The following is a 53,703-nucleotide window of genomic DNA, read 5'->3' on the forward strand; positions in this document are numbered from 1 at the left end:
CGCCCCGCAGCGCGCCCTGGCGGCGGGCCAGCCGCACTCGCTCGGGAGCGGGCATCCTGCCGGGGCAGGAGGCGCTCCGCACGTCCCGAGCGCCCTGCTGAGCCGCCTGCGGTGCCGGTGCCGGTGCCGGTGCCGGGGCCGGGGCCGGTATCCGGGCCGCCGAGGGCGGGGGCGCGGCGATGAGGGTCCGCGGGGGGATCTGGACCGTGGTGGTGGTCCAGATCGTGGCCACCTCCAGTGAGACCAGCGCCAGCACGCTCGTCAGCCGCACCAGCGTCCCGCCGCGAAAAAGGTTCCACAGGCACAGTGGGGTCAGCACCAGCCAGGAGACACCGAGCACGAACATATGAGGTCACCACCGGTAGTAAGAGGTCTCAGCTCTCCGTGATACTCCTGTCGCGGCGGGTGGTGGTCGGATTTACCCACCCATGCCGATCCGGTAGTCGTTCGAATGCCCGGAGTGGGCACTCCTGACGGCCTTCCCCCGCCGGGCTCCCGGACAGGACGGGGAACCGTGCCAAGGGGGTACGACCGTCAGGCCGGGCGGACCACCGGGGTGCCGGTGAGACGGGCTCCGGCGGAGCCGAGCTCGGCGAGGGCGGCCTCGGTGGTCGGGGCGGCCACCCCCGCGGTGAGATCCAGCAGCACCCGGACGGAGAGGCCGTGCGCGAGCGCGTCCAGGGCGGTGGCCCGCACGCAGTGGTCGGTGGCGATGCCGACGACGTCCACCGTGTCCACGCCGCGCTCGCCGAGCCAGTCGGCCAGGCTCGTACCGTCGGGGGCGACGCCCTCGAAGCCGCTGTAGGCGGCGGCGTGGGCCCCCTTGCTGAACACCTCCTCCACCCGTCCGGTGTCGAAGGCGGGATGGAAGTCCGAACCGGCCGTCCCGACGACGCAGTGGACGGGCCAGGAGTTCACGTAGTCGGGTTCGGCGGCGAAGTGGGAGCCGGGGTCCACATGGTGGTCGCGGGTGGCCACGACGTGGTCGTAGCCGTGCGAGGCGGTGTACCGGGAGATGGCGGCGGCCACCTCGGCGCCGCCGCCGACCGGAAGGCTGCCGCCCTCGCAGAAGTCGTTCTGGACATCGACGATGATCAGTGCGGTTGGCATGCGGTCAGTCAAACACGGTGGGCAGCGCGGCGTAGCCCCGGGAGAGCTGGTGGGCGTTGGCCGGCAGCTCGGCGAGGGCCTCTCGGTGCCGCGCGCGGGCCGCGTCCAGCTTCTCGCGGCCGACCATCTCGCCCTTCCTGACCAGCGGGACCTGCAGTGGACGGGCGTCCGCGGGAAGGTCGGCGGAGACGGTGACCAGCTCGGCGACCGCCGTGCCCGCCGGGTCGAGCCTGCGGAAGGCGTTCTTGCGGCCACCCCTGCTGGGCTTGCCCACCGACCTCTTGGCCACCGGCCGCATGATCCCGTCGGCGCCGGCGCGGGCGACGAGCTTGTAGACCAGGGCGGCGGTGGGCGAGCCTGAGCCGGTGACCAGCGACGTGCCGACGCCGTAGCCGTCCACGGGCGCGGCCGACAGCGCCGCGATGGCGTACTCGTCGAGGTCGCTGGTGACGATGATCCGGGTCTGCTGCGCGCCGAGCGCGTCGAGCTGCTCGCGGACCTCGTGGGCCACCTGGACGAGGTCGCCGGAATCGAGGCGGACGGCGCCGAGGGAGGGGCCGGCCAGTTCCACCGCGGTCCGTACGGCCTGGGCCACGTCGTAGGTGTCGACCAGCAGCGTGGTGCCGGTGCCGAGGGAGGTGATCTGGGCCTGGAAAGCCTGCTCCTCGGAGTCGTGGAGCAGGGTGAACGCGTGGGCCGCGGTCCCGGCCGTCGGCACGCCGTACGCGCGGCCCGCCATGAGGTTGGAGGTGGAGGAGAACCCGCAGAGGTAGGCGGCCCGCGCGGCGGCCACGGCCGCCGCCTCGTGGGTACGTCGCGAGCCCATCTCGATGATCGGCCTGGTCCCGGCGGCGCCGACCATGCGAGCGGCGGCGGCGGCGATCGCGCAGTCGTGGTTGAGCACCGACAGGATCACGGTCTCCAGCAGCACCGCCTCGGCGAACGTGCCCTCCACCGTCATGATCGGGGAACCGGGGAAGTAGCACTCGCCCTCGGCGTAGCCGTCCACGTCCCCCGAGAACCGGTATCCGGCGAGGAAGGCCAGGGTGGGCTCGTCGACAACCCGGTTGTCTTCGAGGAACGCCAGCGACTCCTCGTCGAAGCGGAAGGACTCCAGCGCCTCCAGCACCCGGCCGGTACCCGCGACGACCCCGTAGCGCCGCCCACCGGGCAGCTGCCGCGCGAACACCTCGAAGACCGTCCGCCTGGAGGCGGCGCCGCTTCTCAGCGCCGCCTCCAGCATCGTCAGCTCATAGTGATCGGTAAGCAACGCGGTGCTCATGCTCTCTGTCACGAGTCGAAGACTAATCCCGGGGTAGGGCAGACTGGTGAATGTGGGTAGCACCGCTCCAACAGAGGTCGAGCGTCCGTCAATCGACGTAAGACCCGATCTGCCATGGTTGACAATCGTCTGGAACGACCCGGTCAACCTGATGTCCTATGTGACGTACGTCTTCCGGACCGTCTTCGGGTACTCCAAGGAGAAGGCGGAGAAGTTGATGCTCGACGTGCATCACAAGGGCAAGGCGGTGGTCTCCAGCGGCACCCGTGAGGAGATGGAGCGCGACGCGCAGATCATGCACTCCTACGGGCTGTGGGCCACGGTCCAGCGGGATTCGTGAGCGGGCGGGCGGTCCGGTGCCGCCCGTCGCGGTCCGTCGTCGTGCGGCGGCGGGCGGCAGGTCGATCCCAGACGACGGGCGGGTCTCTGGCGGAGCCCGCGAGGAATGGTGGGCGAGAGATGAGTTCGGGGTTCAAGCCGGGGCGCGAGGGCGGTGTGATCACGGGTTTCGACGCCGCCGAGGTGTCGATCCTGCGCTCGCTGGTCACCCAGACCCTGGGCCTGATAGAGCCGGGGGAGACCGGCGACGATCCGCTGGAGAGGGCGCTCGGCATCGGCGCGTCCGAGCAGTCCAACGATCCGGTGCTGGCCAGGCTGTTCCCCTCGGCGTACGAGGACGGCGAGGCGGCCGCGGAGTTTCGCCGGTACACCGAGGCGACACTGCGCGAGGGCAAGCGGGCCGACGCCAAGGCGATGCTCGACAGCGCCGAGCCCGGTCGGGTCGAGCTGACCAGGGAGCAGGCGGAGGCGTGGATGCGCGCGCTGAACGACGTGCGGCTCACGCTCGGCACCCGGCTGGAGGTGACCGAGGAGGTGCACGACGAGATCGCCGACATGTCGGAGCACGACCCCCGTTATCCGGTGTACGTCATCTACGACTGGCTGACCTACCTCCAGGACACCCTGGTCCGAGCCCTTTGGTAGCTTTCAGGCATGCTCACGATCTCTCGGGAACTGGTTGACAAGATCATCGCGCACGCTCGGGCGGACCACCCCGACGAGGCCTGCGGTGTGATCGCCGGGCCCGTCGGTTCCGACTCTCCCGAACGGTTCATCGCCATGGAGAACGCCGAGCGGTCGCCGACGTTCTACCGGTTCGACTCGCTGGAGCAGCTGCGCGTCTGGCGGGAGATGGACGACCGCGACGAGGAGCCGGTGGTGATCTACCACTCCCACACCGCCACCGAGGCATACCCCTCCCGCACCGACATCTCCTACGCCGCCGAGCCGGGAGCCCACTACGTGCTGGTCTCCACCCGAGAGGAACTGGGTGCGGAGGCCGAGTTCCGCTCGTACCGGATCGTCGACGGTGTCGTGAGCGAGGAGAAGGTGACGATCACCTCCGGGTGACCGTCCCGGGTGTACGGCCGTGTGGTGGATTGTCCCTTTGGGTAAGCTGGTGGGCATGCTGACCGCCGCCCCGAGCCAGGAGGACGTCGTGCGCTCGCGTCCCGGCCCCCGGGCACGGCACGCGGGCATCGCGCCCGTGCAGAACTTCCTGTTCGCGCACACGCCTTTCGTGGTCGTCTACGACTGTCGCTGACCGGCTTTTCTGGAATCCCCCGGTGCTCGCCGGTGTTCCGAAACCGGTGGGCTATTACTCCCATGACGACACAAGGAGATTGACCCGCGATGGCCATTGAGGTTCGCATCCCGACCATCCTGCGCACCTACACCGACGGTGCCAAGGCCGTCGACGCCAAGGGCGCCACGCTCGAGGAGCTGATCGGCGACCTGGAGGCCCGGCACCCCGGGCTGAAGGAGCGCCTGGTCGACAAGGGCGCGCTGCGCCGCTTCGTGAACGTCTACCTGAACGACGAGGACGTCCGATTCCTGGGCGGGCTGGAGACCCCGGTCGCCGACGGCGACACGGTCACCGTCCTGCCCGCCGTGGCCGGCGGCTCCCGCTAGTGCGCGGCGCCGCCCGCCTCGCGAGATCTCGCGAGGCGGGCGGCGCACCTCGCTGTCGTTGGTAGGACTACAGAGGCGGAAGCCGTACACCATGCGCTTTGACTCACTGATCGACTCGGTAGGCCGGACCCCGATGGTCGGCCTGCCCAGGCTCTCGCCCTCGGAGGACGTGCGGGTCTGGGCCAAGCTCGAAGACCGCAACCCGACAGGTTCGATCAAGGACCGTCCGGCGCTGTGGATGATCGAGCAGGCGGAGAAGGACGGGCTCCTCCAGCCGGGCTGCACCATCCTCGAACCCACGAGCGGCAACACCGGCATCTCGCTGGCGATGTCCGCCCGGCTCAAGGGTTACCAGCTGATCTGCGTGATGCCGGAGAACACCTCCGAGGAGCGCCGCCAGCTGCTGCGCATGTGGGGGGCGCAGATCATCTCCTCGCCCGCGGCGGGCGGCTCCAACGAGGCGGTCAGGGTCGCCAAGGGGCTGGCCGCCGAGAACCCCGACTGGGTGATGCTCTACCAGTACGGCAACCCGGCCAACTGGCGCTCGCACTACGAGTCGACCGGGCCGGAGATCCTGGCGGACCTGCCCTCCGTCACCCACTTCGTGGCCGGTCTGGGCACCACGGGCACCCTGATGGGCGTCGGCCGGTTCCTGCGCGAGCACGTCCCCGACGTGAAGATCGTCGCCGCCGAGCCGCGTTACGGCGAGCTGGTGTACGGCCTGCGCAACGTCGACGAGGGCTTCATCCCCGAGCTGTACGACGCCGAGGTCCTGACCACGCGCTTCTCCGTCTCCTCCGCCGACGCGCTGCGGCGCACCCGGGAACTGCTGGCCGCAGAGGGCATCTTCGCCGGAGTCTCCACCGGAGCCGCGTTGCACGCCGCGCTCGGCATGGCGGCCAAGGCCGTCAAGGCGGGGGAACGGGCCGACATCGTCTTCGTGGTCGCGGACGGCGGCTGGAAGTACCTGTCCACCGGTGCCTACGAGGGGACGCTGGACGAGGCCGAGGAGCGGCTCGAAGGCCAGCTCTGGGCCTGATGCGAGGCTTCCGCGACGGGTCGGGGCGGCGGGTTCCGTGAGGCCTGTGGCGGGAACGGCACCGGGGCCGGTGGGTACGGGGCCGGGCGCCGGATGACAGGTGAACGACAAGGGCGGGCGTCCCGGTGGGACGCCCGCCCTTCATCGTCCCCGAGGGGAACCGGTCCCCGGCGGGAGTCCGCCGGGGACCGAGAGGGAGCTACTCGTTGAACAGGAGCCGCAGCGAGAAGGTCGCCTCGCTGCCCGACTGGGTGCCGCTCACGCCCACGCCGCGCAGCACCTGGAGGTTGGCCTTCTCGTCGCCCTGCAGGCCTTCGAGATAGAGCTTCTCAATCTTGTCCAGGTCGACGAAGACGGCGAAGGTCGCCTCGTCGGCGTTGGGGATCGCGAGCTGGAAGGTCTCGCTGTCGCCCAGGGCGCCGTCCTTGTCGAGCTCGGCGGCGTACTCCTGCGAGCTGGCCAGGACGAAGGTGCCGTCACCGGGGACCTTGGCGAGCTGTGGGACGGCCGTCCCGGTGCCTGCAAGGTACTTCTCGATCTTGCCGACGACCTCCTGGGCCTTGGCCGGGTCGGTGACGATCTTCGCGCCGAACTTCGGGTCGCTGTCGAGGCCGCCTGCGTCCAGTGCGAGGGTGATGTTCTTGCCGAGCAGCGTCACCAGGTCGTCGGGGAGCGCCAGCCCGGACTGCTGCTTGGCCTGGTCGACGAACTGCTGCACGCCGCCGCCACCGGCCGCGTCGGCCGACTTCATCAGCTGCGTCCACTGCTTGCCGATCACCTCGCCGAGACCGGAGATCGAGACCGCGCCGGCGGTGGAGGCCGGAAGCGTGCTGATCCGGGAGGCCTCGGGGGTGCCCATGTCCAGATTCTGGGCGCCGCGGCTGATGCCCGCGAGCTCGATGTACCCGCTGTCGAAGCGGAGGGCGCCGGCCACCCGGACGTTCTTGATCTGGGCGAGGGTGGCGGGGTCCTGGGACGCCACTTCGGGAGTCAGCTGGGCGATCTTGCCGGCGTCCGCCCAGAAGGAGAGGACGCCGGTCTCACCGAGGGCGCTCAGGTCCTCGGAGAAGGTGGCGTTCTCCGACAGCGGCGCGGCGGCCGCGGCCTGGTCGGCCTCCGCCTGGGTGGGGCTGAGCAGCGCGTAGTCGTCGCGGAAGGCGATGCCGTACTTCTCCTTGCCCATCAGCTTGGCGATGCCGGCCTTGGCCTTGTCCTGGTCGGTGACCTGGACGGCCACCACGGCACTGGGCTCCTTGGCGCCCTTGGCGGCCGGCACCGCGGCCACGCCGACGCGGACGCCGAGCCACGGCTCGATGTCGGTGGCGTAGTTCACCTTGCCGAGGCTGCCGGACTCCTTCTTCAGCAGGTCGAAGATGGCCTGGCGCGGGTCGTCGCCGGTGAAGGAGTCCTTGGTGGCGGTGAACTTCCTGGCGATGCCGAACAGCGCCAGCTTCTGGTTCGCGGCCGGGTCGAGGTCAAGGCGTACGTAGCCGATGGCGTTGGCGGGCAGCACGTCGTGCGGCTGCGTGCCGCCGCCGCTGAGCAGGCTGACCGCGAAGACGCCGCCGCCGCCCACGAGGACCACGACCAGCGCGGCGATCGCCGCGAGCAGCCAGCCCTTACCGCCCTTGCGGGGCGGAGTTCCGGTCGGCTGTCCCGGGCCCAGGAAGTCGGGGCCCTGCTGCCAGTTCCCCGCCTGCTGCGGATAGGTCTGCTGGCCGTAGTTCTGCTGCTGATAGCCGGGCTGCTGCTGGCCGTAGGGCTGGCCGGTCGGCTGCCCGTAGTTCTGCTGGCCGGCCGGCTGTCCGTAGTTCTGCTGGCCGTACGCCTGCTGGGGGTTCTGCTGGGGCTGGCCCTGCTGCGGGTAGGGCTGCCCCTGCTGGTAGCCCTGCTGGGGCTGGGGGTATCCGGGCTGGCCGTTCTGGGGGTAGACCTGCGTGTGTGGTTGGTCGCTTCGCTGCGCGCCCTCGTTCCAACGGTAGGCGATCGTCCTGTCGGGTTGCTGATCCGGCGTGGGCGACTGGTCTGGGGGATTGTTGGCAGGCATGATCACTCACAATGTGGACTTCGTGGATATGGAGAAGTTAGTGCACTTTGCTAGCAACCCGCTTGCATTGAACTAACTATGTGATTGGTGCATCTAAGCGGGATTGAGTCCGCTTGCTGGGGATTCGCCAGGTCTTACCGCGCTATTTCCGCAGGTGATCGTCATGTCCTTCTTCCTGTGGGCTTCGACCTTTCCACCACCCTGGGCGGCTCGGGAAACCGCGGGGAATCTTGCGACTCGGATGCCCTCGGCCTCATTTCGGGCCCGGGTCCGGCTCGGGGGCGGCCCAGGTGGTGGAGCGTCCGGGGCCGGGGAGGCGAAGGCGGCGGGGAGTAGGTAAAGTGAGCCGTCTAGAACAAGGTTCGGGAGCGTGCATGACGAAGTTCGACGAGGCGACAGGGGCCATCCGGGTGGACGAGACCACCTACGACGTGTGTCTCGACCCCGGGTACTCGATCGGTGGCCCCCTCAACGGCGGCTACCTGATGGCCGTGCTGCTGCGCGCGGTCGTGGACGCCTCCCCCCATGAGCACCCGGTGACCACCAGTGCCCAGTTCCTGCGCGCCGCCGTCCCCGGCCCCGCGCAGGTGCGCCTGGAGCAGATCAAGACCGGCCGCACCGCCACGATGACCCGGGCCAGCCTGGTCAGGGACGGCGACTCCATCATCGAGTCCCTCGTCACGACCGCGACCCTCGGCGGCGCCGCCCCCGACTGGACGGACGGACCCTCGGTGGCGATGCCGCCGATGGAGCAGTGCCTCCGGCTGCCCACCCCCAAGACCGAGTCGAACATGACGCTCAACGCCCAGATGGACCTGGCGTTCGACCCCCCGACCATCGGCTGGCTCGATGGCAGGCCCAGCGGCCGCCCCGAGGCCCGCGCCTACTTCCGGATGGCCGAGCCGCAGGATCCCGACCCGTACGTGCTGGCGCTGGCCGTGGACTGCCTGCCGCCGGTGGTCTTCTCCGCCGGAGAGCGCGGCTGGGCCCCCACCGTCGACCTCACCTGGCACCTGCGCGCCCTGCCCGCTCCCGGCTGGCTGACCCTCATCGGCGGAGGCAGGCTGATCAGCGACGGCTGGTTCGACGAGGACGTCGAGGTCTGGGACTCCACCGGCCGCCTGGTCGCCCAGTCCCGCCAGCTGGCCCGGGTCGGGCGGGGCTGACCCTCGCGAGACCGGAAAAGTACATGGCCGAGTCGGCAATCGGTGGTGTGAGGATTCTTACCGTGTTCGATCGACCCAGGTCGCCTAGCCTTGGGAACTGTGTCGCAAGCAAGCGTTGGAATCTTTGACAGTGGTGTCGGCGGCCTCACGGTGGCTCGGGCGATCATCGACCAGTTGCCCAACGAGTCGATCCTCTACGTGGCGGACACGGCGAGGCAGCCGTACGGCCCCAAGACCATCGCGCAGGTCCGCGCCTACGCGCTGGAGGTGATGGATCACCTCGTCGAGCACGACGTGAAGATGCTGGTGATCGCGTGCAACAGCGCCAGCGCCGCGGTGCTCCGCGACGCCCGCGAGCGCTACGACGTGCCGGTCGTCGAGGTGATCCAGCCGGCCACCCGCCGTGCCGTACGCGCCACCCGCAACGGCAGGGTAGGGGTGATCGGGACCAGGGCCACCATCGAGTCGATGGCGTACCACGACGCGTTCGCCGCGGCCCCCGACGTCCGGCTGACCACAGTGGCGGCGCCGCGCCTGGTGGAGTTCGTCGAGCGCGGGGAGACCATGAGCGAGGAGCTCATCGCCGTCATCCGCGAGTACCTGGAGCCGGTGCTCGCCGACCGGTGCGACACGTTGATCCTGGGATGCACGCACTACCCGCTCCTCGTCGGGCCGATCTCCTACGTGGTGGGAGACGGCGTCACGCTGGTGTCCAGCGCCGACGAGACGGCCAAGGACGTGTACCGCATCCTGCACGACCGGGGTCTGGCCGCCGTAGGGGGCGCGCCCAGACACCTTTTCCGCGCCACCGGAGACGCGGACCTCTTCGCCGACCTCGGACGACGGTTCCTCGGACCGGAGATCGAGGCGGTCGAGGCGGCGCTGGTGGGTGATGTTTCAAACAACGGGCATCGCGCGTGACGGTGCTCCGGCGCTCCGTAGGGGGAGCGCCGGAGAGGGGCGGGGCGGCCATCGGCGCCCGCGCCGTGCCGCGCGGCGCCGCAACGTGAACCGTAGGAGGCCGCCGTGAAACTGACGATCATTGGATGCTCGGGGAGTTTTCCCGGTCCTGACAGCCCCTCCTCCTGCTATCTGCTGGAGGCGGAGGGGTTCCGCATGCTGCTGGACTTCGGAAACGGCGCGCTCGGCGCACTCCAGAGGTACATCGGCCTGTACGACGTGGACGCGATCTGCCTGTCGCACCTGCACGCCGACCACTGCCTTGACATGTGCCCGTACCACGTGGTCCGCACCTACTCGCCCGAGGGGCCGCTGCCCAGGGTGCCGGTGTACGCGCCCGCCGACGCGCGCCGGCGCCTGAACTCGGCCTACGCGATGCCGGACGAGCCGCTGCTGGAGTCGGCCTTCGACTTCGTGGGGCTGACGCCGGGAACGTTCGAGGTCGGCCCGTTCGAGGTGACGGCCGCGCTGATGAACCACCCGGTGGAGACCTACGGCTTCAGGGTCTCCTACGGCGGGCGCTCGGTGGCCTACTCGGGCGACACCGGTGAGAGCGCCGAACTGGTCAAGCTCGCCTCGGGGGTCGACGTGTTCCTGTGTGAGGCGTCACACCTCGACCGGCCAGGACTCCCCGTCGGCCTGCACCTGAGCGGCCGCCAGGCGGCCGAGCACGCGGCCAGGGCGGACGTGGAGACCCTGGTACTGACCCACCTGGTGCCCTGGAACGACCACGACCGGGTCAGGGAGGACGCCTCTCGCGGCGGGTTCGGCGGGCGGATGGAACTCGCACGAAGCGGGGTCCGGTATGACCTAGGGTGAACTGCATGGCTCGTGCAGATGGACGTTCTCCCGATCAGCTCCGCCCCGTCACCATCACCCGCGACTGGATCACGCACGCCGAGGGTTCGGTGCTCGTCGAGTTCGGCGGCACCAGGGTGCTCTGTGCCGCCTCCGTGCAGGACAGCGTGCCGCGCTGGCGCCGGGGCAGCGGTCAGGGCTGGATCACCGCCGAGTACGCCATGCTGCCGCGCGCCACGAACACCCGCAACGACCGCGAGTCGGTACGCGGCAAGATCGGCGGCCGTACGCACGAGATCTCCCGCCTGATCGGCCGCTCGCTGCGCGCCTGCGTCGACTACAAGGTCCTCGGCGAGAACTCGATCGTCATCGACTGCGACGTGCTCCAGGCGGACGGCGGCACCCGCACCGCCGCCATCACCGGCGCGTACGTGGCGCTGGTCGACGCGATCGCCTGGATGCGCAAGCGGAAGATGTGCGGCGCCGATCCGCTGGTCGACTCGGTCGCGGCGGTCTCCGTCGGCGTCGTCGGCTCGACGCCGCTGCTCGACCTCTGCTACACCGAGGACGTCGCCGCCGAGACGGACATGAACGTGGTGATGACCGGCTCCGGCGAGTTCGTCGAGGTCCAGGGCACCGCCGAGGGCAAGCCGTTCAACCGTGCCGCCCTCGACGAGCTGCTCGACCTCGGTGCGGCCGGCTGCGCGGAGCTCACTCGCCTGCAGCGGGAGGCCCTGGCATGAGCAGGCCCCGTGTCGTCCTCGCCACCCGGAACGCCGGGAAGATCGCCGAGCTGCGCCGGATCCTGGCCGACGCCGAGGTCCCGGTGGAGATCGTCGGGCTTGAGGAGTTCCCCGAGATCGGCGACGTCGCCGAGACCGGCCTGACCTTCGCGGAGAACGCCCTGCTCAAGGCGCACGCGGTGGCCCGGCAGTCCGGCCTGCCGGCGATCGCCGACGACTCCGGCCTCTGCGTCGACGCGCTGAACGGCATGCCGGGCATCTTCTCCGCCCGCTGGTCCGGAAAGCACGGCGACGACCTGGCCAATCTCGACCTGCTGCTCGCCCAGGTCTCCGACGTGCCCGCCGAGCACCGGGGCGCGCACTTCGCCTGCGCCGCCGCGCTGGCGCTCCCCTCCGGAGAGGAACGGGTGACCGAGGGTGCGCTGCACGGCGTGATCATCGACACCCCGCGCGGCGTCAACGGCTTCGGCTACGACCCGATCCTGCTGCCCGAGGGCGAGACCCGGACCACCGCCGAGCTGTCCGCCGCGGAGAAGGACGCCATCAGCCACCGGGGCCGCGCCTTCCGCGCCCTGGCCCCCATCCTCGCCGAGATGCTCGTCTGACGCTCCTTCGCTGAAGCCCGCACTGGAAAGAGCCGCGGCTTTAGAGAGGCTCGCGCTGGGGGCCGGGGTCGATGATCTCGTGCTCCCTGGCGGAGCCCGTACGAGAGAGCCGCGACGACGATCTCGTGGTTCGCGGCGCGGCTCACGCTGGGGGCGACAATCTCGTGCTCCTCGGCGGAGCCCGTCCGGGGAGCAGGCGATGACCAGGGGCGACTGTTCGAGTCGGCCTGTAATCGTGGCGTAAGATCCCCCGCTAGCCGATGGGCGTAGCGTCGGAGGTATGCAGAGCAACAGGCGCATGCCCTCGTGGGCCGCGGCGCTGATCGGCCTGGTGTCCGGTGCGGTGGCGGTCGGGGTCTCCCTGCTCGTCGCGGGCCTGGTGAACCCCTCCGCCTTCCCGATCGTCGCGGTGGGCAACTCGGCGGTCGACCTCACCCCGGCCGTGCTCAAGGAGTGGGCGATCCGCACCTTCGGCGAGAACGACAAGGTCGTGCTGCTCGGCGGGATCTTCGTGGTCATGGCGCTGATCGCCGCCGCGCTGGGCATCGCCGCCGCCCGCGACGTCCGGTACGGCCTGGCGGGCCTGGCCGCCTTCGGCCTTGTCGGAGTCGTCGCCGTGCTGACCCGGCCGGAGGCCGGGCTCGCGGACGTCCTGCCGACCGTGGTCGGCGTCGGTGCGGGCATGTTCGCGCTGCGCCGGATCATCCGCCGCTCCCTCGTGCCCGTCGAAGAGCTCGCCGGCGCCTCGACCGGTCCGTACGGCGACCGGGGGCACCCGACGCCCGGCGGCGCGGCGGGGGCCGCGCACGGCGCCGGACCGTGGGAGATCGCGCCGGGTTCATCGCCGGAATCCGAGGAGCGGCCCGAGGCGCCCATGCCGCCGGTCATGCGGGCCGGGAACGACCTGCGCGCGTTCGACCGCCGGGGCCTGCTGACCGGTGTGCTCGGCGGCGTCGCCGTCGCCGGGGTGGCCGGGGTCGCCGGGCGGATGCTGTCCGGGCGGGCCGAGGTGAACGTGGCGCGCAATGGCATCACGCTGCCCAGGCCCGCTACCCCCCTCGCGCCGCTGCCCGCCGGGGTCGACCTCAGGATCAAGGGCCTTTCGTCGTTCGTCACCCCGAACAGCGACTTCTACCGGGTCGACACCGCCCTGGTCGTCCCCCAGGTGGACCCGAGCAGCTGGACCCTCAAGATCCACGGCATGGTCGACCGCCCGGTCGAGCTCACCTTCGCCGACCTGATGAAGCGCACCGTGGTCGAGGCCGACGTCACGCTCTGCTGCGTCTCCAACGAGGTCGGCGGCCCCTACATCGGCAACGCCCGCTGGCTGGGCGTCAGCCTGGCCGACGTGCTGCGCGACGCGGGCGTCCACAAGAACGCCGACATGCTGCTCAGCACCTCCGCCGACGGCTGGACCGCCGGAACCCCGGTCGACGTCGTCCTCGACGGCCGCGACGCCCTGCTGGCCTTCGGCATGAACGGCGAGGCGCTCCCCGTCGACCACGGTTTCCCGGTCCGCCAGGTCGTCCCAGGTCTTTTCGGCTACGTCTCGGCCACCAAGTGGGTCACCGAGATCAAGGTCACCCGCTTCGACGAGGACGAGGCCTACTGGACGCCCAGGGGCTGGTCCGCCAAGGGGCCGGTCAAGACCGAGTCCCGCATCGACCTGCCCAGGGACGGCGCGAGCATTTCCGCAGGCCGTACCGTCGTCGCGGGCGTCGCCTGGGCCCAGCACAAGGGCGTGGACGCGGTCGAGGTCCGCGTCGACCGGGGCCAGTGGCGCCAGGCCCGTCTCGCCGAGGCCCCCACCGCCGACACCTGGCGCCAGTGGGTCCTCGACGACTGGGACGCCACCCCCGGCGACCACACCATCGAGGTCCGCGCCACCGACGCCACCGGCTACACCCAGACCGCCGACCGCGCCCCGGTGGCCCCCGACGGCGCCACCGGCTGGCACACCATCCAGGTACGGGTCGGCTGATCCAGTCGGTAATTCCGTTGGTGGGCGGACTTGTACCCCCGCGTTTGCGAGGTGGACATAGGGCTGTGGCAGGACATTACGTGGAAGATGGGATCACCCCCGCGCGTGCGGGGCGGACCGCATGCTGCGCCCCGGCCGTGTCCGCGATCTGGGATCACTCCCGCGCATGCGGGGCAGACGCGCCGTCTCGGACGGTGGCGACGGGCCCCATAGGATCACCCCCGCGCGTGCGGGGCGGACGGTGGGAACAAGGCCCAGGATCTGCTGGACACGGGATCACCCCCGCGCGTGCGGGGCCGATCCGACCACTCAGGACTATGAACCGACTGTGGGTGGATCACCCCCGCGCGTGCGGGGCCGACCGCTGGTTCAGAGACCCTCACCCGCTCGACCCAGGATCACCCCGCGCGTGCGGGGCCGACGACCCCAAAGCGATGCCTGATGACGAGATGCGAGGATTACCCCCGCGCGTGCGGGGCCGACCCCGGCACCGGGGCTCGGATCCGAGAGGTGCAGGGATCACCCCCGCGCGTGCGGGGCCGACTGGTACGCCTTGAGCCCATCGGGGGTGTCGAGGATCACCCCCGCGCGTGCGGGGCCGACACTTCGTGAGCTGCGGCTTTGTGGGCGTGGGGGCCGGTTTTTATCAAGTGCATGCGGCAGGAACCGCCGATCTTGATCGTAGTTGGCGGGGGAGTGTGAGGCCAGGCGATCTGCTGATTCTGGGGGCCGTGTCGATCATTGTGGCCTCTTTGGGCGTACGAGTTGTTCCGGCCCCGGAAATGTCGGTGCTGGGCAATACGGTCTCCCGCACACGGTCATGGACCGGCTACCCGCGGGAGGGGCGATGCGCTGGGTCTGGGGGAAGGCGGGGAAGGGGGACATCCCGCATCCGTTGATCTGTCACATGATCGATACGGCGCATGTCGCGCTCCGGTTGCTTGAGGTGGGGCTGCCGGGGTCTTTTGGTGGCAGGCTCGGCAGAGGGGTTGAGGAGCCCGCCGTACGGCTGGCGATTGCGTTCGTCGCGGGTGCGCATGACATCGGCAAGTGCTCGTGCTGGCAGATGAAGCGTGACGACCTCCTTCCCATAGAGGCGCCGTCGCGGATTCCGCAGGTGCTCTGGGAATCCCTGGGAGGGAAGGTCCCGCATGGGTTGATGACCGATGTTCATCTGCGTGACTGGCTCGTTCGGCAGTTCGGGCTCGCCCCTGCCACGGCGGATCTGCTCGCTGTCGCGGCCGGTGGTCACCACGGTGAGTTCTTCAACCCTGGACGTCGTGACTTGCTGAAGAATGCCAGCGGTGACGGGATGGTGCTGGGCGGGGCCGACTGGGCTCGGCTCCGTGACCAGTTGCTCGGCGAGCTTGCGGAGCGCCTGGGGGTCGACGACACGTCGCTGTCCGGCTGGGAGCCGGACGTCCCCGGTGCGGTGCTTCTCGCCGGGCTGACAGCCGTGAGCGACTGGATCGCCTCGGACGAGCACCTGTTTCCGTACGTCGGGGCGGAGGCCGATCTCGACGACTACGTGAAGGCCAGCAGGAAGCAGGCCGAGAAGGCGATCGACGCGCTGGGGTGGGCGCGGTGGCGACCCGCTCAGCGGGCGCTTCCGGACCTCCTGCCCAAGGACGCGCAGCCTCGCGCCGCCCAGCGGACGGTCATGGAGATGGCCGGCGAAGGCATGTTCGACGAGCCGGGCATCGTGATCGTCGAGGATGCGATGGGCGGTGGGAAGACCGAGATCGCGCAGTACGCCGTGGCCGAATGGAGCCGGAGGCTTGGGCTGAGCGGTTTCTTCTTCGCTCTCCCCACCCAGGCGACCAGCAACCAGATGCTCGACCGGCTGCAGACCTTCCTCGGCCTGCACTCGGCCTCGGACGCACTCCTTCACCTGGTGCACGGGGCGGCCGGGCTCAACGACGAGTTCCTCAAGCTTCTTGCGCAGGACGACCCCCGCGTCCGCGCACAGATCACTCCGTCCGGCATCCACGCTCAGGACGGCCGGAAGGCGACCGGCGACGCCGGGGTGGACGTGTCGGCCTCCCGGTGGTTCACGGCCCGGCGGAGAGGGCTTCTCGCTCCTTGCGGGGTGGGCACCGTGGACCAGATCCTCCGGGCCGGATTACGGATCCGGCACAACGCCGTCCTGCACTTCGGCCTGGCGGGCAAGGTGGTCGTGATCGACGAGGTGCATGCCTACGACCTCTACATGTCCACGATTCTCGACCGGGTCCTTGAGTGGCTGGGCCGTCAGGGTGTCCCGGTGGTGCTGCTGTCCGCCACGCTTCCGTCTCGCCGACGGCTGGAGTTGATACGGGCCTGGCAGCGAGGTGCCGGCAGGGAGAACCTTCCGGCCGCTGAGCCCACAGCAGCAGACAAGGCGCCGTACCCGCTGGTGAGCTGGGGTACGGCCACCGCCCTGAGCTGCCGTCAGCCGGATCCGCCGCAGGACAGTCCGGTCAGCCTGGACTTCGGCCACGTGCACGACAGGGACGAGGAACTGGCCCAGTGGCTGGCCACGGTGACCGCTGACGGCGGGTGCGTGGCGGTGATCCGTAACACGGTGGGCCGGTCCCAGTCGCTCTACCGGGCGTTACGCAAGGCGCGCGTCCCGAAGAGAGACCTGATCCTCTTCCACGCGCGCTTCCCCCACGCCCGGCGGCACGAGCTGGAGCGGCAGGTGCTGCGGCTGTTCGGGAAGAAGGGAAGGCGGCCCAAGAGAAAGATCGTCATCGCCACCCAGGTGGTCGAGCAGAGCCTCGACATCGACTTCGATCTCATGGTCACCGACCACGCGCCCATCGACCTCCTTCTCCAGCGGGCCGGTCGCCTGCACCGCCACGAGCGTGCACCGGAGGCCAGGCGCGGCTTCGTCGTCCCCACGCTCGTCGTCACCGGCGTGACAGGTGTCGACCCGGTCGACTTCCCAGAGGAGAGCAAGATTGTTTACGGCGCCCGTCTGCTCATCGCATCCTGGTACGCGTTGAAGAACCTCCGGGAGAAGGGGCGAGCGGAAATCAACCTGCCCGGCGACATCCGTACGTTGACCGAGGAGGTCTACGGCGAGGACAGGCCATCGAACCTCGGCCCGGCGGACATCGATGCCTATGCGGCGGCGGTCGAGGAGGAAACGAGCAAGCGCGAGGCCGAGGAACTGCTGGCCGGCAACCGGTGCGTCCCCGGTCCCGATGGGGACAAGCTGCACCTGATGACCGAGCTTGCCGAGAACGAGGAGAAGGACTCGCAGGTGACCCGCCTGGGCCTGCCTTCCGTGAACATCGTCCTGCTGGAGGAGGTGAGCGAAGGCGTAGCCCGCCCGGCCACGGGCGGCGATGACTTCTCGCTGAAGAAGAGCCCCAACCGCAGGACGGAGCAAGCGCTCATCCAGTCGTCGCTGTCGGTGTCCACGCCGATCGCGTTCACCAGGGAACTGCTTGGTCGCGAACCCTGCTCGGCTTGGCGCTGGACACCCTGGCTCCGCGATCACAGAGATCTCATCCTGAGAGGCGGTCGGACCCAGGTCGGGAGCTACGAGGTCACCTACGACGAGACCCTCGGACTCCAGGCGAGCAAGCTGACGTAAGGAGCCAAGGCTCCTTCATGACCCCCGCGCTGCGGGGCGTGTTCGGACTCGGGTGCGTGTGCGATCCACGACTCTGGTCCACACCCCGGAAGGGGTTGGGGCCGATCTATACAGCGGTGGGATCGACAGGTCAAGCGGGCAGAGCGGTTCGGCATTCTCAAAGGTTCTTCGCGCCGGGTATCTCTAGCCTGCTCACGTAGATCTTTCTTTGTCTATCCAAGACTCTTTGGAAACAGGAGCATGGAGTCATTCAACCTGGTCGACCAGCGGTGGATGCCCATCCTCGGCCAAGCCGACAACGTCTCCCTGATCGATCTGTTCAGGCAGGCGGACAAGCTGCCGGGGATCGGGGGAGAGTCTCCCACGATGACAGCGGCTCTCTACCGGCTGGCCATCGCTGTGCTCCACCGAGCTCTCAAGCCGATTGACGGCGCCGTCTGGAAGCAGATCTGGCAGGCCAGAGAGTTTCCCATCGAGCAGATCCTCGACTACCTGGGGCCGCTGAGGCATCGGTTCGACCTGTTCGGGGACGAGCCGTTCTACCAGTGCCGCGAGCTCGCGACGGCCCAGCCCAAATCGGCGGCGCTGTTGGTGCCCTGTAAATCGTCCGGAAACAACGTCACACTGTTCGACCACACGACGTCGGACACCCGCGTGACGCTCACCCCCGCCGAAGCCGCTCGCTGGCTGGTCACCGTGCAGGCATTCGACCTGGGCGGGACCAAGACTCCGGGGGCGACGCAGGACAAGTCATCGACCGCTGCCCCCTGCGCTCGCGGAGCGGTCTTTCTGGTGAGAGGGATGACGGTCTTCGAGACCCTCATGCTCAACCTCCCCGCGTACGAGCCAGGGCGGCGGCCGATGAACACCTTGGCCGGAGATGCTCCCGTGTGGGAACGCCCGCAGTTTTCGGCCATGCCCCGCAAGGCGGTCGTGCCAAAAGGCTGGACCGCCCTGCTCACCTGGCAGTCGCGCCGTGTCTGGCTTCGCCGTACCCGGAACGAGGACGGAAGCGTCGCGATCGGCGAGGTCGTCATCTGCCCCGGCGATTCCCTGCACAAGGAATTCCAGCTCAGCCATGTCGATCAGCACATGGCGTTCTACAGCGACAAGGTGACGCCGCTCCGGATCGACCGGGAACGGGCGCTCTGGCGGAGTGCCAACGCGCTGGTCGCGCGCTCGGGCGCTCTCGAACCCCGGGGGGGAGTCCCGCCGAGGACGTTCGCGTGGCTGAGGGAGACGCAGAAGGCCGCGGGACTGAAGCTGCCGCAGCTCATCCCGGTCACCGCCTACGGCCTGGTCAACAAGCAGTCCAAGCTCATCACCTGGGCCGCGGAGGACATCGTGCTCCCCGCACGTCTGCTCGACCCCGCCGAGACGGAGGCCGCTACCGTCCTGGAGTTCGCCCTCCGTACCGCTGAGGAGGTGGGAAGCCTGCTCTTCGAGCAGGCGCGGCGGCTGCGTGGCGAGTTCAAGACCCGCATCGAACTCCAGGAGGAGAAGAAAAGAGACTGGCGGCCGGTCCAGCTCGCCAGTTACTGGGCCGCTCTCACTCCCGAGTACGACCGCCTGGCTCACCTGCTGGCCGAGGGAGAGTACGAGGAGGCGAAGCGGTCGTGGAGGCGTGCGGTGGAGGCCGCCGCGACCAGCGCGCTCAACCGGATGCTGGCCACCGGCACCACCAGCACGCGGAACCTCGCCATCCGCGCGAAGGTGGCCAACACCGTCACCTTCCGGCTCCGCAGAGCCCTCACCACACTCGATGCCGCCCCTGGAGTGACCGCATGACCAGCGACGATTCTCAGTCCGACCGGTGGGCGGAGCGTTTCGCCGGTGCTCTCAAGGCACTCGTGCAGGCGAGAGGAGGTAAGGGGGACCTGGGAGCGCTGGCCGAGCTGCGCCGTTACAAGACGGGTCAGCTTCCCTCAGTCGGAGCCGTTTCGCCTCTCCTGGCCGTACTGCCGGACTGGGTCACCGAAAAGCAGATGGCCGATGTTTTCCTTACTGCCGGGCTTTTCGCCGACCACCGCGAACACTCCTCCGCGCACCGCAGCCTCGGAGCCTCCCTCGGCGTGTACAGGGCGCAGAAGCACGGCGACGTCGACTCCTGTCCCACGGATACCCGTCTCAAGGTCCTGCTCGGATCCCCTCGGGCGGGTCTCGACCACCATCTCCGCCAGGCCGTCACGTTGCTCGACGGTATCTCGATCAACTACGCGCAGCTTCTCCGTGACGTTCTCAACTGGGAGAACACCCAGTTCCGCCATGACGGGCTCACCTACGGGGAGAGCGTCCGCCTGCGCTGGCTCCGCGACTACGACCGCCTGGCACACACGGCATACGCCCGATCCGTCAGCCTCTCCGGCGACGAGGAGACATCATGATCATTGAACTGCACATCCTCCAGTCCTTCGCTCCGTCGAACCTGAACAGGGACGACAGCGGCGCGCCCAAGTCGGCCGTCTTCGGTGACGTGCGCCGGGCCCGGATCTCCAGTCAGTGCCTCAAGAGGTCGGCCCGCCTCCTCCTGCCGGACTACGGCATCACCACCGGCAAGCGGAGCAAGGACTTCGCGGACAAGGCCGCGGAGCTTCTCGCGGATCGGGGGCACGACCTCGCCGAGGCACGCACCGTGGCCGGTGCGGCCCTGGAGGAGCTGGGGCTGCCGACCGACAAGGACAACAACAGCAAATACTCGCTCTTCCTCCGTTCCAATGCGGTGGAGCTCCTCGCGGAGGTGTGCGACAGCAACTACGACGCGCTGCTCGCCCTCGTCCCGCAGAAGGCGAAGGAGGCAAAGGAGACGAAGGCCGGCGCCGCCAAGGCCAAGAGCAAGAAGAAGACCGAGATCGCCGGGCTGTACGACTTGATCGACGCCTCCAAGGCCGTCGACATCGCCCTGTTCGGACGCATGATCGCGAACAACAAGGACTTCAGCGTGGACGCGGCCAGCCAGGTCGCCCACGCCATCTCCACTCACGCGGTCGCGGGCGAGTACGACTACTTCACCGCCGTCGACGATCTGCAGCGAGACGGCGACAGCGGTGCGGACATGATCGGGACCGTCGAGTTCAACGCGGCCTGCTACTACCGCTACGCCAACCTGGACCTGGTGCAGTTCAGCAAGAACCTGCCGGAAGACCCCGACCTCGTCCACCATGCGGCTCGCGCCTGGCTCCAGGCGTTCATTCACGCGATCCCCAGCGGCAAGCAGAACTCCATGGCGGCGCACAACCCGCCCTCGCTGATCCTGGCCGTCGTCCGCCGGCACGGTGTCTGGAACCTGGCGAACGCGTTCGCCGACCCGGTCAAGGGCACCTTCCAGAAGGGCATCATCCAGGCGTCCGCCGATGCGTTCCTGAGCCAGTTCGACCGGATCGCCACCGCGTACGGGGACGAGAACATCGTCGCCACCCGGCTTCTCTCCATCGACGCCAAGGTGGACACCGGGCTGACGCAGGTCCGCACGGTGACCGAGCTGGTCGACGACATCACCCGGGCACTGGCATGAGCACCGCGACGCTCCTGCTCGGCCTCGACGCGCCACTCCAGTCCTGGGGAGTGCAGTCGCGTTTCGAACGCCGTGACACCGGCACCGAGCCCAGCAAGTCAGGCATCGTCGGCCTGCTGGCCGCCGCGCTCGGAGTGCCTCGGGACGGTGACATCAGGCACCTGGCCGCCTTCGGCATGGCCGTCCGCTGTGACCGTGAGGGGCAGGTGGAACGTGACTATCACACCACCCAGAACGTCCCCACCACCGATGGCAAGTCGTCCCGAACCATCGTCTCCGAGCGGCACTACCTCGCCGACGCCTGCTTCCTCGTGGCGTTGGAAGGCTCGGCCGAGCACATCGAGCAGGCGGCGGAAGGTCTCGCCAAGCCGGTGTTCCCGCTCTTCCTCGGCCGGAAGGCATTCGCCGCTCCACCGGATCTGTTCCTCGGGCTGACGGACCTGCCCGCCACGGAGGCGATCAGGAAACACCCGTGGCTCGAACGGCGAGCGCAGGCCGTCAGGAAAGCGCGTCACGACGCCGAATCGGGGAAGCCACAGATGCTCCGGATCAGCTGCGACAGCGAGCCGAGCCCGAGCGCCCACCTGCGGCACGACCATCCGGTCTCCTTCGCCTGGGGCAACCGGCAGTTCGCCCCCCGCTACGTCCGTACGGATTTCGTGCCCCTTACCCTCGACCTGCTGCCCAGTCTCAAGGAACAGGCATGCACCTGAGCCGCCTCGCCCCCAACCTGATCTCTCCCGATGTCCTGCGCGATCTGGCCGACCTCCAGCAGGTGCATCGACGCGTCATGGAGGGCTTCGGCGAGGCTGAAGGCCCCGGCCGTCTGGCCCATGGCGTCCTCTGGCGCTGGGACGCGGATCCCGGGCGACCTCCGGTGCTCTACGTGCAGTCGGTGACCCCACCCGACTGGTCCAGGCTGCCCGCCGGTTACCTTGCGGAGCAGGCCAGGACCCGGGACCTCAGCGAGATACGGGACATCCTGCATGCGGGCCGTCGATTCTCGTTCCGGCTGGTCGCCAGCGCGACCCGGAGCATCCCGAGCGAGCGGATTTCCGAAACGGACAGGCCACGCGGCAAGCGCGTTCCCATCGGCGGCTCCGAGGGGCAGCTCCAGTGGCTCGACCAGCAGGGCGAGCGGCACGGCTTCCTGATCGAAAAGAGCGGTTCGGGGAGGGCGGACATCCGGGTCAACACCTTGCCTCGGGGGAGCGGGCGTCGGGCCAAGGGGCAGGTGACCGTGACGCCGGTGCGCTTCGAAGGCCGCCTCGTGATCACCGACCCCGATGCCTTCTGGGCGGCCTTCACCACGGGCATCGGCCGGGCGAAAGCCTACGGCTGCGGCCTTCTCACCCTGGCACGGCCATGAGGAAGCTCTTTGATCCGAGGATGTCGGCCGCCAAGTCCCACTCAAAGGAGGCCAGGTGACGAACGCCGCGATGCTGCGCAGACTGTGGCCGGAGTTGGTGCTACCGCCGCCCGTCCGTGCTCTCTGGGTCGCTCGCTTCCCCGAACTCCAGCGTCAAGCCGCCTAGTAGGGCCTGGTCGGCTTTGGACGCGACAGCGTGTCGGCCCCTTGAATTGGTGTCCTGCTCTTCGATGAGCGCATTACCTCAGTTGTTCGCTCTACCTGCTGAATGATCGCAGGGACGATCGCGATTCGAAATGGTCGCTGTAGCCGTCAGGATCAACTGGAGACCCGCGCGGGCTGTATGGCCGAATCTGCGGTATTGACGGTTTTGCTGCTGCCCCGGTCGACCGCCTGGGCGATCAGGAGTCCGGCGAAGGCCAGTACCGCCATCACAGTGCGTGCCGTGTGCAGGTTCCACCAGCGTTCGCGGGCATCCGCCCAGCCGGTCGGCGGCTGATCGGCATTCCAGGAGTTCGCGAGCTGATTGAGCGGCTCCAGCTGGGTCACCGAGAGCACGATCGTGCCCGTCACCAGCAGCAGGGCGGCGATGCTGAGTCCGAAGACGAGCCAACCACGCTGGTACGACAGTACGCACGTCGCCAGGAGCAGTGCGAGGCAGGTGAGCAGGAGCACCGGCATGGCGCGGCCGTAGTCGGTGTTGAGTGCCTGCCAGTACCGCACGTAGGCGGGTCCGGGCAGCCCACGCAGCGACGGAGCGAGCACGGTGAAGAAGACACCGCCGGCGAACAGGCCGAGTAATAACGTCGCCGTCGTTCGAACGATCTCCAGCAGCAAGGGACGCATGCTCGTCCACCTCCGGTACTGAGCCTTACAAATTGGCTAGATCAGCACCATTTCATTTGAATATGTTCTAGTCAATACTCTGGCACGATGGTTCCCGATGAGCGAGAAACCCAAGCGGCGATACGTCAGCGACCTGCGGCGTCAGAATGCCGAGGCGACCCGGCTGCGGATCGCCGAGGCCGCCCGGACACTCATGCTGGAGCGTGGCTATGCCGCTACGACGATGGCCGACGTGGCGCAGGCCGCAGGCGTCGTCGTGCAGACCCTGTATTCGGCCTGCCCCGGCGGCAAGCCCGGCTTGGCGAAGGTCGTCTACGACGTCACTCTGGCCGGCGACGCGCAACCCATCCCGCAGAGCGCCCGCCCGCAGGTGCAGGCGATCATCGCCGAGCCTGATCCGGTACAGAAACTGTCCATGTTCGCGGCGATGGCTGTGATGATTTTTCAACGCGTCGGCCCGGTGCATCGCGTGCTGCGCGCCGCTGCAGCCGCCGATGCCGGATTGAGTGACCTGTTGGCAAGCACCGAACAGCAGCGATTGGTAGGCAGCCGGGGCCCGGCCGAGGATCTGGCCGCGATCGGCGCGCTGCGCATCGGGCTGACCGTCGAGCGGGCCGCCGATCAGATTTACGCCTTGACCTCGTTCGAGCTGTTCGAACGGTTTACCGAGATCTGCGGCTGGAGCGTGGGCGACTTCCAGGACTGGCTGGCCCTGATACTGGCCGAGGCCCTGCTCGAACCGGCCAAACGTGAATGGCGCTGAGGAAGTGCCGGGCGCTGCGCCGTCTGCTTGGCGTTCCGAATCTACGGCATCCAAAAGGAGAGCTGGGCGAACCCAGATGGACTGACGGCCCGAGAGGTCATGGAGTTCTTCCCCCTCGGCTCTCACCACGGAGCAGAGTAACCAAATGATCGATTGCTTCGAAGCGGGGTTTGATGGGTACCTCCGCTCGCAGGTAGACAGGGGTCAGGCCCGCCGGAGCGAGGCGGGCCAGACGACGATGTCGGGCTGCAGGGGGTGGTCGGCGTTCTGGAGGCCGACGGCCGCGAGACCGCCCGTGAGCCCCGACGCCGTACGGTGCAGCCAGAGGGCCGGGGCGTGCGGTCGTGTGGCCAGGTCCGGGGTGTCGACCAGGCCGTCGAGCTCCACGGTGACGGAGGACTCGGTGACGCGCAGCCCGGTGATCGCATGTTCGGTGGAGTTCCACCTGGCGGTGCCGGAGGCGTCCGGGGCGATCGACAGGAACAGCGGCACCGCCCCCGAGGGCAGGTCGAGGCTTCCCGACCACTCGCCGCCGACCTCGGCGGCCGGTGCGGAGAGCAGCTCGCCGTCGGGTGAACCGTCGGCGCGTGTCAGCGGTGTGAAACCCGGCAGCAGGGCGGCCAGGATGTCGTTGGTCACCGAGATCAGCAGTTCTCTGCCGCTCTGGACGTTGGCCAGGGCCGCGATCACGATCCCCGTGGTGGGGACCGCGACCAGGTAGGCGGCCACCCCGCCCATGCTGCCGCCGTGGAAGGCGATGGACAGATCACCGTGGCGCCGCACGCCCCAGCCGATCCCGTAGCCGTCGGCGCCGGGCCACGGCGCGGTGGGACGGTGGCTGGCGGCAAGCGCCTCGGCGGGCAGGGCGCTCATGCCGCCCGCGTGCGCGAGCCCGAAACGGAGCAGGTCCCGGACGCTGCACCAGGCCTCCGCCGCCGCGCCGTGCCCGGTGACGTAGGGCGGGTACGCCGAGCCCGACGAGGTGTGGCGCCGGGCGGCGTCGAGGCCGCCGTCCGGCTCACCGAACCGGGCCGACCGCATCTCCAACGGTTCGAAGACCAGCTCGGACAGCGCGTCCGCCAGCGGAGAGCCGGTGACCTCCTCGATGATCGCGCCGAGCAGCTCGTAGCCGACGTTCGAGTAGGTCTGCCGGAGCCCCGGCGGGAACACGACGCGGGCGTAGGCTCGCAGCAGGTCGTTCTTGCTCGGCGCCCGATCGATCTCGTCGCCGTAGAAGAACCTGAGGAACGTCGGGAAACCACCGGTGTGGTTGGCGACCTGCCGGAGGGTGGGGACCGTTCCGTGGCCGGGCAGCGGCCGGTAACGCGACACCGGGGCGTCCAGATCGAGTGCGCCATGTTCGGCCAGGACGGCCAGTGCCGTGCCGACCATGGGCTTGGTGACGGAGGCCAGGCTGAAGGGGGTGTCGACCGTGGCGGCAACGCCGTCCTCGACCGACGCCAGCCCGAACGCGGCTTCGAGCACGGTCGTCCCGTCGGCCGCGACGGCGAGCGCGGCTCCGGGCACCTCGCCCGAGTCGCAGGCATCGCTCAGCCGGCGAGACGCCTGAAGAACGAGTGCGCTGATCCGGTCATCGAGCATCATATTCTCCCATTCCTGCCTTACAGCCTGTGTGGGGTCAACATCGGGCAAACCAACCTATCGATCTACCGGGCCGGTCCCGTGGGCCGGCTCGTTCGACCGAGGCATGGCGCTGAGGTCGCCGCCGCCGGTACGCACTGCTCGCCCAAGCCCTGTCGCACGAACCGCAAGCCTGGGAGTGTTCCCGGTCCTCTCGGATCCCGAAGCCCATCACATCCCCTCAACGGGGTGTCGCGACGACCACTGGAACGCCTGGCCTTTAAATGGTCAACTCCTCCGTGTCGGGTGGGTGGGCCGCTCTACTATCTGGCTCCCAGGGGTTGGGGGACGGGGGAGCCGGTGAGCGAGTGGAGTTTGGCCTCGGGGGTCTACAACCCCGTGGTGACTGTGGACGGGCAGCGGTGGCGGGACTTCGAGCTGGAGTTTCAGGTGCCGGCGGCGGCGGTGCCCCGGGAGCGGGAGCGGATGCGCTGGGGGCCGGCCCGGCTGGACCAGTGCCGGCCGTACGGGGTGGCGGGCGGCCTGGCCAGGCCCGACCCGCAGACCGAGGAGGACATGCTGCGGGCCGTCCCGGTCACCGAGCAGGGCACCCCGCGCCGCTTCCCCGACCCGCGCGGCATGTGGATCAGGCTGATCAACGGGACCGGGCCGGCCGACGACCCGTTCCGGGCCACCAACGCGATCGACTGCGCGCTGTCGGTGCTCTCCACCTGGTACGGAGCCCCGGCGGTGGCCGCGCCCCGGCGGCCCGAGTACGACCGGGTCGGCAGGCCGCTGCTCAGCGGCGAGGCCGGGGGAGTGGCCAGGGCGGAGCGGTGGCTGGGACAGCGCTTCCAGTACGTGGGGCAGGGGCGCCACGCCTACCTCCCGATCGCGCAGGCGCTGCTGGCCGGGGGGCACGGCTCCTCGGCCATGGTCGTCAACCGCTGGCCGGCCGGGGGCAGCCACGCGTGGAACGCGGTGAACTTCGACGGCGAGGTGATCTGGATCGACGGGCAGCGGGGGCACATGGCGGTGGAACCGCCGTACGAGTCGGTGACCGGCGTGTTCTGCGTCGTGATCGACAGGGAGGGGCGGCGGCTGTGAACCCGGACCAGGCCAGGGCGGTGGCGGAGGAGTACTTCAACGGCGTCCGTAGCGCAGGCGCCGCCGTCGAAATCAGGATTTATGCCTTTCAAGAGGGCTATGTCGCCTGGGCGAATGAGCCCGACTCCGACGATCCCAGCGTGCTGCCCGACACCGTCGGCTCCGGGTGCGTGGTCATCGACAGGGCCACCGGCGAGATCGTCATCCGGCCGCTGCTCAACCCCGAGACGGTGGCGGAGCAGTGGCCGGGACGCCGCCCCCGATAACGAAGACGTCCCGGCCACCATGCTCAACCTGCCCCGTCGGGCCGGATCGGAAAACGCCCTGCTCATCCGGCTCGGGCCGCCCGGCAGGACTTCGGATCGTCCCGGCCGTGCTCGGACTCGCGCGACGCTTGCGATCCGGCCCGGCCGCGCTCAGCCGCTCGCGAGCGAACCCACCACCGAGGCGCGGGCCGCGCGCCGCGCGGGCAGGACCGCGGCGAGCACCCCGGCCAGGCCGGACAGCGCCACGAACGACAGGATCTGCGGCACCGGCAACTGGAAGATGACGTTCTCGGTCATCGTCCGCGCGGCGGCCCAGCCGAACCCGATGCCCAGCACCACGCCGACCAGCGCGCCGATGAGCCCCAGGACCAGCGCCTCGACCGAGAGCATCCGCCGCAGCTGGGGCCTGGTCAGGCCGAGCGCCCGCAGCAGCGCCGACTCGCGGGTGCGCTCGTGGACCGACAACGAGAGCGTGTTGGCGATGCCCAGCAGGGAGATGAGCACCGCCAGGCCGAGCAGCCCCGTGATGATCATCAGCATCATGTCGAGCGCCTCGTCGAACTCGCCCCGTACCTCCGTCGAGCTGGCGACCTTCGCCGTCGGGTACGGCCGCGTCGCCGCCTCGACGGCCAGCAGCGCCCGGTCGGGATCCACGCCGTCGGAGTGGTTGACGATCACCCGGCTGTCGCCCACCTCGCCGAAGTAGCGGTCGAACTCCCGCTCCGGCACCGTCACACCGGAAAGGCCCGACTCCCGGTTGGAGACGCCCACGATCGACAGCTCGACCGCACCCGCCTTCGCCGTCCGCACGGTGACCCGGTCACCGACCCCGACCTTGAGCCGCTCGGCGACGTGGTCCGCGACCAGCGCCGTACCCGGCACGAGCCGGCCGACCGAGCCCGCGTCCAGCTTCGGGACGAAACCCGGAGCCGGGGTGAACGTTCCCACCTCGTATTTCTCGTCCCCGGTCGCGAGCCTGGCGGTGCTTGACCGGAACGCGACGACCGCGGTCAGCTCCGGCCTGGTCCGCAGGTCCTCGGCGATCGCCCGGGGCAGCTCCGAGCTGCGATCCTGGCTCTGCACCAGGTAGTCGATCGGGAACTGCTCGTCGAGCTGATGGGCGTAGGTCACCCGGATGGTGCCGGTGAGGACGGAGATGACGGTCATCAGCGTCACGCCCACGGTGAGCGCCACCGTGGTGGTCGCCGACCGCTTCGGGTTACGCCGGGAGTTGTCCACGGCCAGCCTGCCCGGCACCCCGAAGAGCCTGGCCGGAACCCAGCCCGCGAAGGCGGACAGCGGCTTCACGATCACCGGGCCGAGGGTCAGCACCGCCAGGAAGACGAGCGAGCAACCGGCCATGACCACGACGAGCGCGGTCTCGCCGGGCTCCATGGCCATGCCCGCCGCGGTGATCCCCGCGCCCGAGACCAGGAAGAGCGCCGCGAAGATCATCCGTACCAGGCCGGCCCTGAAGGTCTGCTCCTCGGCCTGCGAGCGCAGCGCCGCGATCGGCGCCACCCGCGTCGCCGACCTGGCGGGCAACAGCGCCGCGCCGACCGTGACGGTCAGGCCGATGACCAGTCCCAGAACGATCGTACGAGGCGTCAGGGAGGCCGCGACCGACGGCAGCGGCGCGCCGACCGCGGTGAGCACGGCCAGCGCTCCCGCCCCCATCCCGTAGCCGAGCAGCAGGCCCAGCACCGACGACAGCAGGCCGACCACCGCCGACTCCAGCACGATCGAGCCGAAGACCTGCCCGCGTGTCGCCCCGATACAGCGCAGCAGCGCCATCTCACGGGTCCGCTGGGCCACCAGGATGTTGAAGGTGTTGTAGATGACCAGCGCGGCCACGAACATCGCCACCACGCCGAACAGCAGCAGACCCAGGGTGAGGAACTCGCTGCTGGCACCGTTGGCCTTGGCCAGGTCCGCCGCGTACCGCTCACCGGTCTTGACCTGGTGATCCGCCCCCACGACCGCCGCGACCGAGGCGCGCAGCGTCTCCTGGGAGACCCCCTCGGCGGCGGCGACGTCGATCTCCCGGAACCCCTGCTGCCCGGTCATCTTCCTGGCCGTGCCGGTGGTGTAGCCGACCGCGCCGCTGTACCCGATCTCCTGGTCCAGGCCGATGTCGAACAGGCCCACCAGGGTGAACTCGTGCCTGACGTTCTCCGAGTCGAGCACCGCGATGGTGTCGCCGACCTTGAAGCCACGAGTCCTGGCCGTACCCTCGTCGAGCACCGCCTCCTTCGCGGTCCTCGGCGCCGCGCCGCTGACGATCGAGGTACGGTTCAGCGCGCCCTCGGGCAGGGAGATCCCCACCGTGGGATAGTCACCGGCCGCCTTGCCGTCCTTGCCGATCAGGGCGGACGTGCCCCGCACCAGCCCCTGGGCGTCGGCGACACCTTCCGTGGCGCGGATCCTCTCCAGGGTCGCGTCGGAGACGACCGGCGCCTCACCGCCCTTGTCCGGCAGCGGGAGCACCGCGACGTCGATCCGGTCGGCCGCCGCCGCGAACTTCTGGGTGAAACCCGCCTCGATGGTGTCGGTCAGTACGAACGTCCCCGCGATGAAGCCCACCCCCAGCGCGATCGCCAGCGACGTCAGCATCAGGCGCAGCCGGTGCGCGCGCAACCCGGCCAGCGTCGTCCTCAGCACCTCACGCCTCCAGCTTCATCAGCGTGTCCAGCACCGACTGCGGCGTCGGCCCCACCAGCTCACTGACCAGCAGGCCGTCACGGAGGAAGACCACCCGGTCGGCGTAGGAGGCAGCCACCGGGTCATGGGTGACCATCACGATCGTCTGGTCGAGCTCACGCACCGACGTACGCAGGAACGACAGCACCTCGGCACCGCTCCGCGAGTCCAGGTTGCCGGTGGGCTCGTCGGCGAAGATGACCTGTGGCCCGCTGATCAGGGCGCGGGCGACCGCGACCCGCTGCTGCTGGCCGCCGGACAGCTCGGCGGGCTTGTGCCCCAGCCGGTCGCGCAGCCCCACGGTCGCCACGACCAGGTCGAACAGCTCGGGGTCGGCCAGCCGCCCGGCGATCTCCAGCGGGAGCCGGATGTTCTGCTCGGCGGTCAGCGTCGGCAGCAGGTTGAACGCCTGGAAGACGAAGCCGATCCGCTCGCGGCGGAGCAGGGTGAGCTGCCTGTCGTTGAGACCGGTGAGCTCCACGTCCCCGATGCGCACCTGCCCGCCGCTCACCGTGTCCAGCCCCGCCAGGCAGTGCATCAGCGTGGACTTACCCGACCCCGAGGGCCCCATGATCGCGGTGAAGGCGCCGGACGAGAACGAGACGTCCACGCCGCGCAACGCGTGCACGGCGGTGTCCCCCCGGCCGTACACCTTCGTGAGACCCCTGGCCGTCACGGCCGGCTCCGCGCCTTTTCCACGCGCGCCCCACGCGCCGACCTCTCCGGTGATGGTCACGGCAGTTCTCCTCAACAACGTATGGCGTTATGACGCACCAAACGCTATTGATGGGGAAAGTGGGATCCATCAGGCTTTAGGCCTGACCTGCGGTGCGGTGGAGGGCGTCCAGAGGGGGACATGCGCCACCTCCGTCGTAGTACGACCTCGGCCATTCGGCCGAGGTGACCGGGGCCTCACGCGGGCCTGAGCCTCACTTCCATCGGGGCCCGCCCACGCCGGAGGTCACTTCCGCGGGTATCTGATCTTGAGGCGGCCCAGGCCGACCGTACCGGTGACGCGCAGCGTCGGCGCGTCCGGAAGGCCCGGATCGGTGGCCTTGTTGCTGATCGTGCCCATGTTCGTCGTCAGCGTGTCGACCCACACGGTCCACCCGCGCGGCACGATCACCCGGATCTCCCCCATCCCGCAGGTCGCCTCCAGCAGCACCTCACGGTGCGAGCACACCGCCCCGGTGAAGTCGATCTTCACCCTGCCCGAAGCGCAACTCGCCACGATGTGCGCGGGCACCACCCAGTGACCCGTCCGCTGCGCCAATCCGTGCTTCGTCCGCAGCTCCAGAACCCCGCTGCCACCCGGTACGGCAGGCGACGAGTTTCCCGGCAGATCCGAGGTCAGCGCCCTCAGGTCGTCGTACGTCCTGGCGGACTGCGCCTGCTCGATCCGCTCCTCCAGCTCCTCCAGCGTGAGCCGCCCGTCTCCCGCGGCCACGCGTAGCTGCTCGATGACCGCGTCACGGTCGGCATGCGATGCGCGGAGCCGACCACTGAGATCCGTCATGTGACGATGCTAATCGGCCGAATGTGGAGTTACGAGCCCGGATTCATAGGCATACACAACGACCTGTGCCCGATCCCGCAGGCCCAGCTTGGCCAGCACCCGGCCCAGATGCGTCTTGACGGTCGCCTCCGCCAACTCCAGCCGACCGGCGATCTCCATGTTCGACAACCCCCTCGCCACCAGCACCAGCACCTCACGCTCCCGCGCCGTCAACCCCGACAGCGCGGCCGACTCGGCCACCCCCGCCGAGGGAAGATGCACCGTGAACCGCTCCAGCAACCGCCGCGTCGTGCTCGGCGCCACCACCGCGTCCCCGCTGTGCACCGAATGGATCGCACTCACCAGATCGGCGGGCGGCACATCCTTCAACAGGAACCCCGACGCACCCGCTTTCAACGCCGCGAACGCGTACTCGTCCAGATCGAACGTGGTCAGGATCAGCACCCGAGGCCCTCCGGCCACCGAACAGATCAACCGCGTCGCCTCCACCCCGTCCATGACCGGCATCCGCACATCCATCAGCACCACGTCGACCTCGACCGCCCGCACCGCCTCCACCGCGGCGGCCCCGTTGCCCGCCTCCGCGACGACCTCGATACCGGGATGGGCGCCGAGCACCATCCGGAACCCGGTACGCAGCAACTCCTGATCGTCGACCAGCATCACCCGAATCACCCGGTCGCTCACCGCTCCACACCCGTTCTGCTCTCCACGGGACACGCCCGACCGTTCTCCACCGAACGCACCCGATCGCCACCACACCCGACCCGGACGCCCACTCTCAAGCCGCCCGACCCGTCCCGGCCTCACCGATCGGCAGCCGCGCCACCACCCGGAAACCGCCACCGGGACCGGGCCTCGCCTCCACACTCCCACCGAACAGCGCGACCCGCTCCCGCATGCCGACCAGGCCGTGCCCGCCCTCACGCCGCGGCGCCGCGGCACCACGACCGTCGTCGGTCACCCGCAACAGCAACTCCCGCACGCCGTACTCCATCTCCACCACGGCCCTGCTCCCCGGACCGCCGTGCTTGAGAGTATTGGTGAGCGCCTCCTGCACGATCCGATAGACGGTCAACTGCTCCCCCTCAGGAAGCTTCCGCGGCACCCCGAGCACCCGAAACTCCACCGGCAGCCCGGACGCACGCACCCGCGCCACCAGATCGTCCAACTGCGACAGGCTCGGCTGCGGAGCGTACTCCTCCTGCACACCATCGGCCCGCAACACACCCACCATCCGCCGCATCTCCGCCAGCGCCCCGCGCCCCGTCGCCGAGACCGCCCGCATCGCCTGACGCGCCTGCTCCGGATCATGCTCGATCGCATAACCCGCCCCGTCCGCCTGAACGATCATCACGCTCACATTGTGCGCGACCACATCGTGCAGCTCACGGGCGATCCGAGCCCGCTCCGCCGCCGCCGCCAACCGGGCCTGCTGATCACGCTCCCGCTCCGCCCGCTCGGCCCGCTCCTCCAACCCCTCCAGATAGCGGCGACGGGTGTTCGCGTAGATCCCCGCGATCCAGATCGCCACCGCGAACGCCGAGGCCGTGGCGAAGGCACTCACATCGAGTTCCGGCGCCAACCGCGCGAACGCCAGAGCCAGCCCCAACTCCACCACCAGACCCGCGCCGACCGCCCAGCGCAGCGGGCGCCGCGACGCCACACCGTACATGGCGACGAGCACCGAGATATTGAAGAACAAGGGCTGCACACCGAGAAGCCACTGCAGGAAACAGGTCAGCGAGATGATCACGAAGACCGTGACGGGACGCTGCCGCAACCAGAGCAGCGGCACGAACAGCAACAACCCCAGCCCCGCGAACCCCCACGACCCAAGCCTCGTCGTTCCCAACGCCACCAGGTCACCCGTCCCGACGGCCCAGACATTGAGCACCGAGATCAGCAGGAACGGGCTCAGCCACAGCGCGTCCGTAATCCCGGGATGGCGCCTGCTCCAGGCGCGTAATCTGCCGAACACACCACCACGATACGTATACGCAGATCACCGCCCTTCCCCCTGAAGGGGGAGCCCGATGTACGACCCAGGTCGCACATCCGGCACGACTTACAGAGCCTTTACGGCCCCTGCGGCACCATGGTTTATGGGAGCACCCTCCGGGGTGAGTAAAGGGAGACAGTTTGTGATGATCAGTCACAACGACGCTGGGTCGCGCGGCATTTAGACCACGCCGCGCGACCTGACGTTTTCCCCGTTCCCCCCGCCACACCTGATGGAGCCGCCACATCGGATACCGCTCCGCGCCCGCTCGGATGCTTCGGTGATCTCACCCGAATCACCCGGTTACCCGCGCGGATCCACAGGGTTTTTCCCGTCCAGCGGTGGACATCGTGCCGTTCCGGGCGACGCCGGTCCCACGAGCGGTCGACCGGAGCTCACACGGGTGACTCACCGAAGCCGTCTCCCACGGCGAAGCCACCCGAACGTGCATCCCCGGCCTCACCCGCCACACCGGACGCGGCGGCACGGTCTTCCGCGAGGACGGATTCGCGCAGCAATTGAATGGCTCTGCGTATGACCGCAGATCTCGACGCGAAGCGTCTTTCGGTCCGGCAATATTCTATGAAGAATGAATCCTGGGCCGATATTGTTATGCTGGTGTCCATCGACTTCGTGTCGACCGGTTGGCTTTGAATTGTTTTGTGGGGTCGACGGGATTCGAACCCGCTCTGGACGGTACCTAAAACCGTGGCCTCTGCCGTTGGGCTACGACCCCTATTCTTGCCTGCGAAATTCTCTGTCTGTGAATGGCAATTGGGGCAGAGAAAGCGCAGGTTTTCTTTTCTGTTGTCCAGCCAGTTGCCATTGATATGGTCAACGTGCAGTGTCAATGCCTGACCTTGCCGGGCGCCCTCGATCCTACAGCCCGCGCAGCGGTATGGCATCCCGATCTCGATCAAGCTGCGCCTGAGCTGCCCGGGGTCTGGGCGAGGGCTGCCCTCCGATCGTATGGCGAGAACCTGTTCCGGGCGACTGCGTCGTGGGGAGGGCTTCCCTCTGTTGGGGGAGACCCTGCGAAAGTGCGACGTGTCGATTCCGAAGCGCTTCAGCTGGCGGCTGATGTGGGCGTGGTTGCCGCCCGCGATGGTGATGCCGAGGCGGCGGAGGACGTCGGCGATGCTGAGGGAGTCGGCCGCGGCCTCCGCCAGCATTTCGGGGGTGTATTTGTATTTGACGGGCACGCGTCAAGTCTAGGTAACGGGTACGACAATTCTCGACGCGTGCCCATGTCATGATAAATGGCTAAAAAAGGGATTTAATCGACGCCGAGTTCGCGGCGGAGCCGGGCCACGTGGCCGGTCGCCTTCACGTTGTAGAGAGCCTTCTCGATCTTGCCGTCGGCGTCGATGACAAAGGTGGAGCGGATGACCCCGACCGTCGTCTTGCCGTACATCATCTTCTCCCCGTAGACGTCGTAGGCCTTGTGGACCTCCAGCGCGGGGTCGGACAGGAGCGGGAAGGTCAGGGCGTCGCGCTCGACGAACTTGGCGAGCTTGGCGGGGGTGTCCTTCGAGACGCCGAGCACGGTGAGGCCGGCCGAGCCGAGCGAGGCCAGGCTGTCGCGGAAGTCGCAGGCCTGTTTGGTGCAGCCCGGGGTCATCGCGGCGGGGTAGAAGTAGAGGATGACGCGCCTGCCGCGGTACTGCTCAAGCGACACGGTGGTGCCGTCGGCGGCCGGAAGCGTGAAGTCCGGGGCGGCGTCGCCCGGCTCGAGTTTCATGATGTCCCTCCGAGGAATGGTTCCCAGGTCAACTTACCGGCCTGTCCGAAGTGCCGTGGGTGGGCCGGACCTGACAGACTGATCGATGTCAAGGAGTAGGGGAGGAGAGCCATGGCGGACACCGATCCCGCGGAGTTGGAGCGGCAGATCGAGCGCACGCGCGCGGAGTTGGCCCAGACGGTGGACGCCATCGCGGACCGGGTGAACCCCAAGCGGGTCGCGGAGCGTGGCGTGGCGAAGGTCAGGGCGAATGCCGAGCATTTTGTCGCCCAGGTCGGTGATCTGGTGGGCGGTGTGGCGGGGCCGAGGCCGGTCAGGGCCGAGGGCGAGCCTGAGGACCTGTGGGCGGACGACCGGCCTGAGCTGGCGCCGATCCTGATCGGCGTGGGTACGCTGCTGGCGGTCAGTGCGGTGATCATGTTGTGGCGGCGCCGTCGCCGGTGATCGGCGGCCCCGAATTGAGTAGGGGTTTACTCATGTGCCCTTTTCCTTGCTCGCGGAATATTGCGAGCAAGGAAAAGGGAGGGTAAATCCGTGAAAAGCATCATTCGCGCTGCGGTCGCGGTGGCGGCGACCACCGGTCTCATGCTGACGGTGGCTCCGGCCGCCTTCGCGGCGTCGGCGCCGGCGTCGGCCGCGCGTGACTTCGACGACAGCTTCGACCAGGAGTCCAGGAACGGGCTGGCCACGGTCGAGGCCGAATACTCGGTCGAGGGCGACGACGAGGATGAGAACACGTTCGTGCTGCGGGGCGGGCTGTACGACGGTGACCGGCGTTCGCTGGCCCGGGGCGGGCGGTGTGCCTACTTCGAGGTGCAGGCCGCCTCGTCCGATGACGAGGACTGGAATGTCATCAAGCGGGTGAAGCAGTGCGGCTATGACGACACCAAGTACTTCCGCGTCACGGCGCACGATGTCAGCGAGGTGCGGGTGAAGACCTGCCAGATCAGCTACCGGGGTTGGTCCACCTACAAGTGCAGCAGGTGGTACGACCTCGACCTGGGCTTCTAGAGGTTTCCGCTGAGCCCCGTACGGGGGCCTCTCCGGGCGCGGGGCAGCGCGGGCTTCCGGGGCCGGAGGGTGGGGGATGAGACACGAGCGGGCACCCGCCGGTGGGCGAGGTGCCTGCTCCGCGTGCACGGGGGCGGGTCAGAGGAAGGTGCGGCCTTCGCCCCGGTAGGTGGGGACCTCGTCCACGACCCTGTCCCCGTCGATCAGGTGCAGGCCGGCGAAGCGCTCGCAGAGCTCGCCGGCCTTGGCGTGCCTGAACCAGACCCGGTCGCCGGTGCGCAGGTCCTCGGCGGCCGGTCCGACCAGGGGGGTCTGGACCTCGCCGGCTCCCTCGTTGGGGTCGTATCGCAGCCCGCACGGCAGGTAGGGCTGGGGCAGGCGGTCGGCGCCGGGGGCACCGGAGGCCGGGTAGCCGCCGCCGAGGACCGTGACGACGCCGGGTGCGGGGCGGCGTACGACGGGCAGGGCGAAGAGGGCGGCGGGGTGGCCGCCGAAGCCCCGGTAGAAGTCGAACAGGCGGGGGTGGAAGAAGCCGGAGCCGGCGGCGATCTCGGTGATGGCTCTTTCCCTGGCGGTCTTCTCGATGCTGCCGGTGCCGCCGCCGTTGACGAACTCCAGGTCGGTGATCTGGCGGACGGCCTGGACGATCCGGCCCCTGCGGGTGATCAGCTCGCGCTGGGAGCGGGTCTGCATCAGGCGGATGGCCCGGGTGAGGGCGGGCTTGCCGGGGGGGTCGTCGCCGACCCCGGCGATCTGCGCCTCGTACGCCATCAGGCCCACGAGGCGGAATCCGGGGCGTTTGGCGATCTGGGTGGCCAGGTCGGCGGCCTGGTCGCTCTCGCGGATGGGGGAGCGGCGGACGCCCGCCCGGAACCGGCCGCCGAAGGCGAGGTAGCCCGCGTCGATGTCGAGGCAGAGCCGGATCTCCTGGCGGTCGTGGACGCCGGCGACGGCGGAGTCGACGAGGTCGAGGTGGTCGATCCGGTCCACCATGATGGTGATTTCCCGTGCGGCGAGCGGTTCGGCGGCCAGCTCGGCGAGCGCGGCGCGGTCCACCGTGGGGTAGGCGACGAGCACGTTCCGCATTCCGGTGGAGACCAGCCAGAGGGCCTCGGGGAGGGTGAAGGCCATGATCCCGGTGAAGCCGTCCATGGCGAGGATCCGTTCGAGCACGGCCCGGGACCTGATGGACTTGCTCGCGACCCTGATCGGCTTGCCGTGAGCCCGGTGGAGCATTCCCTCGGCGTTGGCGCGCAGGGCGGGCAGGTCGAGGACGGCGAAGGGGGGGTCCAGGTGTGCGGTGGCCCGGTTGTAGCGCTGGAGGTCGTCCATGTTCGCAGGATAACCTGGCTCGAAAGAATATGAGTAGTATTCATGTTGCTGGAGAGGTGCTCAATACTCCCACCAGGAGGGTCCCAAGATCGCGCAAGAGGGCGGTTGATCCCGGCCTCGACCCCGCCGGAACGCGTACACCTGACCGAATGACGACTACTCTCCAGGACGTCCTGGCGGGCTCGGGGAGCACCGGGAGCGCGGGAGGCAGGGCGGCCGAGCAGTTTCAGGACGTCCGCCGCAGGTCGGTGCGGCTGCTTCGGCCGGGGAGAACCCCGGCGGGCGTGCCGGCGGCGCTGGTGGCGTCCGTCGTGCTGTCGGTCTCGGCCTCGGTGACCGTGGGCCTGCTGATGGAGTCGCCCGTCGCGCGAATGCCCTACCGGCGGCTCGTCAACGGGGCCGGCTCGTGGAGCTGGTCGGACCCCGTCGTGTTCGCCATGGCGGTGCTCGCCATGGCGGCGGGCCTGCTGATGCTCGGGCTCGCGGCCCTGCCGGGACGACCCAGGCTGGTGCCGCTGGAGTCGGGAGATCCGCACATGGTGATCGGGATCACCAGGTCCGGGCTCTGCCGCACGCTGGGGGAGGCGGCGGCGTCGGTGGAGGAGGTGAGCGGGGCACGGGTCCGGCTCGCGTCGCGGATCGTCGAGGTCACCGTGTTCACCGAGGCCGAGCGGACCGGGCCGGTGCTGCGCGGGGTGGGCGCGGCGGTGGGCGACCGGATGGCGGGCCTGGGCGCGATGTGCGCGGGCGACGTCGTGGTGCGGCTGCGCAGGCGGAGGGTCAGATGAGACCGTATCTCGGCAACCGGATCGGCCTGGCCGTCACCGGCGCGGTGCTGGTCTGCGCCGGTCTCTACACCTTCCTGCGGGGACGTGGCGACCTGCCCGGTCAGCCGCCCGGGGCCAGGCTCGTGCGCGGGGGGTTCCCCGGCTGGCTGGCCGCGCATCCGTGGCTGGGCTGGCTGGTCGGGCTGCTGCTGGTGGTGCTCGCGCTGCTGGCGGTGCGGTGGCTGCTACACGCCCTGGGCTGGGGACGGTGGGGCGGGCGGACCGGAACGGGGACCGCCATGCTCGCTGTTGCCCTTAAAGAAGTCGAAGGGCTCGTCCGGATTCGGGTCAGGTACGTAAGGCACGAGCGGTTGCGAATCAGTGTGGGCTGCGCGCCGGGGACCGATGTCGGCAGGCTCGTGGCGCGGCTGAACAAGGACGCGGTGGGGAAGGTCAGACGGGCTCTCGGGGAGGTAGAACTCGGCGCGATGGTTCGTCTGCACGTCCGCCGCCGCTGACCTGTCGTACGCCGGCTCCGCGACGGGGCTCGCGTACACCGGCCGCTCGGCGGTCCTGCCGTAGTCCGGTTCGAAGTCCGGTTCCTCCTCCGCCGGTTCCTCGGGGGTACTCTCCTGGTGCCGGACGCCGAAGGCCAGCCCGGCGGCCAGGCAGACCAGCGGGAGCGCGGGCACCACGTAGCGGTGGTCGAAGGCCGCGATGAAGGGCGGCAGGATCAGCAGCATGGTCCCCGCGGCCCAGGGCAGCAGCACCGCGCCGCCGAGCCGCCGCAGCCGCATCAGCACGCCGACCAGGCCGATCAGGCAGATCACCGCGAGGAACGGGCCGCGCACGAAGCCGTACTCCTGGTAACCGCGCAACCAGCCCGCGTACGGCTCGGCCATCGTCGGCGCTCCCGAGACGCCCTGGTAGGCCACGGTCAGCTGCTCGGCGGTCTTCCCCTGCGAGGCGGCCTCGGTGGGGAAGGGGCGCAGCGTGTCGGGGAAGACGTAGGCGCTCTGCGGTCCGGGGGTCGGGTAGACGCGCCGGGTCCAGTCGAAGATGTGGACCGCGTCGTCGAGGCCCGCCCGCAGGAAGTCCAGCGGCTGGGCCTTGATGGCCTGGGTGGCGAAGGCGCCGGCGAGCGCGTCGCGCTCGGCCCAGCCGCCCTTGACCTTGTTCAGCGGTGAGGCGCCGTCCCAGATGTAGACCGGCGGCGCCGCGCGCTGTCCCACCGGTTCGACGGGGCACAGGGCCGCCTCGGGGCCGGTCGGCTGGATCCTGGCGCAGTCGGCGAAGGTCATCGTCCGCGCCCACAGGAAGGTGTTGCCCCGGGTCAGCGCGTAGCTGCCGTGCTCGGATTCGAACCAGGCGGCGTACGAGCCCAGGCCGATGGCGGCGGTCAGGGTCGCGGAGACGACCGCCCGCCACCCGGCCCGGCGGATCACCAGGCAGACCAGCGCCACGGCGATCAGCGGCAGCCCGATGGTCCGGGTGACCGTCGCGGCGGCCAGCAGCAGGCCGGCCAGCGCCGCGACCCAGGCGGCCGGGCGTTGCCGCCACAGCAGCAGGGTGACCGCCAGCACCGCCAGGAACTGGAAGAGCAGGTCCGCCATGACGAGGTGTTCGAGCTGGATCTGGTGGGCGTCCAGCAGCACCGGCAGCGCGGCGAGCGTCGCGCCCCATCCCGGCAGGCGGCCCAGCCTGCGCAGCAGCAGGTAGACGCAGAGCGCCACGGCCAGCCCGAGCAGGTGCTGGACGACGACCACGGCCTGGACGCTGGCCAGCGGCTTGAGGATCCACAGGAACAGCGAGTAGCCCCCGGGACGGGGTTCCAGGGGGCGAGGGTCGAGCCCGGCGTTCAGGTAGACGAAGGAGTCGGCCCAGAACCACAGGGCGGGCCGGTAGCCGAGCACGGCCAGGGCGCGCAGGCAGCCGCCGGCCAGCAGGGCGGCGATGAAGAGCCAGTGTGCCCCGAAGAAACGGAGCACCCGCGAGGCACGGTTCGCCGGGTGCGTTCCCGTTACCACCACGACCTCCCGAGTCCCGCGGACATGGCCACCCAGCATAGGCGCGGGACGGGAGGGGCCCATACGTGATGCGAAATTTGGCGGCGATCGAGTTCTATGCGGCGTTCCTCATCTGAAGCGTGGATCTGGGGAAGCGTTCAGCACTCGATGACGTTCACCGCGAGCCCGCCGCGGCTGGTCTCCTTGTACTTGTCGAGCATGTCGCGGCCGGTGTCGCGCATCGTCTTGATGGCCTTGTCCAGCGAGACGAAGTGGCGGCCGTCGCCGCGCAGCGCGATCCTGGCCGCGGCGATGGCCTTGATCGAGGCGACGGCGTTGCGCTCGATGCACGGGATCTGCACCAGGCCGCCGATCGGGTCGCAGGTCAGCCCCAGGTTGTGCTCGATACCGATCTCGGCGGCGTTCTCGACCTGCTCGGGGGTGCCGCCCATCACCTCGGTGAGCCCGGCGGCGGCCATCGAGCAGGCGGAGCCGACCTCCCCCTGGCAGCCCACCTCGGCCCCGGAGATGGAGGCGTTCTCCTTGAACAGCACGCCGATCGCCCCCGCGGTCAGCAGGAAGCGGATCACCCCCTCGTCATCGGATTCGCGGACGAAGCGGTCGTAGTAGGTGAGCACGGCGGGGATGATGCCCGCGGCGCCGTTGGTGGGCGCGGTGACGATCCGGCCGCCGGCGGCGTTCTCCTCGTTGACCGCGAGGGCGAACAGCGAGACCCAGTCCATCGTCTGCAGCGAGTCCTTCTCTCCCGGCTCGCTCCGCAGTTGCCGGTGGAGCTGGTGGGCGCGGCGGCGGACCTTCAGGCCGCCGGGCAGCACGCCCTCCTTGCCGATGCCCCGTCGCACGCACTCGCTCATGACCTGCCACAGGACGAGCAGCTGGGCGCGGATCTCGGCCTCGGTGCGGCCGAACGCCCGTTCGTTCTCCAGCATCAGCCCGGAGATCGACAGCCCGGTCTCCGCGCACTGGGCGAGCAGCTCCGCGGCCGTGGTGAAGGGGTGCGGCAGGACCGTGTCGTCGGGTTTGATCCGGTCGGCGCCGGTGGCGTTCTCGTCGACGACGAAGCCGCCGCCCACCGAGTAGTAGACCTTCTCGCGCAGCGTCTCGCCGGACTCCGACAGGGCGGTGAAGCGCATGCCGTTGGGGTGGTGGGGGAGCGAGATCTTGCGTTCGAAGACGAGGTCCTCGCCGATGACGAAGGGGATCTCGTGGGAGCCGTACAGGCGGACGGTGCCCGAGGCGCGCATGGCGGCCAGCCGCTCGTCGACCGTGTCGACGTCGACCAGCTCGGGTTTCTCGCCCGACAGGCCGAGCAGCACCGCCTTGTCGCTGCCGTGGCCCTTGCCGGTCAGCCCGAGCGAGCCGTACAGGATGGCGCTCACCCGCGCGGTCTTCTCCAGCAGCCCGTCCCGGTGCAGACCCCGGGCGAACTTGTGGGCGGCGGCCATCGGGCCGCCGGTGTGCGAGCTGGACGGGCCGATTCCGATCTTGAAGAGATCGAAGACACTGATCGTCATCTGAATCCTTCCAGCGTGGACGGTCACGCGCGCCCGGGGACGCGCGTGACCGTGACGCGAGGCGTCGAACTTATGACTCACCCGAGGTGAGCGCGGTGTACTCCTCCGGCGACAGCAGGTCGTCGGCGGAGCCCTCAAGACGTACCCGGAACAGCCAGCCGTCGCCGTAGGAGTCGCTGTTGACCAGCGAGGGGTCGTCCACGACCGCCTGGTTGACCTCCACGACCTCGCCGGTGACCGGTGCGAAGATGTCACTCACCGACTTGGTCGACTCGACCTCGCCGACGGCGTCACCGGTGGCGATCGACGCGCCTACCTCGGGTACCTGCACGTAGACCACGTCGCCCAGCGCCTCGGCGGCGTAGGCGGTGATGCCCACGGTGAGGGTCAGGCCGTCGTCGACGCCGCCGATCCACTCGTGTTCCTTGGTGTAGTGCAGGTCCTCGGGAATGCTGCTCATTTTTTCCTCCTGTAGAAAGGCAGTTCGACGACCTCGACCGGCTCGCGGCTGCCCCGGATGTCGACGGCCAGCCCCGACGACAGGCCGCTGTCCACGTAGGCCATGGCGATGGGCCTGCCCAGTGTCTGGGAGGGCGCCCCGCTGGTGACCTCCCCGGCGACCGTGCCGTCATCGGCGACCACCACCGGATACCCGTGCCGGGGCACCCTGCGGCCGCTCGCGACCAGGCCGACCAGACGACGGGCCGGCGGGACGTCCCTGAGCGGTTCGAGGGCGGCCCGGCCGACGAAGTCGCCCGGCTTGTCAAACCTCACCACACGGCCGAGCCCGGCGTCGAACGGAGTGAGGTCCGCGGAGAGTTCGTTGCCGTAGAGCGGCATGCCCGCCTCCAGCCGGAGGGTGTCGCGCGCGGACAGGCCGGCGGGGACCAGCCCGTGCGGTGCGCCCGCCTCGATGAGGGCGGTCCAGAGGGGTTCCGCCGCCGAGGCCGCGACGAACAGCTCGAAGCCGTCCTCGCCGGTGTATCCGGTGCGGGCGACGAGGACCTCGTGTCCGGCCACCACGGCGGGCAGGCCCGCGTAGTACCCGAGCCCGTCCAGGTCGGCGTCGGTGAGAGTGCTCAGGATCTCCACCGAGCGCGGCCCCTGGACGGCGACCAGCGCGTACTCCTCGGAGCGGTCCCGCACCGCGGCGTCGAAGTCCTTGGCGCGCTCGGTCAGCTCGGCGGCCACCCGGGGGTAGTTGGAGGCGTTGGCGACGACCATGAACTCTTCGGGGGCCAGCCGGTAGACGATCAGGTCGTCCAGCACGCCGCCCCCGGCGTCGACGATCATCGTGTAGCGGGCGCGGCCGGGCGCCAGCGCGGAGAGGTGGCCGACCAGCGCGTAGTCGAGGGCCTCGGCGGCCTGCGGGCCGGTCACGAAGATCTCACCCATGTGGGAGAGGTCGAACAGGCCGGCCGCCTGGCGGACCGCGTTGTGCTCGGCGGACTCGCTGCCGTAGCGGAGCGGCATCAGCCAGCCCGCGAAGTCGGTCAGCGTCGCGCCGAGGGACTCGTGCACGCCGCGCAGCGGCGTAGGTCGGGACATGTTCGCACCTCAGACAAGGGACAGATGAGATCATCCTCCCCCTCTGTCATTGGTGCCTGAGAGTTTCATCCGGGTTTTACCGGACTTTCACCTTCGGCGAGGTCGTGGGACCTGCTTTCCAGAGGCACCTACCCGCACGGTCCTTTGCCTTGAGAGGTTCGCGGGGAGGGCTTGCTCCTTCAGGGGTCCTGGCCTGGATGTCAGGACACTCTCCCGCGCGGGGTTCATCGGTGTCGCAGGCCAGCCTAACCGCCCGCACCGGCCGAGCGAAATCCCCGGGCGCGCACCGGCCTTCACGAATCACTCAGCAGCGGGCGTGCCGGACCAGCGCCTCGAACAGGGCCGACTCGTCGTCGGTCTCGGGATGCCACTGGACGGCGAGGGCGAACGGATGATCCTCCACCTCCACGGCCTCCACCGTGCCGTCCTCGGCGTGGGCGGTCACGGTCAGGCCCTCGGCGAGCAGGTCAACGGCCTGGTGGTGGTAGTGGGCCACGTCCACGGTCTCGGTCCCGAAGACCTTCGAGGTCAGGCTGCCGGGGGCGAGCCGCACCGGCATCCTGCCGTAGCTGCCGGGGGCCGGGGCGTGCCCCTGGTGGCCCACCACGTCGGGCAGGTGCTGGTGGAGGCCGCCGCCGAGGGCGACGTTCAGGATCTGCATGCCCCTGCAGATGCCGAGGAAGGGCAGGTCCCGCTCCAGCGTCGCCCGGACCAGTCCCAGTTCGGCGTCGTCGCGGAACGGCCGGACGTAGCCGGTCCGCTCATGCGGCTCCTGCCCGTACCGCTCCGGGCCGACGTCCCCGCCGCCGGCCAGGATCAGCCCGTCCAGGCGCTCCACGAGCGTCGCGGGGTCGCCCGCGGGCGGCAGGATCACCGGCTGCCCGCCCGCGCGGGCCACGTGGTCGACGTAGTCGTACGGCAGCAGCGCGGTGGTCGTCTCCCAGACGGTGAACCTCGCGGGCTCGACGTAGCAGGTGATGCCGATGACGGGACGGGACATGATCTCTTTCTCACGCGGACGCCGGGGACATGGGACATCCGCCCACGTCCTCGCACGTTATCGGGGCCAGGGTATGGCCTGGGCAAATCCCGCCACCGCCGGTCGCGAAGGTGGCGGGGGCGGAGATGGCGGGGAGCGGTCAGAGTGGCGTGACGTAGGCGCCCGAGATGCCGCCGTCCACCAGGAACTCCGCGCCGGTGACGAAGCTCGCGTCGTCCGAGGCGAGGAACGCCACCGCGGCGGCGATCTCGGTCGCCTCGGCGAAGCGGCCGATCGGGATGTGCACCAGGCGGCGCTGTGCCCGCTCGGGGTCCTTGGCGAACAGCTCCTGCAGCAGCGGGGTGTTGACCGGGCCGGGGCAGAGCGCGTTGACCCGGATGCCCTCGCGGGCGAACTGCACGCCCAGCTCGCGCGACATCGCCAGCACCCCGCCCTTGGAGGCGGTGTAGGAGATCTGGCTGGTCGCCGAGCCCATCACGGCCACGAACGACGCGGTGTTGATGATCGACCCCTTGCCCTGCCGCCGCATGTACGGGATGGCGTGCTTGCAGCACAGGTAGACGGAGGTGAGGTTGACCTCCTGGACCCGGCGCCAGGCGTCGATGCCGGTCTCCAGGATCGAGTCGTCCTCCGGCGGTGAGATGCCCGCGTTGTTGAACGCGATGTCCACGCTGCCGTAGCTGTCGAACGCGGTCTGGAACATCCGGACGACGTCGTCCTCGCTGGTCACGTCGGCCTTCACGAACAGGCCGCCGACCTCGGCCGCGGCCGCCGCGCCGGTCGTCTCGTCCAGGTCCACGCACACGACGCGGGCGCCCTCCTCGGCGAACCGGCGCGCGGTGGCCAGGCCGATCCCGCTACCGGCGCCGGTGATGACGGCCACCCGGTCCTGCAAACGCAGCATCGCTTCTACTCCTCGGAAATGAAGACGTTCTTGGTCTCGGTGAACGCGGACAGGGCGTCCGGTCCCAGCTCGCGGCCGAGGCCCGACTGCTTGAAACCGCCGAACGGGGTCCAGTAGCGGACGCTCGAATGTGAGTTGACGCTCAGGTTGCCCGCCTCGACGGCCCTGGCCACCCGGAGCGCCCGGCCGACGTCACGGGTCCAGATGGATCCGCTCAGGCCGTACGGGGTGTCGTTGGCGATCCGCACGGCGTCCGCCTCGTCGTCGAACGGCAGCACCGACACCACCGGTCCGAAGATCTCCTCGGTGAACGCCCGGTCGTCGGCCGAGGTCGGGGTCAGGACCGTCGCCGGGAACCAGAACCCCGGCCCCGACGGGCACGCGCCCCGCAGGTGGGGCGGCTCGGTGACGTAGGAGGCCACCCGCTCCCGGTGTTCGGCGCTGATCAGCGGGCCCATCTCGGTGCTCTCGTCGCGGGGGTCGCCGACCCTGACCTTCAGCACGGCCTCGCCGAACCGGGCCAGGAACTCGTCGTGCACCGAGCGCTCGACCAGGATCCGGGAGCGCGCGCAGCAGTCCTGGCCCGCGTTGTCGAAGACCGCGTACGGCGCGGTCGCCGCCGCCCGTTCCAGGTCGGCGTCGGCGAAGACCACGTTGGCGCTCTTGCCGCCCAGCTCCAGGGTGAGCCGCTTGACCTGCCCGGCGCAGACGGCGGCGATCTCCTTGCCCACCTCGGTGGAGCCGGTGAACACGATCTTCGCCACGTCCGGGTGCTCGACCAGCCGGGCGCCCGCGACCTCTCCGGCGCCGGGCAGGACCTGAAACACCCCCTCGGGCAGCCCGGCGGCCAGGGCCAGCTCGGCCACCCGCAGGGCGGTCAGCGGTGTCCACTCGGCGGGCTTGACGATCACGGTGTTGCCCGCGGCCAGCGCCGGGGCCGTCCCCCAGGTCATGATGACCATCGGGAAGTTCCACGGCACGATCACGCCGACGACGCCCAGCGGTTCCTTGAAGGTGACGTCGAGGCCGCCGGGCACCGGGATCTGCAGGCCGTGGTCACGCTCGGGCGCCCCGGCGTAGAAGTCGAGCACGTCGGCGACGTTGCCCGCCTCCCAGCGGGCGTTGCCGATCGTGTGCCCGGCGCCCGCGACCTCCAGCAGGGCCAGTTCCTCGGCGTGCTCGCGCACCAGCGAGGCGAACCGGCGCAGCAGCCGGGCCCGGTCGGAAGGGCCGACGCTCCGCCAGGTGGCGAAGGCCCTTCTCGCGCGCTCCACCGCCCTGTCGACCTCGGCGGCGTCCGCCATCTCGACCTCGGCGATCACCTCTTCTGTCGCCGGATTTATGATCTTCACCGTCACATCCGTTCGAATCCTCGGAACAGCTCCCAGTCGGTCACCGCCGCGTCGAAGGCGGCCAGCTCGGTCCGGGCGTTGTTCGCGTAGTGCGCCACGACGTCCTCGCCGAAGACGGAGGCCGCGAACGCGGAGCCCTCCCAGAGCTCCAGCGCGTCCCGCAGGGTGTGCGGGACGGTCTCCGCGCCCGAGGTGTAGGCGTTCCCCGTGACCGCCTCCTCAAGCGGCAGTTCGTTCTCGATGCCGTGCAGCCCGGCCGCGACCAGTGCCGAGACCGCCAGGTAGGGGTTGACGTCGCCGCCGGGCACCCGGTTCTCGATCCGCAGCGAGGGGCCGTGGCCGACCAGGCGCAGCGCGCACGTCCTGTTGTCCACGCCCCACTTGACGGCGGTGGGGGCGAAGCTGCCCGGCACGTACCGCTTGTAGGAGTTGACGTTCGGCGCGTACAGCAGGGTCAGCTCGCGCATGAGGGCGAGCTGACCGGCGATGAAGTGCTGTCCCGTCGCGGACAGTCCGTGCGCCTCGGAACCCGCCATGACCGGCTCTCCGGCGGTGTCCCTGAGCGAGATGTGGATGTGGCAGGAGTTGCCCTCGCGCTGGTTCGGTTTGGCCATGAAGGTGATCGACATGCCCTCCTGGGCGGCGATCTCCTTGGCGCCGTTCTTGTAGACGGCGTGGTCGTCGCAGCTGGACAGGGCCTCGCCGAAGCGGAAGGCGATCTCGTGCTGGCCGAGGTTGCACTCGCCCTTGGCCGACTCGACGTACATGCCCGCGCCCTCCATGCCGAGCCTGATCCTGCGCAGCAGCGGCTCGACCCTGGCGGTGCCGAGGAGGGAGTAGTCGACGTTGTAGAGGTTGGCGGGCGTCAGGTCACGGTAACCGCCGCGCCAGGCGTCCTCGTAGCTGTCGTTGAAGATCACGAACTCCAGCTCGGTCCCGACGAACGCCCCCCAGCCCCGCTCGGCCAGCCGGGCGAGTTGCCGGCGCAGGATCTGCCGCGGCGAGGCGGCCACGTCGGAGCCGTCCTCCCAGAGCAGGTCGGCCATCACCAGGGCCGTCCCCTCCTGCCACGGCACCCGGCGCAGGGTGGACACGTCGGGTTTCATGACGAAGTCGCCGTATCCCCGCTCCCAGGAGGACATCGCGTAGCCGTCGACCGTGTTCATGTCGACGTCGACCGCGAGCAGGTAGTTGCATCCCTCGGAGGCATGTCCCAGCACCTCCTGCAGGAAGTAACGTGCCGACAGGCGTTTCCCCTGCAGGCGGCCCTGCATGTCGACGATCGCCAGCAGCACGGTGTCGATCCGTCCTGCCCGCACCTCGTCGTGAAGCTCGCGGACGTCCACACGCCCTCCTCGCCGGAGTCTTATTGGGCTAGTGTCAGACCATTGACGTGTAGCGGGGGGAGCATTGTCAAGGGTCGGAGGAGATCAATTGGACGAGGTGTCGCGACTGGCGACCGTGCTGCGGCCGGTGCGCGCGGGTAACGCGTTCGAGGAGACCGTGGAGCGCCTGCTCCAGGTCATCAAGCTGGGGCTGGTAGCCGAGAAGCTGCCGCCCGAGCGGGAACTCGCCGCCCAGCTCGGGATCAGCAGGGTCACTCTGCGCGAGGCCATCCGCGCCCTGGCGGAGGCGGGCTACCTCACCGTGCGCCGTGGCAGGTACGGCGGCGCCTTTCTCACCTACACCCCGCCGCGCCCGCGCCGTGACGACCTGCGCAGGGCGGTCGCCGACATGGGCACCGACGACCTGGGCGACGCGCTCACCTTCAGGATGGCCGTGGAGTGCGGCGCCGCCCAGGTGCTCGCCACCACCACGCTCACCGAGGAGCGGCGCGACGCCCTGCGGGAGCGGCTGCGTGAGGTCAACTCGGCGGGGCCCGACGACTACCGCCGTCTCGACACGGCCTTCCACCTGGCCATCGCCGAGCTGACCGGCTCCCCGCTGCTCGCCGCGGCCTGCGCCGACGCCCGGCTGCGGGTCACCGACCTGCTCAACGCCATCCCGGTGCTCCGGCGCAACATCGAGCACGCCGCGATCCAGCACGAGGCGATCGTGACGGCGATCCTGGCCGGCGACCCCGAGGGCGCGCGCCGCGCCGTGGCCGAGCACCTTGAGGGCACCGCCGCGCTGCTACGGGGCTTCCTCGCATAGCCTGATAAAACGGTGGGGGATGTGTTCCGAGATCGGATCATGGAAACAGAACGGCTGCCGCTGTTCTGTTTCTTTGTCGCGCTGATCGTCGCCTTCGTGTTCACCAGGATCAACGTCCGGCTCATCCGGGCCAAGATCGGCTGGTTCCGTAACGTCAACGTCGGCGAGATGCACATTCACCATGTGGTGTTCGGCGTGGTGCTGACCCTGCTCGGCGGGGTGTCCGGCCTCGTCGTCTCCGGGGTCTCCGAGGGCTGGTACGCGGTGACGGCGGCGATCTTCGGTATCGGCGCCGCCCTCGTCCTCGACGAGTTCGCGCTGATCCTGCACCTGCGCGACGTCTACTGGGAGGAGGAGGGCCGAGCCTCCGTGGACGCGGTGTTCATCGCCGTCGCGATCACCGGCCTGCTCCTGCTCGGCCTGCGCCCCCTCGGCTGGGAGAACTCCGACGGCACCCCCAGGGGCACCTGGCTGACCGCCGGCCTCATCGTTACCAACCTCGGGCTCGCCGTGGTCACGCTGCTCAAGGGCAAGATCTGGACGGGCCTGGTCGGGCTGTTCGTGCCGATCCTCCTGGTGCCGGGGGCCGTGCGGCTGGCCCGCCCGGGATCGCCCTGGGCACACTGGTTCTTCGCCCCGGGCGCCCGGCACCCGCGGCTCCGCAAGATGGCCAGGGCCGAGCGCCGCGAGGAGCGCTGGCGCCGCCCGGTGATCCGCGGCAAGATCGCCTTCCAGGAGTTCGTCTCCGGCCGTCATGACCTCCCCTCCACCCGCCGCCGCTCCCGCCGCTGAACCGCCGATGCCCTCGCCGTCGCCCTCGCCGTGTGGACCGGGAGCCGAGGTCGGCCCGCGAGTGTGGGCACTGCACGAGCGCGGTCTCGCCCGCGACGTCATCGACGTCGCCTCGGTCTCCGAGCCGTACGGTTTTCGCGAACTCGAACACCTCGCCCGCCGGTACGACGAGGGGTTCTCGCTCGCCGAGCTGGTGATGCGGCTGGAGTTCGTCGCCCTGATCGCCGACGAGGACTTCGAGGCCCACGGCGTGCGGGGCGAGCGGCTCTGGGAGATCCGCCGGTTCGCCGGCGCCTGGGTGGAGGACATCGGGCTGCGCCGCGCGGAGGAGGGCGACATCGACTACGACGACGTCCCCGACCCCGACTGAGGAACGAGGGGAAAGCGGCGGCCGGTCGTGGTGAGCTTTCAAACCCGTGCATATCCGGCCGCGCGCCGGGCAGATGACGGCCCTGCCTGCCGAAGGGGTGCCGATCATGGGTCTGATGGAGAAGTTCAACCTGCGCGAACTGAAGGCCAGGGTCAAGCGGAGGCTGGCCGGCCGGACGGGCAACCGCCGGCTGGTGGCCGAGGCCAGAACCGAGGAGGCCGAGGCGAGGCTGCTGAAGACCCGGGACGAGATCCTGGACACCGTCGCGGAGATGCGCAGGGAGTACGGCGTCCGCCGCCACTGACCCCGCTCGCCGGTGTCCCGCCGATGGGCTCCTTGCCGGCTCCGGATCGGCGGGGCACCGGTACGCGGCGGCCGCTCTTCGGGCCGGCCCCGGGAGGGGTGGTTTTCCCCGCACTGCTCATCACTTAATGAGTAGAAATTTCGAGAATTCCGCCTGGTCGTACATAGACAGAATATATGTCTGTTTCGCTATAGTCCGAAGGCATTGCAGGGGCGCGAGTGGACCAATCCTTTTAAAGGTGGGCGAATGACAAGCCTCGATTCAGCGACATCCGTGGTCCGGTCGGCGATCGCCGAGGTGCTGAGCGTACCGAGCGATCAGGTGAAGCCGGGGGCCACCATCGCCGACCACCAGATCGACAGCCTGGAATGGGTGGAGATCTCCGTCATCATCGAGGAGAAGCTGGGCATCCAGCTCGACCCCAGTGACTTCGCCGGGGCGCAGACCGTCGCCGACATGGCGGGCGTACTGCACGCCGCGCTGGCGGCCCGGTGACGCGCGTCGTCGTCACGGGGCTGGGGGTCAAGAGCCCGGCGGGCAACACGGCGGGGGAGGTCTTCGCCACGGTGCTCGCGGGCAAGTCGCTCGCGACCGCCATCCCCGAACTGGCCGACGCCCGGGTGCCGGTCTCGATCGGGTGCCCGCTGGCGCCGTTCGAGCCGGATGACTACTTCGGCGGGCGCGAGCTCCGGACCCTCGACCGGACCTCCCAGATCGGCCTCGCCGCGGCGATCGACGCCGTCACCGACGCGGACGGCCTGCCCGCCGAGGGCTGCGGGGTGTACGTGGGCACCGGCGGCGGCGGGTTCGCCACCCTGGAGAACCTGATCGTGGGGCACACGCTCGGCAGGGAGAAGGTGCCGGTCCACGCGGTTCCGACGCTGATGTCCAGCTCGACGGCCTCGCGCGTCGCCATCAGGTACGGCTTCAGGGGGCCGTGCCTCACCTTCAACACGGCCTGTGCCAGCGGGGCCACCGCGATCGGCGAGGCGCTGCGCGCGATCCGCTCGGGCGTGGTCGGCTCCGCCGTCGCCGGAGGCCTGGACGCGCTGCTCTCCCCGCTCGCGATGGAGGCCTTCGCCCGGGTCGGCGCCCTGTCGGAGCGGACGCACGCCCCCTCGGAGGCGTCCCGCCCGTTCGACGCCGACCGTGACGGCTTCGTCATGGGGGAGGGCGCGGCCTTTCTGGTCCTGGAGCGCGCCGACCTCGCCGAGGCGCGGGGCGCCCGTGTCTACGGCGAGGTCAGCGGCTACGCGGCCAACTGCGACGCCAACCACATCGTGGCGCCGCTCAGGGACGGCTCGGTGGCGGCCGGGTGCATGCGCGCCGCCCTGCTCGACGCCGGACTCGACACCGGCGACGTCGGGCACGTCAACGCCCACGGGACCTCGACCCCGCACAACGACAGCGCCGAGGCCGCCGCCCTGCACGCGTGCTTCGGTGGCCGTACGCCCCCGGTGACCTCGACCAAGGGCGTGACCGGCCACCTCGTCGGCGGCGCGGGCGCGCTGGAGGCGGTCATCGCCCTGCTGTCGGCCCGAGAGGGCCTGATTCCCCCGACCGCCAACTTCGCGGGCGGCCCCGAGGCCGACCTCATCGACATCGTCTGCGCTGAGCCCCGGTCCGTGGCCGTCGCCCCCGTCCTGTCCAACTCCTTCGGCTTCGGGGGCAGCAACGCCTGCCTGGTCCTCACCCCCTCCCTGGACTCCTGACATTCCGTACGGCCCCGCCGGCCCGCCGTGAAACGGCGCCGAACCGGCGGGGCCTTCGTCGACCCCCTGATGTCAGTTTTGGTTGACAAAATTGGTGACGTCACCGACTTTCGTTGCGAAATATGGCGAAGGCGCTCGGGGTGGACTCGTGCGAGGTAAACAGGAAAAGCGGCCGGAGGTCGATCGCGTCGTTTCGAAGGGGGATCGCATTGTCCGAGACCGCGTCCTGGCGGTTGCTGGTCGCCTATTTAGGGCCCCACCGGAAAACCCTGCTGCTGGGCGGGGTGCTCAGCCTCGTCGGCTCGCTGGCGGGATTGGCGATGCCGCTCCTGGCCAAGACGGTGGTCGACGCCTTCGGTGAGCAGCGTTCCCTGCTCGGCCCCGTGCTGGGGCTGACCGCCGCCGTGCTGGTGGGAGCCGGCCTCGGCGCGCTGGGCAGCTACGTGCTGGAGCGGATGGGGGAGAGCATCGTCTTCTCCGCCCGCCGCGGCCTGGTCGACCGGATGCTGCGGCTGCGCACGTCCGAGGTCGACCGGCTCAAACCCGGTGACCTGATGTCCCGGGTGACCTCCGACACCACGCTGCTACGCGCGGTGTTCGCCAACAGCGTGGTCGAGACGGTCAGCTCGCTCTTCATGCTCGTCGGCGCCGTGGTCATGATGGCGATCATGGACTGGGCGCTGCTGCTCATCACGCTGGGAGTGCTGGTCCTGGTCGGCGGGCTCGTCGGCCTGGTCCTGCCCCGTATCCAGCGGGCCTCGACGCAGGCCCAGATCGCGGTCGGCGAGATGGGCGCGGTCCTGGACCGGGTGCTCCAGGCGTTCCGTACCGTCAAGGCCAGCGGTGCCGAGGAGCGGGAGATCGCCGCGGTGAGTGAGGCGGCCCGCGAGGCGCGTGACCGGGGGATCGCCGTCGCCTGGCTGACCTCGATCGCCGGTATCTCGGCGTGGGTCTCCGCGCAGCTGGCCTTCGTGGCCGTGCTCGGCGTGGGCGGCGCGCGCGTCTCCTCGGGCACGCTGGAGGTCTCCTCGCTGATCGCCTTTCTGCTCTACCTGTTCTACCTGGTCGCCCCCATCGGCCAGCTGGTCCAGGGCTTCACGCAGTTGCAGAACGGCCTGGCCGCGGTGCGGCGGATCCGCGAGATCGAGGAGCTTCCCGTCGAGAAGACGGGCGGCAAGGTCTACGAGGTCGGGAGCACTCCGGCCTGGGTCTCCTTCGAGAGCGTCGTCTTCCGCTACGGCGACGACAGGCCGATCATCCACGACGACGTCTCCTTCGAGGTGCCCGCGGGCGGGCTGACCGCCCTGGTGGGGCCGTCCGGTGCGGGCAAGTCCACGGTCTTCGCCCTGCTGGAGCGGTTCTACGAGCAGCAGTCGGGGACGATCAGGATCGACGGCCGCGACATCGGGGACTGGCCGCTGGCCGAGCTGCGCGCCTGCCTCGGCTACGTCGAGCAGGACGCGCCGGTGCTGGACGGCACGCTCAGGGAGAACCTCGTCTTCGCCGCGCCGGGCGTGGAGGAGGCCGACATCAGGCGGGTGCTCGCCCGCACCCGCCTGGAGGACCTGGTCTCCAGGCTCCCCGAGGGGCTGGACACCAGAGTCGGCCATCGGGGGATCCTGCTCTCCGGCGGCGAGCGTCAGCGGGTCGCCATCGCCCGTGCCCTGCTGCGCAGCCCCCGGCTCCTGCTGCTCGACGAGGCCACCTCCCAGCTCGACGCGGTCAACGAGCTGCGGCTCCGCGAGGTGATCGCGGAGGTGGCGGCGGAGACGACGGTGCTGGTGATCGCACACCGCCTCTCCACGGTGACCGGGGCCGACCGGATCGTGGTGATGGAGGCGGGCCGGGTGCGGGCGGTGGGCACCCACGACGAGCTGCTCGGCGACGACGCCCTCTACCGCGAGCTGGCCGCCACCCAACTCCTGCTGCCCGGCTAGTCCCGCCGCTCGGCGGTTTCCCGGCATGGTGAAGGCAGCGCGGTGGTTCTGGCGCGGTTGTGTAAATTCATATCGTTCACAAAGGAATAATTCGGACACCGGGCCGATGGCCTGATTCGCCATCCAGTGAACCGGGCATCCCCGCCTGTGCGAAGCCTCTCCTTCGCACCGGGGTGCCCATCGGGCGCGCGCCGCATTCGATCTCCCGATCCCGTCCGTGCGGGACGAAGATCGGGGCGCGACGATCGTTACGGCCACCACCGGGGGGGTGTCGCGGGCGTGCCGCCCGCGG

52 protein-coding genes, 1 tRNA gene, 1 pseudogene, 1 CRISPR repeat array and 2 riboswitches (1 of these 57 running past the window's edge) are annotated in these 53,703 nt (G+C 69.7%); of the genes and pseudogenes, 31 read left to right on the forward strand and 23 right to left on the reverse strand.

Annotation, left to right across the window (positions count from 1 at the left end; genetic code table 11):
- The 3 genes from ACWD3H_RS20760 to ACWD3H_RS20770 form a co-directional block, all read right to left on the reverse strand.
- A protein-coding gene (locus tag ACWD3H_RS20760) for a hypothetical protein (RefSeq protein WP_451956119.1) crosses the window boundary here: on the reverse strand, positions 1-346 show its 5' portion. It extends 254 nt beyond the left edge of the window; 346 of the gene's 600 nt are visible here — the first part of the coding sequence; its start codon is at positions 344-346; its stop codon lies beyond the left edge, outside the window.
- 188 nt (positions 347-534) lie between these two features.
- Positions 535-1,110 (reverse strand): nicotinamidase, encoded by a 576-nt coding sequence (locus ACWD3H_RS20765; protein WP_451956120.1) that lies wholly within the window; start codon positions 1,108-1,110, stop codon positions 535-537.
- 4 nt (positions 1,111-1,114) lie between these two features.
- Positions 1,115-2,392 carry a nicotinate phosphoribosyltransferase gene (locus ACWD3H_RS20770; protein WP_451956151.1) on the reverse strand — a complete coding sequence of 426 codons (1,278 nt, stop codon included), beginning with the start codon at positions 2,390-2,392 and terminating at the stop codon, positions 1,115-1,117.
- A 52-nt stretch (positions 2,393-2,444) separates the two neighbouring features.
- Here ACWD3H_RS20770 and clpS point away from each other — a divergent pair, with 52 nt between their 5' ends.
- The 6 genes from clpS to ACWD3H_RS20800 all read left to right on the forward strand — a co-directional run bounded on the left by clpS (position 2,445) and on the right by ACWD3H_RS20800 (position 5,402).
- On the forward strand, positions 2,445-2,732 hold the full coding sequence (clpS, locus tag ACWD3H_RS20775; protein WP_030906445.1) for an ATP-dependent Clp protease adapter ClpS: 288 nt from the start codon (positions 2,445-2,447) through the stop codon (positions 2,730-2,732).
- Between the two features lie 119 nt (positions 2,733-2,851).
- The gene (locus ACWD3H_RS20780) at positions 2,852-3,376 is read left to right on the forward strand and encodes a DUF2017 domain-containing protein (RefSeq protein ID WP_350966110.1); all 525 of its coding nucleotides are present in this window, start codon (positions 2,852-2,854) and stop codon (positions 3,374-3,376) included.
- A gap of 9 nt (positions 3,377-3,385) precedes the next feature.
- Positions 3,386-3,802: a M67 family metallopeptidase gene (locus tag ACWD3H_RS20785; RefSeq protein ID WP_343975506.1), complete on the forward strand. Its 417-nt coding sequence runs from the start codon at positions 3,386-3,388 to the stop codon at positions 3,800-3,802.
- A 37-nt stretch (positions 3,803-3,839) separates the two neighbouring features.
- On the forward strand, positions 3,840-3,995 hold the full coding sequence (locus ACWD3H_RS20790; RefSeq protein WP_350924791.1) for a hypothetical protein: 156 nt from the start codon (positions 3,840-3,842) through the stop codon (positions 3,993-3,995).
- An 89-nt stretch (positions 3,996-4,084) separates the two neighbouring features.
- Positions 4,085-4,363, forward strand: coding sequence for a MoaD/ThiS family protein (locus tag ACWD3H_RS20795; RefSeq protein WP_030906436.1), 279 nt, complete (start codon positions 4,085-4,087; stop codon positions 4,361-4,363).
- 91 nt (positions 4,364-4,454) lie between these two features.
- On the forward strand, positions 4,455-5,402 hold the full coding sequence (locus tag ACWD3H_RS20800) for a PLP-dependent cysteine synthase family protein (RefSeq protein WP_451956121.1): 948 nt from the start codon (positions 4,455-4,457) through the stop codon (positions 5,400-5,402).
- Between the two features lie 199 nt (positions 5,403-5,601).
- On the opposite strand, the gene ACWD3H_RS20805 is transcribed toward ACWD3H_RS20800, so the two are convergent.
- Complete coding sequence (locus ACWD3H_RS20805; protein WP_451956122.1) at positions 5,602-7,449, reverse strand: DUF3352 domain-containing protein; 1,848 nt, start codon at positions 7,447-7,449, stop codon at positions 5,602-5,604.
- A gap of 374 nt (positions 7,450-7,823) precedes the next feature.
- Between ACWD3H_RS20805 and ACWD3H_RS20810 the strand changes: the two genes are divergently transcribed.
- The 12 genes from ACWD3H_RS20810 to cas6e all read left to right on the forward strand — a co-directional run bounded on the left by ACWD3H_RS20810 (position 7,824) and on the right by cas6e (position 22,165).
- Positions 7,824-8,615, forward strand: coding sequence for a thioesterase family protein (locus ACWD3H_RS20810; protein WP_451956123.1), 792 nt, complete (start codon positions 7,824-7,826; stop codon positions 8,613-8,615).
- A 150-nt stretch (positions 8,616-8,765) separates the two neighbouring features.
- Positions 8,766-9,536 (forward strand): glutamate racemase, encoded by a 771-nt coding sequence (murI, locus tag ACWD3H_RS20815; RefSeq protein WP_451956124.1) that lies wholly within the window; start codon positions 8,766-8,768, stop codon positions 9,534-9,536.
- Between the two features lie 105 nt (positions 9,537-9,641).
- Positions 9,642-10,394 carry an MBL fold metallo-hydrolase gene (locus ACWD3H_RS20820; RefSeq protein WP_355559210.1) on the forward strand — a complete coding sequence of 251 codons (753 nt, stop codon included), beginning with the start codon at positions 9,642-9,644 and terminating at the stop codon, positions 10,392-10,394.
- Positions 10,395-10,399: 5 nt separating this feature from the next.
- Positions 10,400-11,116, forward strand: coding sequence for a ribonuclease PH (gene rph, locus ACWD3H_RS20825; RefSeq protein WP_350924802.1), 717 nt, complete (start codon positions 10,400-10,402; stop codon positions 11,114-11,116).
- Positions 11,113-11,721 carry an RdgB/HAM1 family non-canonical purine NTP pyrophosphatase gene (rdgB, locus tag ACWD3H_RS20830; protein ID WP_355559214.1) on the forward strand — a complete coding sequence of 203 codons (609 nt, stop codon included), beginning with the start codon at positions 11,113-11,115 and terminating at the stop codon, positions 11,719-11,721. The genes rph and rdgB overlap by 4 nt, the downstream gene beginning before the upstream one ends.
- A 280-nt stretch (positions 11,722-12,001) precedes the next feature.
- On the forward strand, positions 12,002-13,702 hold the full coding sequence (locus tag ACWD3H_RS20835) for a molybdopterin-dependent oxidoreductase (protein WP_451956125.1): 1,701 nt from the start codon (positions 12,002-12,004) through the stop codon (positions 13,700-13,702).
- Between the two features lie 90 nt (positions 13,703-13,792).
- Positions 13,793-14,061: direct repeats of the CRISPR family, unit length 24 nt; unit sequence GGATCACCCCCGCGCGTGCGGGGC.
- A gap of 488 nt (positions 14,062-14,549) precedes the next feature.
- Positions 14,550-17,285: a CRISPR-associated helicase Cas3' gene (gene cas3 / locus ACWD3H_RS20840; RefSeq protein ID WP_451956126.1), complete on the forward strand. Its 2,736-nt coding sequence runs from the start codon at positions 14,550-14,552 to the stop codon at positions 17,283-17,285.
- A gap of 240 nt (positions 17,286-17,525) precedes the next feature.
- Positions 17,526-19,073, forward strand: coding sequence for a type I-E CRISPR-associated protein Cse1/CasA (gene casA, locus ACWD3H_RS20845; protein ID WP_451956127.1), 1,548 nt, complete (start codon positions 17,526-17,528; stop codon positions 19,071-19,073).
- Entirely contained in the window at positions 19,070-19,669 is a 600-nt protein-coding gene (gene casB / locus ACWD3H_RS20850) for a type I-E CRISPR-associated protein Cse2/CasB (protein WP_451956128.1), read from the forward strand. The genes casA and casB overlap by 4 nt, the downstream gene beginning before the upstream one ends.
- On the forward strand, positions 19,666-20,796 hold the full coding sequence (cas7e, locus tag ACWD3H_RS20855) for a type I-E CRISPR-associated protein Cas7/Cse4/CasC (protein ID WP_451956129.1): 1,131 nt from the start codon (positions 19,666-19,668) through the stop codon (positions 20,794-20,796). Before casB ends, cas7e begins: the two co-directional genes overlap by 4 nt.
- On the forward strand, positions 20,793-21,509 hold the full coding sequence (cas5e, locus tag ACWD3H_RS20860) for a type I-E CRISPR-associated protein Cas5/CasD (protein WP_451956130.1): 717 nt from the start codon (positions 20,793-20,795) through the stop codon (positions 21,507-21,509). Before cas7e ends, cas5e begins: the two co-directional genes overlap by 4 nt.
- Positions 21,500-22,165, forward strand: a complete 666-nt coding sequence (gene cas6e / locus ACWD3H_RS20865; protein ID WP_451956131.1) for a type I-E CRISPR-associated protein Cas6/Cse3/CasE — start codon at positions 21,500-21,502, stop codon at positions 22,163-22,165. The genes cas5e and cas6e overlap by 10 nt, the downstream gene beginning before the upstream one ends.
- 318 nt (positions 22,166-22,483) lie before the next feature.
- Here cas6e and ACWD3H_RS20870 read toward each other — a convergent pair whose 3' ends face one another.
- Entirely contained in the window at positions 22,484-23,011 is a 528-nt protein-coding gene (locus ACWD3H_RS20870; RefSeq protein ID WP_451956132.1) for an anthrone oxygenase family protein, read from the reverse strand.
- Between the two features lie 97 nt (positions 23,012-23,108).
- Here ACWD3H_RS20870 and ACWD3H_RS20875 point away from each other — a divergent pair, with 97 nt between their 5' ends.
- Positions 23,109-23,774, forward strand: a complete 666-nt coding sequence (locus tag ACWD3H_RS20875) for a TetR/AcrR family transcriptional regulator (protein ID WP_451956133.1) — start codon at positions 23,109-23,111, stop codon at positions 23,772-23,774.
- A gap of 204 nt (positions 23,775-23,978) precedes the next feature.
- On the opposite strand, the gene ACWD3H_RS20880 is transcribed toward ACWD3H_RS20875, so the two are convergent.
- Positions 23,979-25,379, reverse strand: a complete 1,401-nt coding sequence (locus ACWD3H_RS20880) for a serine hydrolase domain-containing protein (protein WP_451956134.1) — start codon at positions 25,377-25,379, stop codon at positions 23,979-23,981.
- Between the two features lie 336 nt (positions 25,380-25,715).
- Between ACWD3H_RS20880 and ACWD3H_RS20885 the strand changes: the two genes are divergently transcribed.
- Complete coding sequence (locus tag ACWD3H_RS20885) at positions 25,716-26,462, forward strand: toxin glutamine deamidase domain-containing protein (RefSeq protein ID WP_355616486.1); 747 nt, start codon at positions 25,716-25,718, stop codon at positions 26,460-26,462.
- Complete coding sequence (locus tag ACWD3H_RS20890) at positions 26,459-26,728, forward strand: hypothetical protein (protein ID WP_350924817.1); 270 nt, start codon at positions 26,459-26,461, stop codon at positions 26,726-26,728. Before ACWD3H_RS20885 ends, ACWD3H_RS20890 begins: the two co-directional genes overlap by 4 nt.
- A 150-nt stretch (positions 26,729-26,878) precedes the next feature.
- Here ACWD3H_RS20890 and ACWD3H_RS20895 read toward each other — a convergent pair whose 3' ends face one another.
- From ACWD3H_RS20895 to bcp, 8 genes and pseudogenes are all read right to left on the reverse strand, one after another.
- Positions 26,879-29,389 carry an ABC transporter permease gene (locus ACWD3H_RS20895; RefSeq protein ID WP_451956135.1) on the reverse strand — a complete coding sequence of 837 codons (2,511 nt, stop codon included), beginning with the start codon at positions 29,387-29,389 and terminating at the stop codon, positions 26,879-26,881.
- Position 29,390: 1 nt separating this feature from the next.
- The gene (locus ACWD3H_RS20900; RefSeq protein WP_350924822.1) at positions 29,391-30,164 is read right to left on the reverse strand and encodes an ABC transporter ATP-binding protein; all 774 of its coding nucleotides are present in this window, start codon (positions 30,162-30,164) and stop codon (positions 29,391-29,393) included.
- A gap of 225 nt (positions 30,165-30,389) precedes the next feature.
- Positions 30,390-30,944: a DUF1707 SHOCT-like domain-containing protein gene (locus ACWD3H_RS20905; protein WP_451956136.1), complete on the reverse strand. Its 555-nt coding sequence runs from the start codon at positions 30,942-30,944 to the stop codon at positions 30,390-30,392.
- Positions 30,945-30,953: 9 nt separating this feature from the next.
- Positions 30,954-31,619 carry a response regulator gene (locus tag ACWD3H_RS20910; RefSeq protein WP_451956152.1) on the reverse strand — a complete coding sequence of 222 codons (666 nt, stop codon included), beginning with the start codon at positions 31,617-31,619 and terminating at the stop codon, positions 30,954-30,956.
- A 106-nt stretch (positions 31,620-31,725) separates the two neighbouring features.
- A complete protein-coding gene (locus tag ACWD3H_RS20915; RefSeq protein ID WP_451956137.1) occupies positions 31,726-32,925 on the reverse strand; it encodes a sensor histidine kinase in 1,200 nt (399 codons plus the stop codon).
- 684 nt (positions 32,926-33,609) lie between these two features.
- Positions 33,610-33,682, reverse strand: a tRNA-Leu gene (locus tag ACWD3H_RS20920).
- Between the two features lie 28 nt (positions 33,683-33,710).
- Positions 33,711-34,118, reverse strand: a pseudogene (locus ACWD3H_RS20925) (HNH endonuclease signature motif containing protein); the annotation flags it as partial.
- Between the two features lie 104 nt (positions 34,119-34,222).
- Positions 34,223-34,687: a thioredoxin-dependent thiol peroxidase gene (gene bcp / locus ACWD3H_RS20930; RefSeq protein ID WP_451956138.1), complete on the reverse strand. Its 465-nt coding sequence runs from the start codon at positions 34,685-34,687 to the stop codon at positions 34,223-34,225.
- 111 nt (positions 34,688-34,798) lie between these two features.
- Between bcp and ACWD3H_RS20935 the strand changes: the two genes are divergently transcribed.
- Complete coding sequence (locus ACWD3H_RS20935; RefSeq protein WP_355559254.1) at positions 34,799-35,131, forward strand: DUF3618 domain-containing protein; 333 nt, start codon at positions 34,799-34,801, stop codon at positions 35,129-35,131.
- 90 nt (positions 35,132-35,221) lie between these two features.
- On the forward strand, positions 35,222-35,698 hold the full coding sequence (locus tag ACWD3H_RS20940) for a hypothetical protein (RefSeq protein WP_451956139.1): 477 nt from the start codon (positions 35,222-35,224) through the stop codon (positions 35,696-35,698).
- A 138-nt stretch (positions 35,699-35,836) separates the two neighbouring features.
- Here the strand turns inward: ACWD3H_RS20940 and ACWD3H_RS20945 are convergent, their stop codons facing one another.
- Positions 35,837-37,030, reverse strand: coding sequence for an amino acid deaminase/aldolase (locus ACWD3H_RS20945; RefSeq protein ID WP_451956140.1), 1,194 nt, complete (start codon positions 37,028-37,030; stop codon positions 35,837-35,839).
- Positions 37,031-37,179: 149 nt separating this feature from the next.
- Between ACWD3H_RS20945 and ACWD3H_RS20950 the strand changes: the two genes are divergently transcribed.
- On the forward strand, positions 37,180-37,818 hold the full coding sequence (locus ACWD3H_RS20950) for a DUF6286 domain-containing protein (protein ID WP_350924836.1): 639 nt from the start codon (positions 37,180-37,182) through the stop codon (positions 37,816-37,818).
- 224 nt (positions 37,819-38,042) lie between these two features.
- On the opposite strand, the gene ACWD3H_RS20955 is transcribed toward ACWD3H_RS20950, so the two are convergent.
- The 8 genes from ACWD3H_RS20955 to ACWD3H_RS20990 all read right to left on the reverse strand — a co-directional run bounded on the left by ACWD3H_RS20955 (position 38,043) and on the right by ACWD3H_RS20990 (position 47,512).
- Positions 38,043-39,824 (reverse strand): hypothetical protein, encoded by a 1,782-nt coding sequence (locus tag ACWD3H_RS20955; RefSeq protein WP_451956141.1) that lies wholly within the window; start codon positions 39,822-39,824, stop codon positions 38,043-38,045.
- A gap of 137 nt (positions 39,825-39,961) precedes the next feature.
- Entirely contained in the window at positions 39,962-41,338 is a 1,377-nt protein-coding gene (locus tag ACWD3H_RS20960; RefSeq protein ID WP_350924841.1) for an L-serine ammonia-lyase, read from the reverse strand.
- Positions 41,339-41,408: 70 nt separating this feature from the next.
- The gene (gene gcvH, locus ACWD3H_RS20965; RefSeq protein WP_030906360.1) at positions 41,409-41,798 is read right to left on the reverse strand and encodes a glycine cleavage system protein GcvH; all 390 of its coding nucleotides are present in this window, start codon (positions 41,796-41,798) and stop codon (positions 41,409-41,411) included.
- Positions 41,795-42,886 carry a glycine cleavage system aminomethyltransferase GcvT gene (gcvT, locus tag ACWD3H_RS20970; protein ID WP_451956142.1) on the reverse strand — a complete coding sequence of 364 codons (1,092 nt, stop codon included), beginning with the start codon at positions 42,884-42,886 and terminating at the stop codon, positions 41,795-41,797. Before gcvT ends, gcvH begins: the two co-directional genes overlap by 4 nt.
- A gap of 40 nt (positions 42,887-42,926) precedes the next feature.
- Positions 42,927-43,011: riboswitch (glycine riboswitch) on the reverse strand.
- A 2-nt stretch (positions 43,012-43,013) separates the two neighbouring features.
- Positions 43,014-43,112, reverse strand: a riboswitch (glycine riboswitch).
- A gap of 78 nt (positions 43,113-43,190) precedes the next feature.
- Positions 43,191-43,886: a gamma-glutamyl-gamma-aminobutyrate hydrolase family protein gene (locus ACWD3H_RS20975; RefSeq protein WP_451956143.1), complete on the reverse strand. Its 696-nt coding sequence runs from the start codon at positions 43,884-43,886 to the stop codon at positions 43,191-43,193.
- 139 nt (positions 43,887-44,025) lie between these two features.
- Positions 44,026-44,790, reverse strand: a complete 765-nt coding sequence (locus ACWD3H_RS20980; RefSeq protein WP_350924856.1) for a 3-oxoacyl-ACP reductase — start codon at positions 44,788-44,790, stop codon at positions 44,026-44,028.
- Between the two features lie 5 nt (positions 44,791-44,795).
- Entirely contained in the window at positions 44,796-46,148 is a 1,353-nt protein-coding gene (locus ACWD3H_RS20985; RefSeq protein ID WP_451956144.1) for an aldehyde dehydrogenase family protein, read from the reverse strand.
- Complete coding sequence (locus tag ACWD3H_RS20990) at positions 46,145-47,512, reverse strand: glutamine synthetase family protein (RefSeq protein ID WP_451935332.1); 1,368 nt, start codon at positions 47,510-47,512, stop codon at positions 46,145-46,147. The genes ACWD3H_RS20985 and ACWD3H_RS20990 overlap by 4 nt, the downstream gene beginning before the upstream one ends.
- Before the next feature lie 64 nt (positions 47,513-47,576).
- Here ACWD3H_RS20990 and ACWD3H_RS20995 point away from each other — a divergent pair, with 64 nt between their 5' ends.
- The 7 genes from ACWD3H_RS20995 to ACWD3H_RS21025 all read left to right on the forward strand — a co-directional run bounded on the left by ACWD3H_RS20995 (position 47,577) and on the right by ACWD3H_RS21025 (position 53,411).
- A complete protein-coding gene (locus ACWD3H_RS20995) occupies positions 47,577-48,296 on the forward strand; it encodes a FadR/GntR family transcriptional regulator (RefSeq protein ID WP_451956145.1) in 720 nt (239 codons plus the stop codon).
- Positions 48,297-48,335: 39 nt separating this feature from the next.
- Positions 48,336-49,088 (forward strand): hypothetical protein, encoded by a 753-nt coding sequence (locus tag ACWD3H_RS21000; RefSeq protein WP_451956146.1) that lies wholly within the window; start codon positions 48,336-48,338, stop codon positions 49,086-49,088.
- Positions 49,089-49,149: 61 nt separating this feature from the next.
- Positions 49,150-49,458, forward strand: coding sequence for a hypothetical protein (locus ACWD3H_RS21005; RefSeq protein WP_350924866.1), 309 nt, complete (start codon positions 49,150-49,152; stop codon positions 49,456-49,458).
- 115 nt (positions 49,459-49,573) lie between these two features.
- Positions 49,574-49,762, forward strand: coding sequence for a hypothetical protein (locus tag ACWD3H_RS21010; RefSeq protein WP_451956147.1), 189 nt, complete (start codon positions 49,574-49,576; stop codon positions 49,760-49,762).
- Between the two features lie 246 nt (positions 49,763-50,008).
- A complete protein-coding gene (locus ACWD3H_RS21015) occupies positions 50,009-50,257 on the forward strand; it encodes an acyl carrier protein (RefSeq protein WP_084195145.1) in 249 nt (82 codons plus the stop codon).
- Entirely contained in the window at positions 50,254-51,474 is a 1,221-nt protein-coding gene (locus tag ACWD3H_RS21020; protein ID WP_451956148.1) for a beta-ketoacyl-[acyl-carrier-protein] synthase family protein, read from the forward strand. The genes ACWD3H_RS21015 and ACWD3H_RS21020 overlap by 4 nt, the downstream gene beginning before the upstream one ends.
- Before the next feature lie 209 nt (positions 51,475-51,683).
- A complete protein-coding gene (locus tag ACWD3H_RS21025; RefSeq protein WP_451956149.1) occupies positions 51,684-53,411 on the forward strand; it encodes an ABC transporter ATP-binding protein in 1,728 nt (575 codons plus the stop codon).
- The last annotated feature ends 292 nt before the right edge of the window (positions 53,412-53,703 follow it).

This window comes from Streptosporangium sp. NPDC002607 (assembly GCF_053592655.1).

What these genes read in the sequence shown, in the direction of transcription:
- bcp (WP_451956138.1), bottom strand. Translation starts at nt 34,687, where the DNA reads ATGAAACTCGAGCCGGGCGACGCCGCCCCGGACTTCACGCTTCCGGCC.
- ACWD3H_RS21010 (WP_451956147.1), top strand. Translation starts at nt 49,574, where the DNA reads ATGGAGAAGTTCAACCTGCGCGAACTGAAGGCCAGGGTCAAGCGGAGG.
- ACWD3H_RS20800 (WP_451956121.1), top strand. Translation starts at nt 4,455, where the DNA reads ATGCGCTTTGACTCACTGATCGACTCGGTAGGCCGGACCCCGATGGTC.
- ACWD3H_RS20935 (WP_355559254.1), top strand. Translation starts at nt 34,799, where the DNA reads ATGGCGGACACCGATCCCGCGGAGTTGGAGCGGCAGATCGAGCGCACG.
- ACWD3H_RS20960 (WP_350924841.1), bottom strand. Translation starts at nt 41,338, where the DNA reads ATGACGATCAGTGTCTTCGATCTCTTCAAGATCGGAATCGGCCCGTCC.
- cas3 (WP_451956126.1), top strand. Translation starts at nt 14,550, where the DNA reads ATGCGCTGGGTCTGGGGGAAGGCGGGGAAGGGGGACATCCCGCATCCG.
- rdgB (WP_355559214.1), top strand. Translation starts at nt 11,113, where the DNA reads ATGAGCAGGCCCCGTGTCGTCCTCGCCACCCGGAACGCCGGGAAGATC.
- ACWD3H_RS20980 (WP_350924856.1), bottom strand. Translation starts at nt 44,790, where the DNA reads ATGCTGCGTTTGCAGGACCGGGTGGCCGTCATCACCGGCGCCGGTAGC.
- ACWD3H_RS20945 (WP_451956140.1), bottom strand. Translation starts at nt 37,030, where the DNA reads ATGGACGACCTCCAGCGCTACAACCGGGCCACCGCACACCTGGACCCC.
- ACWD3H_RS20780 (WP_350966110.1), top strand. Translation starts at nt 2,852, where the DNA reads ATGAGTTCGGGGTTCAAGCCGGGGCGCGAGGGCGGTGTGATCACGGGT.
- gcvH (WP_030906360.1), bottom strand. Translation starts at nt 41,798, where the DNA reads ATGAGCAGCATTCCCGAGGACCTGCACTACACCAAGGAACACGAGTGG.
- ACWD3H_RS20905 (WP_451956136.1), bottom strand. Translation starts at nt 30,944, where the DNA reads ATGACGGATCTCAGTGGTCGGCTCCGCGCATCGCATGCCGACCGTGAC.
- gcvT (WP_451956142.1), bottom strand. Translation starts at nt 42,886, where the DNA reads ATGTCCCGACCTACGCCGCTGCGCGGCGTGCACGAGTCCCTCGGCGCG.
- ACWD3H_RS20810 (WP_451956123.1), top strand. Translation starts at nt 7,824, where the DNA reads ATGACGAAGTTCGACGAGGCGACAGGGGCCATCCGGGTGGACGAGACC.
- ACWD3H_RS21015 (WP_084195145.1), top strand. Translation starts at nt 50,009, where the DNA reads ATGACAAGCCTCGATTCAGCGACATCCGTGGTCCGGTCGGCGATCGCC.
- cas5e (WP_451956130.1), top strand. Translation starts at nt 20,793, where the DNA reads ATGAGCACCGCGACGCTCCTGCTCGGCCTCGACGCGCCACTCCAGTCC.
- ACWD3H_RS20835 (WP_451956125.1), top strand. Translation starts at nt 12,002, where the DNA reads ATGCAGAGCAACAGGCGCATGCCCTCGTGGGCCGCGGCGCTGATCGGC.
- casB (WP_451956128.1), top strand. Translation starts at nt 19,070, where the DNA reads ATGACCAGCGACGATTCTCAGTCCGACCGGTGGGCGGAGCGTTTCGCC.
- ACWD3H_RS20770 (WP_451956151.1), bottom strand. Translation starts at nt 2,392, where the DNA reads ATGAGCACCGCGTTGCTTACCGATCACTATGAGCTGACGATGCTGGAG.
- ACWD3H_RS20805 (WP_451956122.1), bottom strand. Translation starts at nt 7,449, where the DNA reads ATGCCTGCCAACAATCCCCCAGACCAGTCGCCCACGCCGGATCAGCAA.
- ACWD3H_RS20795 (WP_030906436.1), top strand. Translation starts at nt 4,085, where the DNA reads ATGGCCATTGAGGTTCGCATCCCGACCATCCTGCGCACCTACACCGAC.
- ACWD3H_RS20950 (WP_350924836.1), top strand. Translation starts at nt 37,180, where the DNA reads ATGACGACTACTCTCCAGGACGTCCTGGCGGGCTCGGGGAGCACCGGG.
- ACWD3H_RS20785 (WP_343975506.1), top strand. Translation starts at nt 3,386, where the DNA reads ATGCTCACGATCTCTCGGGAACTGGTTGACAAGATCATCGCGCACGCT.
- ACWD3H_RS20765 (WP_451956120.1), bottom strand. Translation starts at nt 1,110, where the DNA reads ATGCCAACCGCACTGATCATCGTCGATGTCCAGAACGACTTCTGCGAG.
- ACWD3H_RS20875 (WP_451956133.1), top strand. Translation starts at nt 23,109, where the DNA reads ATGAGCGAGAAACCCAAGCGGCGATACGTCAGCGACCTGCGGCGTCAG.
- ACWD3H_RS20870 (WP_451956132.1), bottom strand. Translation starts at nt 23,011, where the DNA reads ATGCGTCCCTTGCTGCTGGAGATCGTTCGAACGACGGCGACGTTATTA.
- ACWD3H_RS21000 (WP_451956146.1), top strand. Translation starts at nt 48,336, where the DNA reads ATGGAAACAGAACGGCTGCCGCTGTTCTGTTTCTTTGTCGCGCTGATC.
- cas6e (WP_451956131.1), top strand. Translation starts at nt 21,500, where the DNA reads ATGCACCTGAGCCGCCTCGCCCCCAACCTGATCTCTCCCGATGTCCTG.
- rph (WP_350924802.1), top strand. Translation starts at nt 10,400, where the DNA reads ATGGCTCGTGCAGATGGACGTTCTCCCGATCAGCTCCGCCCCGTCACC.
- casA (WP_451956127.1), top strand. Translation starts at nt 17,526, where the DNA reads ATGGAGTCATTCAACCTGGTCGACCAGCGGTGGATGCCCATCCTCGGC.
- ACWD3H_RS20880 (WP_451956134.1), bottom strand. Translation starts at nt 25,379, where the DNA reads ATGATGCTCGATGACCGGATCAGCGCACTCGTTCTTCAGGCGTCTCGC.
- cas7e (WP_451956129.1), top strand. Translation starts at nt 19,666, where the DNA reads ATGATCATTGAACTGCACATCCTCCAGTCCTTCGCTCCGTCGAACCTG.
- ACWD3H_RS20975 (WP_451956143.1), bottom strand. Translation starts at nt 43,886, where the DNA reads ATGTCCCGTCCCGTCATCGGCATCACCTGCTACGTCGAGCCCGCGAGG.